The 57,671-nt window shown below is 38.2% G+C and carries 54 protein-coding genes and 1 other annotated feature (1 of these 55 only partly in view); of the genes, 14 read left to right on the top strand and 40 right to left on the bottom strand.

Annotation, left to right across the window (positions count from 1 at the left end):
• On the bottom strand, positions 1-259 hold the beginning of the coding sequence (locus tag KUV80_RS00865) for a DUF2953 domain-containing protein (RefSeq protein WP_222460807.1). The gene continues 413 nt to the left of window position 1, outside the view; only the first 259 of its 672 coding nucleotides appear in the window; the start codon lies at positions 257-259; its stop codon lies beyond the left edge, outside the window.
• A 131-nt stretch (positions 260-390) separates the two neighbouring features.
• On the opposite strand from KUV80_RS00865, the gene KUV80_RS00860 reads away from it, so the two are divergent.
• Positions 391-1,188 (top strand): NAD kinase, encoded by a 798-nt coding sequence (locus tag KUV80_RS00860; RefSeq protein ID WP_222460806.1) that lies wholly within the window; start codon positions 391-393, stop codon positions 1,186-1,188.
• A gap of 43 nt (positions 1,189-1,231) precedes the next feature.
• On the opposite strand, the gene KUV80_RS00855 is transcribed toward KUV80_RS00860, so the two are convergent.
• From KUV80_RS00855 to ezrA, 6 genes are all read right to left on the bottom strand, one after another.
• The gene (locus KUV80_RS00855) at positions 1,232-2,842 is read right to left on the bottom strand and encodes an amidohydrolase (protein ID WP_222460805.1); all 1,611 of its coding nucleotides are present in this window, start codon (positions 2,840-2,842) and stop codon (positions 1,232-1,234) included.
• Between the two features lie 91 nt (positions 2,843-2,933).
• Positions 2,934-4,520 (bottom strand): acyl-CoA synthetase MbcS, encoded by a 1,587-nt coding sequence (mbcS, locus tag KUV80_RS00850; RefSeq protein ID WP_222460804.1) that lies wholly within the window; start codon positions 4,518-4,520, stop codon positions 2,934-2,936.
• Between the two features lie 129 nt (positions 4,521-4,649).
• Entirely contained in the window at positions 4,650-4,835 is a 186-nt protein-coding gene (locus KUV80_RS00845) for an alpha/beta-type small acid-soluble spore protein (protein WP_222460803.1), read from the bottom strand.
• 189 nt (positions 4,836-5,024) lie between these two features.
• Entirely contained in the window at positions 5,025-6,236 is a 1,212-nt protein-coding gene (gene thiI, locus KUV80_RS00840; protein ID WP_222460802.1) for a tRNA uracil 4-sulfurtransferase ThiI, read from the bottom strand.
• A 6-nt stretch (positions 6,237-6,242) separates the two neighbouring features.
• The gene (locus KUV80_RS00835; RefSeq protein ID WP_222460801.1) at positions 6,243-7,385 is read right to left on the bottom strand and encodes a cysteine desulfurase family protein; all 1,143 of its coding nucleotides are present in this window, start codon (positions 7,383-7,385) and stop codon (positions 6,243-6,245) included.
• Positions 7,386-7,555: 170 nt separating this feature from the next.
• Positions 7,556-9,247, bottom strand: coding sequence for a septation ring formation regulator EzrA (gene ezrA / locus KUV80_RS00830; RefSeq protein WP_222460800.1), 1,692 nt, complete (start codon positions 9,245-9,247; stop codon positions 7,556-7,558).
• 235 nt (positions 9,248-9,482) lie between these two features.
• On the opposite strand from ezrA, the gene hisJ reads away from it, so the two are divergent.
• On the top strand, positions 9,483-10,316 hold the full coding sequence (gene hisJ, locus KUV80_RS00825; protein WP_222460799.1) for a histidinol-phosphatase HisJ: 834 nt from the start codon (positions 9,483-9,485) through the stop codon (positions 10,314-10,316).
• Here the strand turns inward: hisJ and refZ are convergent.
• Positions 10,281-10,967 (bottom strand): forespore capture DNA-binding protein RefZ, encoded by a 687-nt coding sequence (gene refZ, locus KUV80_RS00820; protein WP_222460798.1) that lies wholly within the window; start codon positions 10,965-10,967, stop codon positions 10,281-10,283. The genes hisJ and refZ overlap by 36 nt on opposite strands.
• 151 nt (positions 10,968-11,118) lie before the next feature.
• Here refZ and KUV80_RS00815 point away from each other — a divergent pair, with 151 nt between their 5' ends.
• Positions 11,119-11,604 carry a GAF domain-containing protein gene (locus tag KUV80_RS00815; protein ID WP_222460797.1) on the top strand — a complete coding sequence of 162 codons (486 nt, stop codon included), beginning with the start codon at positions 11,119-11,121 and terminating at the stop codon, positions 11,602-11,604.
• A gap of 74 nt (positions 11,605-11,678) precedes the next feature.
• Here the strand turns inward: KUV80_RS00815 and megL are convergent, their stop codons facing one another.
• Entirely contained in the window at positions 11,679-12,857 is a 1,179-nt protein-coding gene (gene megL, locus KUV80_RS00810; RefSeq protein ID WP_222460796.1) for a methionine gamma-lyase, read from the bottom strand.
• A 341-nt stretch (positions 12,858-13,198) separates the two neighbouring features.
• On the opposite strand from megL, the gene rpsD reads away from it, so the two are divergent.
• Positions 13,199-13,801 carry a 30S ribosomal protein S4 gene (rpsD, locus tag KUV80_RS00805; RefSeq protein WP_222460795.1) on the top strand — a complete coding sequence of 201 codons (603 nt, stop codon included), beginning with the start codon at positions 13,199-13,201 and terminating at the stop codon, positions 13,799-13,801.
• A 140-nt stretch (positions 13,802-13,941) separates the two neighbouring features.
• On the opposite strand, the gene KUV80_RS00800 is transcribed toward rpsD, so the two are convergent.
• Together KUV80_RS00800 and tyrS are read right to left on the bottom strand one after the other, a co-directional pair.
• Positions 13,942-14,844 carry an aldo/keto reductase gene (locus KUV80_RS00800; RefSeq protein ID WP_222460794.1) on the bottom strand — a complete coding sequence of 301 codons (903 nt, stop codon included), beginning with the start codon at positions 14,842-14,844 and terminating at the stop codon, positions 13,942-13,944.
• A gap of 60 nt (positions 14,845-14,904) precedes the next feature.
• On the bottom strand, positions 14,905-16,164 hold the full coding sequence (gene tyrS, locus KUV80_RS00795) for a tyrosine--tRNA ligase (RefSeq protein ID WP_222460793.1): 1,260 nt from the start codon (positions 16,162-16,164) through the stop codon (positions 14,905-14,907).
• Positions 16,165-16,218: 54 nt separating this feature from the next.
• Positions 16,219-16,443, bottom strand: a binding site (T-box leader).
• 123 nt (positions 16,444-16,566) lie between these two features.
• Here tyrS and KUV80_RS00790 point away from each other — a divergent pair.
• Positions 16,567-19,446 carry a transglycosylase domain-containing protein gene (locus tag KUV80_RS00790; protein WP_246624995.1) on the top strand — a complete coding sequence of 960 codons (2,880 nt, stop codon included), beginning with the start codon at positions 16,567-16,569 and terminating at the stop codon, positions 19,444-19,446.
• A gap of 25 nt (positions 19,447-19,471) precedes the next feature.
• On the opposite strand, the gene acsA is transcribed toward KUV80_RS00790, so the two are convergent.
• A complete protein-coding gene (gene acsA, locus KUV80_RS00785) occupies positions 19,472-21,187 on the bottom strand; it encodes an acetate--CoA ligase (protein WP_222460792.1) in 1,716 nt (571 codons plus the stop codon).
• Between the two features lie 160 nt (positions 21,188-21,347).
• Between acsA and KUV80_RS00780 the strand changes: the two genes are divergently transcribed.
• From KUV80_RS00780 to KUV80_RS00770, 3 genes are read left to right on the top strand one after another with little or no spacing between them, the layout of a single operon-like run.
• The gene (locus tag KUV80_RS00780; RefSeq protein WP_222460791.1) at positions 21,348-21,980 is read left to right on the top strand and encodes a GNAT family N-acetyltransferase; all 633 of its coding nucleotides are present in this window, start codon (positions 21,348-21,350) and stop codon (positions 21,978-21,980) included.
• 44 nt (positions 21,981-22,024) lie between these two features.
• Positions 22,025-22,675 (top strand): acetoin utilization AcuB family protein, encoded by a 651-nt coding sequence (locus KUV80_RS00775; RefSeq protein WP_222460790.1) that lies wholly within the window; start codon positions 22,025-22,027, stop codon positions 22,673-22,675.
• Positions 22,665-23,819: an acetoin utilization protein AcuC gene (locus KUV80_RS00770; RefSeq protein ID WP_222460789.1), complete on the top strand. Its 1,155-nt coding sequence runs from the start codon at positions 22,665-22,667 to the stop codon at positions 23,817-23,819. The genes KUV80_RS00775 and KUV80_RS00770 overlap by 11 nt, the downstream gene beginning before the upstream one ends.
• Positions 23,820-24,046: 227 nt before the next feature.
• On the opposite strand, the gene KUV80_RS00765 is transcribed toward KUV80_RS00770, so the two are convergent.
• From KUV80_RS00765 to KUV80_RS00755, 3 genes are all read right to left on the bottom strand, one after another.
• Entirely contained in the window at positions 24,047-24,748 is a 702-nt protein-coding gene (locus KUV80_RS00765) for a 5'-methylthioadenosine/adenosylhomocysteine nucleosidase (RefSeq protein ID WP_222460788.1), read from the bottom strand.
• A gap of 21 nt (positions 24,749-24,769) precedes the next feature.
• Positions 24,770-25,768 (bottom strand): catabolite control protein A, encoded by a 999-nt coding sequence (gene ccpA, locus KUV80_RS00760; protein ID WP_222460787.1) that lies wholly within the window; start codon positions 25,766-25,768, stop codon positions 24,770-24,772.
• A 253-nt stretch (positions 25,769-26,021) separates the two neighbouring features.
• Positions 26,022-27,110: a bifunctional 3-deoxy-7-phosphoheptulonate synthase/chorismate mutase gene (locus KUV80_RS00755; protein WP_222460786.1), complete on the bottom strand. Its 1,089-nt coding sequence runs from the start codon at positions 27,108-27,110 to the stop codon at positions 26,022-26,024.
• A gap of 124 nt (positions 27,111-27,234) precedes the next feature.
• Between KUV80_RS00755 and KUV80_RS00750 the strand changes: the two genes are divergently transcribed.
• A complete protein-coding gene (locus tag KUV80_RS00750) occupies positions 27,235-29,388 on the top strand; it encodes a cell division protein FtsA (protein WP_222460785.1) in 2,154 nt (717 codons plus the stop codon).
• A gap of 31 nt (positions 29,389-29,419) precedes the next feature.
• Here the strand turns inward: KUV80_RS00750 and ytxJ are convergent, their stop codons facing one another.
• The 3 genes from ytxJ to KUV80_RS00735 all read right to left on the bottom strand — a co-directional run bounded on the left by ytxJ (position 29,420) and on the right by KUV80_RS00735 (position 30,715).
• Entirely contained in the window at positions 29,420-29,758 is a 339-nt protein-coding gene (gene ytxJ, locus KUV80_RS00745; RefSeq protein WP_222460784.1) for a bacillithiol system redox-active protein YtxJ, read from the bottom strand.
• A gap of 78 nt (positions 29,759-29,836) precedes the next feature.
• Entirely contained in the window at positions 29,837-30,259 is a 423-nt protein-coding gene (locus tag KUV80_RS00740) for a YtxH domain-containing protein (RefSeq protein WP_222460783.1), read from the bottom strand.
• A complete protein-coding gene (locus KUV80_RS00735) occupies positions 30,260-30,715 on the bottom strand; it encodes a DUF948 domain-containing protein (RefSeq protein ID WP_222460782.1) in 456 nt (151 codons plus the stop codon). It lies immediately after the preceding gene.
• A 173-nt stretch (positions 30,716-30,888) separates the two neighbouring features.
• On the opposite strand from KUV80_RS00735, the gene KUV80_RS00730 reads away from it, so the two are divergent.
• Positions 30,889-32,001, top strand: coding sequence for an aminopeptidase (locus KUV80_RS00730; RefSeq protein ID WP_222460781.1), 1,113 nt, complete (start codon positions 30,889-30,891; stop codon positions 31,999-32,001).
• Between the two features lie 36 nt (positions 32,002-32,037).
• Here KUV80_RS00730 and murC read toward each other — a convergent pair whose 3' ends face one another.
• From murC to KUV80_RS00695, 7 genes are all read right to left on the bottom strand, one after another.
• Positions 32,038-33,345, bottom strand: a complete 1,308-nt coding sequence (gene murC, locus KUV80_RS00725) for a UDP-N-acetylmuramate--L-alanine ligase (RefSeq protein ID WP_222460780.1) — start codon at positions 33,343-33,345, stop codon at positions 32,038-32,040.
• Positions 33,346-33,590: 245 nt separating this feature from the next.
• Positions 33,591-34,688 (bottom strand): nicotinate phosphoribosyltransferase, encoded by a 1,098-nt coding sequence (locus tag KUV80_RS00720; protein ID WP_222460779.1) that lies wholly within the window; start codon positions 34,686-34,688, stop codon positions 33,591-33,593.
• Positions 34,689-34,812: 124 nt separating this feature from the next.
• Positions 34,813-37,488, bottom strand: a complete 2,676-nt coding sequence (locus KUV80_RS00715) for a DNA translocase FtsK (protein WP_222460778.1) — start codon at positions 37,486-37,488, stop codon at positions 34,813-34,815.
• A gap of 139 nt (positions 37,489-37,627) precedes the next feature.
• Positions 37,628-38,440, bottom strand: a complete 813-nt coding sequence (locus KUV80_RS00710) for a DUF1444 family protein (RefSeq protein ID WP_246624994.1) — start codon at positions 38,438-38,440, stop codon at positions 37,628-37,630.
• Positions 38,441-38,512: 72 nt separating this feature from the next.
• Positions 38,513-38,938, bottom strand: coding sequence for a preQ(1) synthase (queF, locus tag KUV80_RS00705; RefSeq protein ID WP_222460777.1), 426 nt, complete (start codon positions 38,936-38,938; stop codon positions 38,513-38,515).
• Positions 38,939-39,004: 66 nt separating this feature from the next.
• Positions 39,005-39,331 carry a thioredoxin family protein gene (locus tag KUV80_RS00700; RefSeq protein ID WP_222460776.1) on the bottom strand — a complete coding sequence of 109 codons (327 nt, stop codon included), beginning with the start codon at positions 39,329-39,331 and terminating at the stop codon, positions 39,005-39,007.
• Between the two features lie 12 nt (positions 39,332-39,343).
• The gene (locus KUV80_RS00695; RefSeq protein ID WP_222460775.1) at positions 39,344-40,351 is read right to left on the bottom strand and encodes a PTS transporter subunit IIC; all 1,008 of its coding nucleotides are present in this window, start codon (positions 40,349-40,351) and stop codon (positions 39,344-39,346) included.
• Positions 40,352-40,519: 168 nt separating this feature from the next.
• On the opposite strand from KUV80_RS00695, the gene KUV80_RS00690 reads away from it, so the two are divergent.
• Positions 40,520-42,676, top strand: coding sequence for a methyl-accepting chemotaxis protein (locus KUV80_RS00690; protein WP_222460774.1), 2,157 nt, complete (start codon positions 40,520-40,522; stop codon positions 42,674-42,676).
• Between the two features lie 33 nt (positions 42,677-42,709).
• On the opposite strand, the gene mltG is transcribed toward KUV80_RS00690, so the two are convergent.
• The 6 genes from mltG to queD all read right to left on the bottom strand — a co-directional run bounded on the left by mltG (position 42,710) and on the right by queD (position 47,403).
• Complete coding sequence (mltG, locus tag KUV80_RS00685) at positions 42,710-43,735, bottom strand: endolytic transglycosylase MltG (RefSeq protein ID WP_222460773.1); 1,026 nt, start codon at positions 43,733-43,735, stop codon at positions 42,710-42,712.
• A 109-nt stretch (positions 43,736-43,844) separates the two neighbouring features.
• A complete protein-coding gene (locus KUV80_RS00680; protein WP_222460772.1) occupies positions 43,845-44,360 on the bottom strand; it encodes a DUF84 family protein in 516 nt (171 codons plus the stop codon).
• A 10-nt stretch (positions 44,361-44,370) separates the two neighbouring features.
• On the bottom strand, positions 44,371-45,441 hold the full coding sequence (locus tag KUV80_RS00675) for a M42 family metallopeptidase (RefSeq protein ID WP_222460771.1): 1,071 nt from the start codon (positions 45,439-45,441) through the stop codon (positions 44,371-44,373).
• Positions 45,442-45,520: 79 nt separating this feature from the next.
• Entirely contained in the window at positions 45,521-46,204 is a 684-nt protein-coding gene (gene queC, locus KUV80_RS00670; RefSeq protein WP_222460770.1) for a 7-cyano-7-deazaguanine synthase QueC, read from the bottom strand.
• A gap of 1 nt (position 46,205) precedes the next feature.
• A complete protein-coding gene (locus KUV80_RS00665; RefSeq protein WP_222460769.1) occupies positions 46,206-46,934 on the bottom strand; it encodes a 7-carboxy-7-deazaguanine synthase QueE in 729 nt (242 codons plus the stop codon).
• Positions 46,921-47,403, bottom strand: coding sequence for a 6-carboxytetrahydropterin synthase QueD (gene queD, locus KUV80_RS00660; protein ID WP_222460768.1), 483 nt, complete (start codon positions 47,401-47,403; stop codon positions 46,921-46,923). The genes KUV80_RS00665 and queD overlap by 14 nt, the downstream gene beginning before the upstream one ends.
• Before the next feature lie 279 nt (positions 47,404-47,682).
• Here queD and KUV80_RS00655 point away from each other — a divergent pair, with 279 nt between their 5' ends.
• The gene (locus KUV80_RS00655) at positions 47,683-47,988 is read left to right on the top strand and encodes a PepSY domain-containing protein (RefSeq protein ID WP_222460767.1); all 306 of its coding nucleotides are present in this window, start codon (positions 47,683-47,685) and stop codon (positions 47,986-47,988) included.
• Between the two features lie 44 nt (positions 47,989-48,032).
• Here KUV80_RS00655 and KUV80_RS00650 read toward each other — a convergent pair whose 3' ends face one another.
• From KUV80_RS00650 to trmB, 3 genes are all read right to left on the bottom strand, one after another.
• Positions 48,033-48,569: a hypothetical protein gene (locus tag KUV80_RS00650; RefSeq protein WP_222460766.1), complete on the bottom strand. Its 537-nt coding sequence runs from the start codon at positions 48,567-48,569 to the stop codon at positions 48,033-48,035.
• A 123-nt stretch (positions 48,570-48,692) separates the two neighbouring features.
• A complete protein-coding gene (locus KUV80_RS00645) occupies positions 48,693-49,535 on the bottom strand; it encodes a YtnP family quorum-quenching lactonase (RefSeq protein WP_222460765.1) in 843 nt (280 codons plus the stop codon).
• Between the two features lie 103 nt (positions 49,536-49,638).
• Positions 49,639-50,280 (bottom strand): tRNA (guanosine(46)-N7)-methyltransferase TrmB, encoded by a 642-nt coding sequence (gene trmB, locus KUV80_RS00640; RefSeq protein ID WP_222460764.1) that lies wholly within the window; start codon positions 50,278-50,280, stop codon positions 49,639-49,641.
• 125 nt (positions 50,281-50,405) lie between these two features.
• On the opposite strand from trmB, the gene KUV80_RS00635 reads away from it, so the two are divergent.
• On the top strand, positions 50,406-50,690 hold the full coding sequence (locus KUV80_RS00635) for a YtzH-like family protein (RefSeq protein ID WP_222460763.1): 285 nt from the start codon (positions 50,406-50,408) through the stop codon (positions 50,688-50,690).
• A 44-nt stretch (positions 50,691-50,734) separates the two neighbouring features.
• Here KUV80_RS00635 and KUV80_RS00630 read toward each other — a convergent pair whose 3' ends face one another.
• From KUV80_RS00630 to thpR, 6 genes are all read right to left on the bottom strand, one after another.
• Positions 50,735-51,517, bottom strand: coding sequence for a phosphotransferase family protein (locus KUV80_RS00630; RefSeq protein WP_222460762.1), 783 nt, complete (start codon positions 51,515-51,517; stop codon positions 50,735-50,737).
• A gap of 158 nt (positions 51,518-51,675) precedes the next feature.
• Complete coding sequence (gene pulA / locus KUV80_RS00625) at positions 51,676-53,817, bottom strand: type I pullulanase (protein WP_222460761.1); 2,142 nt, start codon at positions 53,815-53,817, stop codon at positions 51,676-51,678.
• A 104-nt stretch (positions 53,818-53,921) separates the two neighbouring features.
• Positions 53,922-54,116, bottom strand: coding sequence for a hypothetical protein (locus tag KUV80_RS00620; RefSeq protein ID WP_222460760.1), 195 nt, complete (start codon positions 54,114-54,116; stop codon positions 53,922-53,924).
• A gap of 27 nt (positions 54,117-54,143) precedes the next feature.
• Positions 54,144-55,067: a diacylglycerol/lipid kinase family protein gene (locus tag KUV80_RS00615; protein WP_222460759.1), complete on the bottom strand. Its 924-nt coding sequence runs from the start codon at positions 55,065-55,067 to the stop codon at positions 54,144-54,146.
• A 48-nt stretch (positions 55,068-55,115) separates the two neighbouring features.
• Positions 55,116-55,898, bottom strand: a complete 783-nt coding sequence (locus tag KUV80_RS00610; protein ID WP_222460758.1) for a hypothetical protein — start codon at positions 55,896-55,898, stop codon at positions 55,116-55,118.
• 20 nt (positions 55,899-55,918) lie between these two features.
• Positions 55,919-56,482, bottom strand: a complete 564-nt coding sequence (gene thpR / locus KUV80_RS00605) for an RNA 2',3'-cyclic phosphodiesterase (RefSeq protein WP_222460757.1) — start codon at positions 56,480-56,482, stop codon at positions 55,919-55,921.
• Between the two features lie 117 nt (positions 56,483-56,599).
• Here thpR and cysK point away from each other — a divergent pair, with 117 nt between their 5' ends.
• Positions 56,600-57,535, top strand: a complete 936-nt coding sequence (gene cysK, locus KUV80_RS00600; RefSeq protein WP_222460756.1) for a cysteine synthase A — start codon at positions 56,600-56,602, stop codon at positions 57,533-57,535.
• The last annotated feature ends 136 nt before the right edge of the window (positions 57,536-57,671 follow it).

Genomic DNA, 57,671 nt, shown 5'->3' with positions numbered 1-57,671 from the left:
TGATTCTTTTCTTTTTATCTTTCTTCTGGCCTAGACTAGCCTTCTTTTCCTCTTTGATCTTTATAGCGTGATCTTCTGCATCAACCTGAACGAGTGGGATATGAAGGGTATACTTTACAAAACGATATATGCGCAATGTGATTCGAATATCACTGTTGTCATTGCGATGAAAAAGATGAAAATGAATATGTAACGTTGAAAACATCAATAGGATAAATGAAAGACAAAAAATAACGAAAACCAATATAATCCATTGCATCATGCTCTTCCTTTCTGTTCACAGTATAGGCAACACCCTTTTTTTATAAACGTGAAGAATCTCTGCTACAATGTACTTAGCAATTTCAATTCCAAAAAAATCGTTGAATGATTTCGAAGGAGGCGTGTTGGATGGCTGAACGAAATAAGATTTTCTTTTTTTACAAGAGAGAGGATACCATTCTTGAAAAAATAGAAGAACTTAAATTCCTTGCGAGTCAAGAAGGTTTTGAAGTAGTAGAGAATGAAAAAGAAGCGAATATCATCGCAAGTGTAGGTGGCGACGGTTCTTTCTTGCAGGCAGTAAGGAAAACTGGTTTTCGGGAAGATTGTCTTTATGTAGGAGTAAGCGTATTTGATCTGGGGTTTTATTGTGATTTTCATATTGATGATCGTGCAGGGATGATTGAGGCGATGAAAAATGAACAGATAGAAGTTAGGAAATACCCTGCTCTTTCCGTAACCATTGATGGACAAGGTTCTTTTTATTGTCTGAATGAATGTTCATTACGCTCTTCTATTATTAGAACACTTGAGATTGATGTTTTTATCGATGAGTTTTACTTTGAGACATTCCGCGGTGATGGGATGATCATATCTACACCAACTGGAAGTACCGCTTACAACAAATCCGTTAATGGTGCAGTTGTCGACCCGATGCTCGCATGCTATCAAATCAGCGAACTTGCATCACTCAACAACAATCAATATCGTACACTTGGTTCTTCTTTTATACTTAGCGACAAACGAAAAATGACACTTAAGATTAAACATGACAATAGCCATTATCCAATAATCGGTATGGATAATGAGGCGATGAGTATCAAGCATTGTGAAAAGTTAAGTTTTGAGCTTACAGAAAAGAGAATCAAAACGGTTAAGCTTAAAGATAATTCGTTCTGGCATAAAGTGAAAAGAAGTTTTCTATAAACAAGAAAACAGCCTGCAAATCGTGCAGGCTGTTTTTTGGTGATCAACAAGAATGGGTATTTTCTTTTGTAGAAGCTTGGTAGATAACCTCTCCATCAACGATCGTAAATTGAACATTGGCTTTAAGTATTTCGTCTACCGGTATGGTGAATAGATCTCGATCGTATACCGTAAAGTCAGCAGCATAGCCCTCTTTAATATATCCTCTGACATGCTCTTGCCCGATAGCAGCAGCACTGCCATATGTGTACAGACCCACTGCTTCATGTCTTGAAATCTTTTGTTCAGGAACATATCCATCATGTGTTTCACCAGGTTTTCTACGCGATACAGCCGCATAAATACCTAATAATGGGTCCACAGGTTCGATTGGTGCATCAGATCCTCCCGCACAAATCAACCCTTCATCCAGTAGTGTACGAAACGCAAACGCATAAGGAATTCGGTCAGTCCCTAACCGTTCAATCAGCCATGGGAAATCAGACGCCACAAATCCAGGCTGTATGTCTAATACGACCGAGAGCTGCTTCATCTCTTCTATAATGGAGTCAGACACTAAACCAGCATGAATCAGTCGATCTACGCCTCTTTTTGGCGGGCATTTTTTAATAGCTGAGATCGTCTTTTGGAGTGCCATATCACCAATCGTATGTACAGCAATATTCATTTCAGCTTGTCTTGCTTTCTCGAGGAGTGTTAGTAGTTCATCATCTTCATGAATATAAACACCTGACGTTTCAGGAGCATCATTATAAGGTTGTGAAAGCCATGCTGTACGGCCTCCAAAAGCTCCATCGGCGAAAATTTTCATGGCACCAAACTCAACAAATGGGTGCTGATAGTCGTTTTTTATCATCTTAAAATCATCCAACACTTCATGATGAACTAGCAGATGCGCTTTAAATTTCAAGTTTTCGTTTTTAAAAGCCGTTTGATACGCTTTAAGCGGACGTTCCACTCTTCCGTAATAGCTTAAATCTTCGGAATGACCTCCGGTTAGCCCTAGAGAAAGAAGATTTTCTATCGAGGTGCGTAATGCACGATTTAAATACTCTTGAGATTCTTCGGGTACTATTTTTTTTACAAGCTCTGCTGCACTATCATGCAAAAGCCCTGTTGGTTCACCATTCGCATCTTTTTTTATAATACCGCCGGCGGGATCTGGTGTTTCACTCGTAATTCCAGCCAACTCCAGTGCCTTTGAATTCACTAAAAAAGCATGTCTGCATACTCTTGATAATAGAACAGGGCGTCCTCCAGAGATGTCATCAAGTTCATGTTTATGAAAAATTTTACGATCGATAAAGTTGTTTTCGTTCCATCCTTCTCCAATAAGCCACTCGTCATCCTGTAAGTCTGCCGCTTTTTCTCTTAAAGCTTTTTCCATCTCTTCGGCAGAATCCATATTGGAAAGGTCTAATCTAATCAGTTTCTCACCATGACCGATCAGATGCAAGTGGCTGTCAACAAATCCGGGGAACATCACATTTTGTTCTAAATCCACCGTTTGAGTAATCGTTTCGCGAAAACTTTCCATCAGTTCCTTTTCAGTACCCGTTTTTATGATAGTTCCATTTTCTACATATACAGCTTCACAAAAGTCACCGTCACTCACCATCGTATATATCGTTCCATTATGAAATAAAATTCCCACTCTAAAACCCACCTTTTTGTTACTTTACGTTTTCTGTAGTATAGCAATTTTTCATCATAAAAAGCAGACCATAGCCTGCTTTTTATGATCTTTATCTTGTTTTCGATGCTTCCAATTGCCGAAGCTCGATGCGGCGAATCTTACCAGAAGTTGTTTTCGGAAGATCACTCACATATTCAATCAAACGAGGATATTTATAAGGAGCCGTTAATTGTTTCACATGATCCTGCAATTCTGTCGTCAAGTCAGCTTTATCAATTAAGGATTCTTCTCTCAAAACAACAAATGCTTTTACAATATGTCCTCTGATCTCGTCTGGACTAGCGACAACGGCACATTCTTTAACAGCGGGGTGTTTAACAAGAGCATCTTCTACTTCGAAAGGACCGATGGTATAACCCGAGCTGATGATAATATCATCCCCTCTGCCTTCAAACCATAAATACCCATCCTCATCCTTTTTTGCTTTATCACCCGTGATGTAATAATCACCTCTAAAAGCCATAAGTGTTCGATCTTGATCTTTGTAATATTCTTTAAAAAGGGCGGGGCAGTTTTTGTGTACAGCAATGTCTCCAACTTCCCCAACGTTTACAGGATGACCTTCTTCGTTTATTACTTCAACATCGTTTCCTGGTGTTGGTTTCCCCATGGAGCCAGGTCTGATCTCCATCCCTTCCATCGTTCCAACCAGCAAGGTATTCTCGGTTTGTCCATAACCATCCCTGACATTGATATGGAAGTATTTTTTAAATAAATCAATCACTTCTCTATTTAAAGGTTCTCCAGCTGAGACAGCACTCCTTAACTGTGGTAATCGGTATTGGTCCAAATTATCAACTTTAGCCATCAATCGGTACTCTGTTGGTGTACAGCATAATACTGAGATCTTTTGATCTTCAAGAAGAGACAAATATGTTTTAGGGTCAAATTTCCCTTGGTAAACAAAGCCTGTTGCACCAGTACCAAGCGTAGAAACAAAAGGACTCCATATCCACTTTTGCCATCCAGGACCTGCTGTCGCCCATACTTTGTCGTTTTCACATATATTCAACCAGCTCTTTGCGGCAGTACGAATATGTGCATATCCCCATCCATGGGTGTGTACGACACCTTTAGGCTGGCCGGTTGTTCCAGATGTATAAGAAAGAAACGCCATGTCATCTTTATGAGTTACAGGTGCTTTATAGGAAACGCTTACATTTTCTGTTATCGCTTTTAAGCTTAACCAGTTTTCTGTTTCACCGTTTGCACTGATCTTATATGTAAGTGTAGGCAAGTGATCTTTTATTTCATTTACTTGTGCTGTATATTGATAATCTGCAATAATAGCCTTTGCTTCACTATGCTGTACTCGGTAGCTCAAATCTTTTGCTCTTAGCATCTCTGAACATGGAATGACCGTAACTCCTGCTTTTAAACATGCAATGTATACAGCGTATGTTTCGATCAGGCGTGGCATTATAATTAAAATTCGATCTCCTTTTAGAATTCCTAGTTCTTCTAATGAATTTGCGATTTGATTTGCTCGTTCCATCAATCTTTTGTATGTAATGGTTTTTGTTTCTTTTTTTTCGTTCATCCAAATCAAAGCTTGTTTCTCCGGGTTTCTGGAGTACTGTTCCATTTCTTCTGTAAGGTTATACATGTCTGGAGCTGTTAAATTCATTTTCATCATCCACCCTTTCGTTTTTCATGTTGACTACATATTCCATTATAATATAGTTTAGAATATTTTTAAAATTTAGTCTTCATATGAACGACGAAAAAGGAGCGGGGACAACCCGCTCCGTTAGCCATTTAATATTTATTTTTTGTATCCACCTAGAGCTTGAGCTACTAGACGCTTAGTGATTTCTCCACCTACAGATCCGTTAGCACGAGAAGTTGAATCTGGTCCAAGGTTTACACCGAATTCAGAAGCGATTTCATACTTCATTTGGTCAACAGCTTGTTGAGCACCTGGTACTACTAATTGGTTTGTGTTTGCCATTTTGTTTCACCTCCTTTGTACTAATAATGTGCGACTAAAACGCCAATTCAATTCTTGGAAATTGTTGTGAGTGCTTCCATTTCAATAAATTATTTAGAAAAGCCATGTATTTTGAGCGTATTCCATTGATTTTAAATAAAAATAAGAAGAGTGAACTCAAAAGTAAATCATACTTTTGAGTCACTCTTCTTAAAATAAATCTTCAAACGTGTTTTCGGTTGATTTTCCTTCTTCAATGAAAATGCTTTCTACACTTTGAACTGCTTCTTCTATAAGCTCTGCTAAATTTTCAATTTTTTTCTCAAACCTAATTGCTTTTTCGCGTTTGGGCTTTGTTTTCGGAGCTGAAGGCAAGAAAATCGTACAGCAGTCTTCATATGGACGGATAGATATGTCATATGTTCCGATCCTTTGAGATATATCCATGATCTCTAATTTGTCCATCGTAATTACAGGGCGAAGGATCGGCAAGTTTGTTACTTCGTTAATGGCATACATACTATGCATCGTCTGACTTGCAACTTGCCCTAGATTTTCGCCATTGGCAATCGCCATCGCATTATTTTCTTCAGCTAACCTTTCCGTGATCTTCAACATGACACGTCTCATAATCGTCATGCTATAGCTGGCAGGGATCTTATCTTTTATCGCTTGTTGTATTTGTGTGAATGGAACAACATGCAGCTTGATCTTCCCTCCGCTATAACGAGTTAGCTCCTGTGTTAAGTCTACAACTTTCTGTTTCGCACGTTCACTTGTAAATGGCGGACTGTGAAAGTGAACACCTTCAATACGAACGCCGCGTTTCATTGTTAAATAACCAGCGACAGGACTATCGATCCCACCTGAAAGCATCAGCATCGCTTTACCGCCGACACCTATTGGCAACCCGCCTGCTCCTGCGAATGATTGGCAGCTAATATAGGTACCAGTATCCTTAACTTCAACTTTAACGTTTACATCTGGGTTATGAACATCAACTGTAATATCTTCCGTGTGTTGTAAAAGATAACCACCTATTTCATGGTTCAATTGCATGGAATTAACAGGAAAGGATTTTAATGAACGTTTTCCAGTTACTTTAAATGTACCTCTCTTTACCATAGCATCTTGTAAAGCAAGCAAAGCGGTCTTTTTTATTTCTTCAAGATTGTTTTCCGTTCGTAACGCTGGACTGATAGAATGTATTCCAAAAATATCCTGAAGCGATTTTATAACCGGCTCAAATGGTTGTCCATTTAATTCCACCACGATACGGTCAAACAATTTCGCCATTTTGAGGTTATCGTATGGACGCAGTTTTCGTTTAACCGTCTCAAATAATTGTGATTCAAAATGTCTTCTGTTTTTCCCTTTTAACGATAATTCACCATAACGAACGACTAAATGATCATAAAGCATTGTATATTACCTCATTATCCCTTTAAAATTTATAAGCTCTTCTTCTAATACTTTTAATGTTTTTTTTGCTTCTTCTTCTGAGTTTTGATATGACGTACTAATACGTATCGCTGTTGAAGCTCTTTTTTCACCTAGCCCCATTTCAAGCAGAATCCGGCTTGCTCCTCCTTGTTTTGAAGAACATGCTGACCTTGTTGAAACATATATACCTTGTTTATCAAGAGCGTGTATCAATACTTCCGGTTTCATTCCGTTAACCGAAAAATTTATGATATGAGGAGCTGAACAGTCCAAAGGAGTATTGATATCAATTCCTCCTATGTTATCTAGACCTTTCAGAAAAATCTCTTTTACTCGAAGCATTTTGTCTTTATTGATCGTACTCTGTTCCAGTGTTAAGCGCAGCGCTTTTGCCATGGAAGCAATTCCAGCTACATTTTCAGTTCCAGCTCTTTTACGATATTCTTGCTCTCCACCGGTAAACAAAGCGGAAAGGGATACACCACTCCTCACGTATAGTGCACCCGTTCCTTTTAAACCATGAATTTTATGTGCAGAGACTGTACATAGATCAATTCCAAAGTCCCTTAAGGATAGGGGGACCTTGCCAACTCCTTGTACATCATCTACGTGGAAAAAGATTTTGGGATGATGTTTTAATATTTCACCTATTCCTTTTATCGGTTGTACTGCACCGGTCTCATTATTAACATGAAGCATGGAGACAAGTATGGTATCAGGACGAATCGCTTTCTTTAATTCCTCTAACGAAACAATCCCTTTTTCATTTACCTTTAAGAAACTTATTTCGAATCCTTGACGCTCTAGAAATTGAAAGGATTCATACGATGAAGCATGTTCAACTGATGTTGTAATAAGATGTTTTCCTCGATTTTGGTGTTGAATGGCAATCCCTTTAATGGCTATATTGTTTCCTTCAGTGCCTCCTGAAGTAAAGACGATTTCTGTAGGAGCTACTTCCAATAATTGAGCGATTGATTTCCTTGCTTGAGTTAACAAATGCTCTGCTTCTCCACCTTTAGCATGAAGAGATGAAGGGTTAGCAAAGTATTTCTCAGAAACAGTAACAAATGTATCAAGCACTTCTTTATATGGTTTTGTTGTGGCACTATTGTCCAAGTAAATCATAAGTCCGAATCCTCCAATTACACAATCCGTTCAAAATACACATTTCATTATCATACCATAATATACAAACCGTGACATCTTATCTATTTTAATAAATAGTCTTTGCAACTGGATAAATTTCACTCCGTTTTAGGACAGCAAAAAAACTGCAGGAAAAATCCTGGCAGCTTTTATACGTGTAACTTCATATTAATTTCCATCTCTTTTAATATTCCAGGCTGTACGCTTTCAATGGCTGATGCTGCGATTTGAAGAGCATCCTCATATTGATAATTTCTAAAAGCGATCTCTGCTTCAATCAGTCGAATCGAAACTGATTGATACGAACTTCTGAATCTGTTTCCATACTGGATAAGCTTTTCAGCTAAAAACGCATTTTCGATCATTTGTGAAGTTTCTTCATAGCCTTCATTTACAGCACCATGTGCTTTATTAAGGACGTAAGATACATCAGACATTTCTAACGGCTTTTCATCAAGCTTTTTCGAAACTTCAATAATGTATTCTTCCGCTTTTCCAATTGTTATTAAATAATGCTCTGGAAGACCAGGAAGGTTACTTTTTTGAACCATACGCCTTGCTTCTAGAAGCTTTCTTCTTAATTCCTTTAAACTTTGTTTTGTATCAAGTTCATCTTTTCTTAAGTTATGAAGCATCTCTTCATATATTTTCTGAGAACGCTGCAGTTCTTCCATTTGCTTTTGCATCTCTTCCATCATTTCACGAATAACAGAAAAGGACTCTCTTTTTTCATCAATCGATTCTTCAATGATCATAAACCTGCTTTGAAGCTTGTGAAAAAGTTTTTCTATTTTCTTTTGCATTTCTGCTTCATTCTGTTCAATCAGATAAGTAGATGAGACCACTTCAGTCTCCATTTTTAGATTATCAATACGGTCTTTGAGATTTTGAATGTTAGAAGAGAATACTTCCCTCTCTTGAAGAACAAATTGTTTTGAATGCACTTCATTTTCAAGCATCTCATAGAGCTGATCCATCTTCTGTATGAGCTCGTCCATATCTTTTTGTGCAGTATCCAGTTCTAACTCGAAGACTTTATTTAATGCTTGTTCATTTAGTTCCTTTAAGGACGAAATCTCCTTCTCGATTCCAATATGATGAAGGACATATCCTTGTTGTTCCATTTCAGTGAAACCAGCACTTAATTCTTTTAAAGATCCAGACACATCTGACTGTAAGATAACAAGTAATTCAGGAACGCTTTGCATCTTCGTTTTACAAACAGATATACGGTTCAAACTTTCAACAAGCTTTTGTCTAGCTTCAAGGTGACTTCCTTGTACCGTGAGCGCTTCAAACGTTTCAAATAAGAATTTAATTTCATCCAATTCCTTATCAAAAAGTGGCGCTGTTTGTCCTAAAGCTCGTATATGTGTTAAATAATACTTTTTCGTTTCTTGTAATTTTTCTTTTGCTTCAACGATTTCTTCACGGTTAAGTTCTTCGCTTGTTACAAGTTCATTGATTTCAGAAGTTATCTCTTTCATACGAGTATCCATTCGTTCCAATGCTTTCATAACACCCGATAAAATAGTGCGTGCTTTTTTGAAGCGGTATTTATCTGTATACTCTTCTGCATCAAACAAATCTTCCTCTAAATTAGGAAGGTGGGTTGTAACCATTTCGTCCCACTCTTGACGCCACAATTCAAATTTTTCTTCCGTTTCACCAATCATGATCATGCCTTTAACTTTAGATATTTCTTCTGTTAATGGCCGGTTCATAATTTGCATTTTCCATGCTTCGAGTCGGTCAATTTCTTTATAAATTCTCCGGCGTGATATGGCGCCATATAGGATCAATGCTAGGAATGTAACAATGGCAATGACTATGTATATCATTGGAGGCACCCCTTCTACTTGTTCGATTTCTCTATATTCTTGTATTATGTAAATGAATGTGAATTAACCTATTTTTCATAAAGATCAAGTTAATCTACGTATAAAATTGCAGTTTAATGCTTTTATGATAACATGTAAACACACATTTGGCGCAAAAAAAATGCATAATCTGATAATTTTTTTCCAATTTAATGAAAATTAACAAGAAACTTGTCGAAAGTAGGAGGTAAAAAGGATGTATTATGATGGACATGTGCATACTCCATTTTGTCCGCATGGGACTTCTGACCCTTTTGAGATGTATATTGAAAAAGCCATTTCCCTAGGTATTAAAGGAATAACCTTTACTGAACATGCTCCATTGCCAAAAAACTTTCAGGATCCTGCTCCTACAAAAGACAGTGCAATGAAATATGAACACTTAAACAGCTACTTTCAAAAGTTGCAAGATATGAAAAAATCGTACAACAAATATATCAAAATTCAAACAGGACTAGAGATTGATTTTATTGAAGGTTTTGAAGAAGAGACAGGAAAATTGCTTAGAGAAGTTTGGCCAGAACTTGATGACGCTATCCTTTCTGTCCATTTTTTGCAGATTGAAAATCGATTTTATTGCATGGATTTTGACGAAAACGTATTTGAAGAGATGATCCAAAAGTCTGGAGGATTATTAGCTGTTTATCAAAACTATTTTAATGCAGTAAAAAAATCTGTTAACCATTCCTTTAAAAAGACGCAGCCGACTAGAATCGGACACATCACACTTGCAACAAAATTTCAGAAGCTTTTCCCAGCGAATTTTAGCTTTAAACAAGACATACTTGAACTACTGCAAGAGATTTCCATAAAGAAAATGTCTCTTGATTATAACGGGGCTGGAGCAGTGAAACCATTTTGTCAGGAACCCTACCCGTCAGGCTGGATCATAAAAGAAGCACAAAAAAGAAAAATCCCTCTCGTATACGGGTCTGATGCCCATAGCACTAAGGGACTTGGTCAAGGGTATGATCAGCTTGAACCCTCTGCAAGATTAACTTCCCCACTTCTCCTGAATAGCGCCAAATAAAGGCGTCTGTACAGCAGACAGGAGGGGATTTTTTCTTTCGTTTTGACACACGCATTTATCAAACCAATTAACCATCCACTTTTTATACGGTTTAATAAAGGTCTCGTTCTCGGTTGTTATTTGATAGACTTCCGATAAATACAATGGATGTAAAAATGGAAGCATCATCATATCTTTAAATTGGATGGTTAAAAAATCTACAGGCTGTTTTCTAAATTCCTTTTTCTTCATACCCTTTTCAAACATAGTTTGGAGAAAATATTTTTCTTTTGTAAGATACGTTGACATCAACTCACGGACAAGAGTAGAATCTAATGTCATTTCTCGATATACAAAACGGGCAAGCGGAAGGTTTTTTTGTTGATAGATCAGTAATTTTTCTACAACTTCAATAAAGCTTCCCTTTACCGTAGGAGAGCAGGACGTATGATAAATAACCTCGATTCTTCTAATATATCCTTCAAAAAATGAAGTGATCAGTTCTTCGAGAAGCCCTTTTTTTCCTCCAAAGTGATAGGAAATCAATGCAACATTTACACCTGCTTTCTTGGCAATCTGTCTAACGGTTGTCCCTTTATATCCTTGGCTAGTAAACAGAGAGATCGCTGCATCAGCAATTATAAGCTTTGTTTCAGCTTTATCTGCCTTCATTTTTTCCACCACCCTTCCTTCATCTATAAAATTCTTGGGCTAGAGACATAAACCTTTATGAATCGCTCGACAAATAAGGGCTTATCGGTGTATAGTTCAACATAATTTGATAGGATGGAATAAATAAATTATCAGGTTTGGAGGAATCATGATGTTTTCCGTACAACAGTATAGTGCAGATCGAAATAAAGCATACTCTCTTTTAAGCAAGCAGCTGGAGGCTTTGCTAGAAGGTGAAACAAATGAGACCGCTAATCTTGCCAACGCTTCAGCGTTATTGAATCAATTTTTGGATCGAGTAAATTGGGTTGGTTTTTATACATTAGAACAGGAATCCAATCAGCTTGTATTGGGTCCATTTCAAGGGCTTCCCGCTTGTGTTAGAATTCCTTTAGGCAAAGGGGTTTGTGGCACGTCTGCTCAAAATCAAGAAACACTTGTAGTCGAGGATGTCCACCAGTTCCCAGGACATATTGCATGTGATGCAGCCTCACAATCTGAAATTGTTATTCCCTTAGTGAAAAACGGAAAGCTTCTAGGTGTCCTTGATATTGATAGTCCTGAAAAAGGAAGATTTGATAATGTGGACCGAGAGAATTTAGAGAAATATTGTGAAGTATTGCTTCAATATATATAAAGAATAAAGGATTCTCTCTTCCGAATTAATTAAACTTAAAAAGACTGGCTCATTTTTATGAACCAGTCTTTTTTTTATATTCTACTCAAACCACGTTCGATGTCACTCCAAATATCTTCCCATGCTTCTAATCCTACGGATATACGCAGAAGCCGGTCGTTAATCCCCATCTGTTTACGTTTTTCTTCTGGAACGACAGCATGGGTCATCGTTGCAGGATGTTGGATGAGCGTTTCTGCATCCCCAAGACTAACTGCGATTTTGATTAGTTCAAGAGAATTCATAAACGCTTGAGCTTCTCCCTTACCTCCTTTAATCTCAAAACTTATAAGTCCGCCTGCATTTTTCATCTGTTTATTGGCAAGTTCGAATTGAGGAAAATCTGAGTCACCCGGAAATAAGACTTTTTCAACTGCAGGATGTTCTTTTAACAAACGTGCAATTTTTTTTGCATTTTCACAATGACGATCCATCCGAACAGGCAGTGTTTTTATGCCGCGCAATAATAACCACGCATCAAATGGGGACATGATGCCGCCAATATCTTTCTGAGTGGTCATTGCCAAGTGACTCATCAGATCTTTGCTTCCTACAGCAAGGCCCCCAACTACATCCCCATGACCGCATAAATATTTAGTTGCACTATGGATAACCACTTCGCATCCCAGTTCAAGGGGACGCTGCAAATACGGTGAAGAAAACGTGTTATCAACAACAACTGGGATTCCGTACTCTTTTGCAATGGAAGCGACCATTTCTAAATCAACAAGCTTCATCGTCGGGTTGATTGGTGACTCAATATAGATAACAGTCGTATGATCTGTAATAGCAGATCGAATAGATTCTTCATCATTCATAGAGTGAAAATCATGTGTGATATGATATTTTTCTTCCATTAGCTGCAACAGACCAAATGTACATCCATATACACCTTCAGAACATAAAACATGGTCTCCTGTTTTCGTTAATCCAAGCAAGATAGCAGATACAGCTGCCATCCCTGAACCGAAAGCAAGACCTTTTTCCCCATTTTCCATAATTGCAATTCTTTCTTCCAGCATTGCAACAGTTGGATTACTCAATCTTGAGTAAATATATCCATCTTCTTCACCTGCAAAACGATTAGCACCTGTTTCAGCTTTATCAAAAACAAACGTAGAAGTCTGAAAAATCGGCGGTGATAAGCTTCCGTGATGTTGAAGAGCATGATAGCCTCTGTGAATAACTTCTGTTTCAAAGCGTTTTGTGTCCATTTTTACTTCTCCTTTAGGGCGATTTAAAATGTAAGCGCTTTCTCAATACTATCATATATAATTTAGTTGAGTTTTACAATTTGTCCTATAAAAATGTTTTCATCCTTATGGGCTAGTTGACATGACGATAGAAAAAAGCTTATACTATTCTTTGTGTAAAATAAGTAGCACTATGCCCATCATGGGTCATTATTTTGTACCTGAATATTAGTATTCAGGAACATCTCGTAGCTTCATGGCTGCTGAAGTGAAGATGTTTTTCATACAAAATAAGCTGATGAAAAGGTCATGGTCACTGTATTGTTTTAACACAAAACAAACAAGTGAAGGAGGAGTCAATTATGGCTCGATATACAGGCTCAACATGGAAAGTTTCCCGTCGTCTTGGAATCTCTCTTAGCGGAACAGGAAAAGAACTTTCAAAGCGTCCATACGCACCAGGACAACACGGTCCTACTCAACGTAAAAAAATCTCAGAATACGGTTTGCAACTACAGGAGAAGCAAAAGCTTCGTTTCATGTATGGTGTAAACGAACGTCAATTCCGTCGTATTTTTAACGATGCTGGAAAAATGCCTGGTATCCACGGTGAAAACTTCATGGCACTTTTAGAAGCTCGTTTAGATAACGTAGTTTACCGTTTAGGACTTGCTCGTACTCGTCGTGCATCTCGTCAATTGGTAAACCACGGTCACATCACAGTAAACGGCAAGCGTGTTGATATCGCTTCTTACCGTTTATCTGCTGGAGATGTAGTCGGTGTTCGTGAAAAATCACGCAACTTGTCAGCTGTTAAAGAAGCGATCGAAGTAAACAACTTCGTACCAGATTTCTTGACTTTTGACGAAAACAAATTGGAAGGTACATTCACTCGTTTACCTGAGCGTTCTGAACTTCCAGCTGAGATCACTGAACAACTTATCGTTGAATACTACTCTCGTTAAGAGAACTCAAAAAACCCTAGTATGCCTTTTTCCAAAGGCTCTAGGGTTTTTTATTTTTATTTTTTTGCCTCAATGAGAGCATAACCTATAACGGGTGGCTTTTACACTTCCATAAGACTTGATCCATGCTTTTCAGAATATCAATCGACTTCTTTTCCCATGCTTTCTTGAAGGATATAAAACCATTGTTCACGGGATAGCTGAATTTTTGTGGCGTGTATCGCTGATTGTATACGATTCATCTGACCACTCCCTACGATTGGCATTATTCCAGCAGGATGAGCGAGCAGCCATGCATAGGCAACCTCGTCGATCGATGAGGCACCAACCTCTTTGGCAACTTCTTTAAGAGCCTTCTTCACCCTCAAACTTTTCTGATCTTCGCCTTTAAAAAGTTTTCCTCCTGCTAATGGTGACCATGCCATCGGGCAAACATTTTCTTTTTGCAAATAATTAACCGTTCCATCAAGAAAAGGCTGTTCATTCAATACAGACAATTCGATCTGATTTGTTACAAGTGGACCGTTGTATTCACGTTGCAGCATTTCCATCTGTGCAGGAGTAAAGTTTGAAACCCCAAAATGCCTAACTTTTCCTTGTTCTTTTAAAGTATGAAATGCTTCTGCAGTCTCGGCTGGATCCATGAACGGATCCGGTCGGTGAATTAATAGAACATCAATATAATCGGTGTTCATTTTTTGTAAGGAGTTTTCTGCCGACTTCATAATATGCTCTTTACTTGTGTCATATGATTTTAGTTTATGGTCAGGTCTGTTTTGTGATACAAGCTTAATGCCGCACTTCGTCACGATTTCGATATCTTTTCGCAAAGACGGTTTTAATGCCAGGGCCTGTCCAAATCTTTCTTCACACATATAATTTCCATAGATGTCTGCATGATCAAAGGTCGTTATTCCAGAATCTATGCATTGTTCCATAAAATAAAGCAATTCTTGTGAGGTTAAGTTCCACTCCGTTAAACGCCAGTGGCCATGAATGATTTGTGAGAAATGTAAATCTTTTGCAATCTGAATTCTTTTCATGTTGCACATCCTTTTTAAAATAGAGAAGAACCCTCCTGTCTTAAAGGGTTCTCTATATGATTAGTATCGAATTAATGTGTATTTCTTTTTCCCTCTTCTGAATATAACGAAACGATTTTCAATTCTGTCTTTTGCATCAATGGTATAGGCAAGATCTAAAACCTTTTCTCCATTTACAGAGACTGCTCCATTTGTTACATCTTCTCTTGCTTGACGTTTTGAAGGAGAGATGTTTGCTTCAACTAAAAGATCGACAATATTTATGTCTGCTCCGTTTTCTACAGAAAAAGATGGTACATCCTTAAATCCTTGTTCGATCTCGTCAGCAGTTAATTCTGTAAGGTTGCCACTGAATAATGCTTCTGTAATCTTAACGGCCTGCTTGTAAGCTTTTTCTCCGTGAACAAGAGTCGTTACTTCACGGCCTAACGCTTTTTGAGCCTCACGCTTCTCAGGTGATTCAGCCAGCGATTGTTCAAGGGACTGAATTTCTTCCTGTGATAAGAAGGTGAAGTACTTTAACCAGTTGATTACATCAGCATCTGCTGCGTTCACCCAAAATTGGTAAAACTCGTATGGTGTTGTTTTTTCTTCATCTAGCCAGATTGTGCCAGAGGCTGTTTTCCCAAATTTAGTACCATCGGCTTTCGTGATTAATGGAATGGTTAACCCATACGCTTTATCTTCTTCACCTGAACGTCGAATCAGTTCCATCCCTGCAGTAATATTACCCCATTGGTCACTTCCGCCTATCTGAAGTTTGCATCCCTCTTGTTTATAGAGATTTAAGAAATCGTAAGACTGAAGAATCATGTATGAGAATTCAGTAAATGAAATACCACCTTCTAAACGGGAATCAACGGAATCCTTTGCGAGCATGTAGTTGATTGAGAAGTTTTTACCAACATCTCTTAAGAATTCGATAACCGTAAGTTCACTTAGCCACTCGTAGTTATTCACTGTTTTAGCAGGATTTGTTTTAGATTCAAAATCCAATAGCTTGGATAGCTGATGTTTAATTTTTTCTGTCCATTGACCAACGATTTCAGCTTCATTCAATGTACGTTCTGATTGTCTCCCACTAGGGTCCCCGATCAAACCAGTACCTCCACCAACCAGAGCTAGAGGTTGATGGCCAGCTTCCTGGAATCTTTTTAACGTAATAATAACTAATAAGTTTCCGATGTGAAGACTATCTGCCGTCGGGTCAAAGCCACAGTATAACGTTACCTTTCCACTTTCAAGCTCTTTAGTGAGTCCTTCCTGGTCAGTAACTTGATGAAGCAGTCCTCTAAACTCTAAGTCCTGTAAAATGTTCATCTCTTTCTTTCCTTTCTCTCGTTTGATGGCAATAAAAAAAGTCCCTTTCAAATTGAAAGGGACGTGATCACAAATCTCGCGGTACCACCCTAATTAAAAGCTCAACATACAGCTTTCCACTTCATTTCGTAACGGTTTTATCCGTTCCTTGCTACTTATATGTTCACAAGGACAGCTCCTGGAGGTAATTCACAAAATGCCTTTGTACTGGTTTGCATCAACCACCAGCTTTCTGAATACAGGGAGACACCTGCTACTTATTCCTATCTTCGCTTTAGCACTATTTTATTCTCTTATTTTTACCACATGGACGAATTTCATGTCAATCATCATAATTAAAAAACTGCATATTTTCACAATTCGACCTTATGTTATACTTATACACGGGGGGGGGAGTACCAAATGATGTCTCATTTTGATGGACTTAAACAAAAATGGGAGAAATTTGTCCACTTTTTGAATGAAAAACGGATTATACGAACAGCAAGAATTACATATAACGTTACTTGGAATATGTTTTTGATTGTTTCAGTACTAATAGTTTTAGGCGGTGTTTTTGTTGCAGGCGTAGGAGCAGGGTTTTTTGCTTCACTTGTAAAAGATGAACCTGTACGAGCTTTTTCTTCTATGAGAGAAGACATTTATAATTATGAAGAAACGAGCACCGTCTATTTCGACAATAATCAATACATGGGTAAACTTCAATCGGATTTGGACAGACAAGAAGTGAAATTAAAAAATGTTTCTCCATACGTAATAAAGGCAGTAATCTCTACTGAAGATCAATACTTTTATGAACATGACGGTATCGTACCTAAAGCGATCATGCGCGCTATGTATGAGGAATTTTCAGGTGCTGCTATTGTAACAGGCGGCAGTACACTAACTCAACAGCTCATAAAAAATCAAATCCTAACGAACGAAGTTTCTTTCGATCGAAAAGCAAAAGAAATTCTTCTTGCAATGCGCCTTGAAAAGCATTTTAAAAAAGATGAGATTCTTGAAGCCTATTTGAATATCGTGCCTTTTGGCCGTAATTCATCAGGAAGAAATATTGCCGGCATCCAAGCAGCTTCAGAAGGAATATTCGGAGTTGATGCTTCTAAGCTTAACCTAGCTCAAGCTGCATATATCGCAGGTCTTCCAAAGAACCCGTTTGTTTATACACCATTTAATAATGGCGGTGAACCGAAAAAAGACCTGTCTGCTGGATTAAAGCGGATGCAGACCGTGCTTAGCCGGATGCTGTCTGCAGGATCGATCACACAAGCAGAATATGACGAAGCGATCAAATATGATATTCAGAAAAATTTAACGAAGAAAAAACAGTCCTCTTTTGAAAAATATCCATTTTTAACTGTTGAAGTTCAACGAAGAACAGTAGAGGTACTAACAAAGGTTCAGGCTGAAAAAGATGGAAAGAAATTAGGGGATCTTACACCAGAAGAGTTAAAAGAGTATCAGGATAATGCACGTACTCAAATCAGACAAAAAGGAATTAGAATTCACACGACAATTAATCAAAAAATTTATGATGAAATGCAGCTTGTCGTTAAAAATGGTGACTTATTTGGACCAGCAAATCAATCTATTAAAGGGAAAAAACTTGATAAGCCAGAACCCGAAGAAGTTGGTGCAACATTAATTGATAATAAAACTGGAAAGATTATCAGTTTTGTAGGGGGACGAGACTTTAACAGGGAACAGACGAACCATGCTACTTATATGACAAGACAAAACGGGTCAACGATGAAGCCGCTTCTCGCTTACTCTCTTGCCCTAGAAACGGGTAAAGTTCAGCCTGGTTCTATTGTTCCTGATACACCTTTTCAAGTGGGAAGCCATTCAGTTGGAAACTGGGACGGAAAATATGAAGGGCTTGTATCTGTAAGACATTCAATGAAAATGTCTAGGAACACACCTGCTATCAGAAGTTATATGCGTGTTAGCACAGATGAAGCTTTAGACAGACTAGCTAAAATGGGCTTTACTTCATTAAGCCCTAATGATAGAGGAGCTCCTACTCTCGCTATCGGTGGAATGACGAATGGTGTTACTGTCGAAGAAAATACAAATGCATTTGCAACTTTCGCAAATGGTGGTGAATTTGTAGATGCATATATGATAGAAAAAATCGAATCAAACGATGGTGAATTAATCTATCAGCATAAATCAGAATCTGTGCAAGTCTACTCACCGCAAACATCATACTTGTTAGTAGATATGATGCGTGATGTAATAAATGGCGGCACCGGAAGTTATGTAAACAGATATCTAACTTTTAATTCTGATTGGGCAGGAAAATCTGGTACAACTAACGATGATATCGATTCATGGTTTGTAGGTACAAATCCAAATGTATCATTAGGTGTATGGATTGGATATGACACTCCTGACTCTCTTGCAAGAGGAAATGGCGGAACAGGAAAGAGAAATCAGAGAATTTGGGCGCTCCTTGCTAATGCAGCCTATAAGCACGAACCACAGCTGATGGATCCTGAAAAAAGATTCGCAATGCCATCAGGAATTGTACGTCGTGAAATATGCGGAATTTCAGGCAAATTGCCTTCAGACCTTTGCCGAAGCGCTGGTCTTGTAACAACTGACTTGTTTAATGCTAAATTCTCTCCAAAAGAAGTAGATGACACGTTAACAAAAGGGCGTTATGTGCTTGTTGGAGACGCTAAGTATAAAGCATTGCCAAGCACACCGGATGAATTTACAAAAGAAGGTGTCCTTATTAAAGAAGAGTTTTTAAAAGAGCTCGGGTTAGAAACATTGAATAAACTCACACAGAAAAGTGATTTATTGAACAACATCGTGCCTGAAAAGGAACTAAAAGAAAATGGCAGAGCACCTTCGCCTGTTGCCGGAACCAAAATGTCCGATGGAATTTTGTCTTGGTCTACTCATGGTGAAAATGATGTAATCGGGTATCGAATTTATCACTCGGCAGATGGTAAATCGTTTAAAAAGATCGGATCAGTTACTGCTGATAAAACTTCTGCAAAAGTCCCGAACGGAGTAGTCTATGTAACTGCCGTTGATATTGCAGGAAAAGAATCCTCAGCTCAAACAAAGGTCCAGGTTGGAAAGAAGAAGCCGCCAGCTGAACCACCGACTCCCCCGCCACCTAATGATGGAGATGGAGAAAAACCGGATAAGCCAAAGGATCCGCCACCACCAGTTGAACCTCCGCCGCCAACAGATCCTGGCACTGGTGATCCACCACCAGCAACAACAGAAGAGAATAAAAAGAAAGACAAAAAACCCTCGAATTGATTCGAGGGTTTTTACCTTTTTGCTTCTAGTCTTCCATCGTGGAAAGATCTCCAGTAGGAAGATCAAGCTCCCACGCTTTAAGCACACGACGCATGATTTTACCGCTTCGTGTTTTTGGCAGCTTTTCACTAAATTCAATTTCGCGAGGTGCTGCATGTGCTGCAAGTCCTGATTTTACAAAACTGCGAATCTCTTCAATTAGTTCATCATTTGGCTCAAAGCCTGAACGTAATGCGATAAAAGCTTTAATAATTTCGCCGCGAACAGGATCTGGCTTACCGATAACACCAGCTTCTGCAACTGCAGGATGTTCAACGAGCTTACTCTCCACTTCAAATGGTCCAACACGTTCACCCGAAGTCATGATAACGTCATCAATTCTCCCTTGGAACCAGAAATACCCCTCTTCATCCATGTATGCGGAATCTCCAGATACATACCAACCTCCTGGAGTAAAATAAGAGTCATATTTTTCAGGATTGTTCCAAATGGAACGCATCATAGATGGCCAGCCCTTTTTAATCGCAAGGTTCCCCATACGATAAGGCGGCAAAATGTTATCTTGATCATCAATAATTGCTGCTTCAACACCCGGAAAAGGTTTCCCCATCGAACCTGGCTTAATTTCCATAGCCGGGTAATTGCTGATCAATTGACCGCCTGTTTCAGTCATCCACCAGTTGTCATGTATGCGAAGATTAAAGACCTTCATGCCCCATCGAACGACTTCAGGATTAAGAGGTTCACCCACACTTAAGATGTGACGAAGCGACGATAGATCAAAGTTTTTTACCACTTCATCTCCTGCTCCCATCAGCATACGAAAAGCTGTTGGAGCACTATACCAAACGGTCACTCCATACTTCGCAACCGTTCCATACCAATCTTCCGGTGAGAAACGTCCGCCCCGAACAACGCTTGAGGCACCGTTTAGCCAAGGACCAAAGATACCATAAGATGTACCCGTTACCCATCCAGGATCGGCGGTACACCAATAAACATCTTCTTCTTTAAGATCAAGAACCCATTTTGAGGTTTGGTAATGCTGAAGCATCGCATTATGGACATGCAGGACACCTTTTGGTTTCCCAGTTGAACCAGAGGTATAATGAAGAATCATTCCGTCTTCACGGTCAACCCACTCCATATCAAGATCTTTAGAAGCTTTACTCATTCGATCATAATAGTTCACAAAAGGTCCTTCTTCTTTCACGTTTTCTCCTACAAGAATGATCTTCTTTAAGTGAGACAACTCATCTACGGGAACACGTTCGAGGAGTGAAGGTGTCGTTACAAGCACTTTAGCTTCACTATCTTGGAGTCTGTCTTTAACAGCTCCTTCCATAAATGCTTCGAAAAGGGGTCCAACAATTGCACCCAGCTTTATCGCCCCAAGGAATGTGAAATATAACTCAGGTGAACGCGGCATGAATATAAAAACACGATCGCCTTTTTCTACGTCTAGCTGACGAAGCATGTTTCCTGCTTTATCTGACATTTCTTTCATTTCTTTAAACGTGTACTTTTCGTCTCTTTTTTGATCCGAAAAATAGAGAGCTACTTTATTCTTTCGATGGGATGCAGCATGACGGTCAATTGCTTCGTAAGCCATGTTCACTCGACCTGTCTTATGCCAGGAGAATTCTTTTTCAATGTCTTTCCAATCAAATGCTCCATATGCTGCCTCATAATCTTGTAAATTAAAATCACCTTTTATAATCGGAAGCGCTTCCAGTTTCATTGCTAAATCTCCTTTCCCAAATGAATATCTCTTAAAGTATAACATATTATCTAAATTTTTTAACTTATTAGAACTCTCTATAAAAACAGGTTTGAAAACCCTTACAAAATAGCGATATCATGTATAATAGTAGATGGAAACAAACCTAGGTGGTGTAAACATGAAACATTCAAAAACATATAACTGTATAGCTCTGAAAACATCTCATGGCACGTTAACCGTGGAAGGACCTGTGTCCGCTGAAACATTGGACAGCCTCCACTTTCATGAAGATCTTAAAGCATTCCGACCTGCGATGGAACAAAAAAAAGCTGTAACTGAAATTGCGAAACTAGACGAAGGCAGAATTATCATTGCACGAAGTAAAGATACCGTCGTGGGATATGTTACGTACGTATACCCAGATCCGCTCGAACGGTGGTCTGAAGGGAATATGGAAAATCTATTAGAGCTTGGTGCCATTGAAGTCATTCCTGAATATCGAAACTTTAAAGTTGGAAAAAACCTATTAAAAGTATCCATGATGGATGACAGTATGGAAGATTACATTATTATCACAACCGAATACTACTGGCATTGGGATCTAAAAGGTACAAAACTATCCGTTTGGGATTATAGAAAAGTTATGGAAAAAATGATGAATGCAGGTGATTTAGAATACATGGCTACCGACGATCCTGAGATCAGTTCGCATCCCGCAAATTGCTTAATGGTCCGGATCGGAAAGCGAATTGACCTTGACACCGTTCAACAGTTTGACCGACTTCGATTTAAGAACCGTTTTATGTACTAGATCTGTAAAATAAACAGAGAGAATATAAATGGGAGTGGTACGTTGTGATCGTTCAAAATATGATGCAAAAGAACGTTGTAACTATACATGCTAATGAAACAATCGGTGCAGCATTAAAGCTTATGCTTGAAAAAGATGTCCGAAACCTTCCAGTAACAGATGAAGCAGGCCACTTATTAGGACTCGTAACAGACCGAGAAGTAAAGGATGCAAGTCCATCAATTTTTCACCAAAATGAGCATGTCGAGGATTTTGAAAAACCGGTATCCACTATCATGAAAAGCGCTGTCTTTACAGCTCATCCTTTTGATATAGCAGAAGAGCTTTCTCAAATTTTTTATGAAGAAAACATTAGCTGTATTCCAGTCCTTGATGAAAATAGACTTGTAGGACTCGTAACTGAACGCGATATGCTACATGCCTTTATTCAGCTTACTGGTACTCATCAGCCAGGTTCGCACCTTGAAATCGCTGTGCCGAATCAAGCTGGCCAACTAGCAAAAGTGGCAAGTGTATTAAAAGATTTTCACTTGAATATTAGCTCAGTGCTTGTCTATCCTTCACTTAATGAAAATGAAAAAATAATTGTATTTCGGGTAGGTACGATGAATCCGCTGCCTGTTATCGAACACTTGATTGAATATGGATATGAAGTGAAATGGCCTCCCATTCCAGGTGAGAACCATGAAAAATGATGCCGTTTTCGTTTATTCACCAGACCTATTAAACTATAAGTTTAACGACAATCATCCCTTTAATCAGTTGAGAGTTCAACTTGCCTATGAGCTGTTAAAAGATTCCGGCTGTCTGCATGAAGATCAAATCGTTCTTCCTCGTAAGGCTACAGATGATGAAATCATGCTAATTCATGATAAAGGGTATGTAGATGCTGTTCAAAAAGCTGGAGACGGAAAGTTAAGCAAAGAAATCGCACTTAATTATGGACTCGGTACAGAAGACACCCCTATTTTTACTAACATGCATGAAGCCAGTAGCTGGGTTGTAGGAGCTACATTGACAGCTGTCGATTGGGTGATGGAAGGAAAAGCAAAACATGCCCTTAGTTTAAGCGGAGGTCTTCATCACGGTTTTAGAGGGAAAGCATCTGGTTTTTGTATTTATAATGATAGTTCGATCGCAATTGAATATATGAAGCAAAAATACAAGGCTCGCGTTTTGTATGTTGATACAGACGCCCACCACGGCGATGGTGTTCAATGGGCGTTCTATGACGATCCAGATGTTTGTACATTGTCTATCCATGAAACGGGCAGGTATTTGTTTCCTGGAACTGGATCCATACATGAAAAAGGAGCAGGAAAAGGATATGGTTATTCCTTTAATGTTCCTGTTGACGCTTTTACAGAAGATGAATCTTTTTTAGAATGCTATGAAAAGAGCTTGTGGGAAGTGGCAGACTTTTTTAAACCTGATGTCATCATCACTCAAAATGGTGTTGATGCCCATTATTATGATCCCTTAACTCATTTATCAGTCACGATGAAAACGTATACTGAAATTCCGAAAATAGCCAAAAAAGTCGCTGAAAAATATTGTGAAGGCCGCTGGATTGCTACGGGCGGCGGTGGATATGACATTTGGCGGGTCGTACCGAGAGCGTGGGCATATTTGTGGTGCGTTATGAATAATCATGTTCCTACAGGACAAATTGCTGAAAACTGGCTGTCTCGATGGGATCAAGAAGCTAAACATCCTCTGCCTCGTACGTGGGAAGACGAATCAGGCATCTATAAACCCATTCCCAGAAAAGAAGAGATCACATCAAAAAATCGAGCTACACTAGAAAAAAGCTTATTTTCTATTCGAAAAAGCTCGTAAAAGAAGGAGGACTCCATTCGAGTCCTCCTTTTCAAATGAATTAAGTTTGAATTTCATATGCAAGTCTACTTTATTTTTATATGGAATTCCACGTTATTTCATTTAATTCCACGTTATTTTCATTAATTCCACGTTAAATAAGATTTATCCATTTTTCGACATTTTTCGATAATGAATAACATAAAAAACTGGCTCAAAAAAGATTGAGCCAGTTCCTACTAGTCTTATTAAAGTGCTTCGATAATTGATTCCACCATGTCTGAGGATCGTTTTGCAGCGAGTGCTGTAAATTCCCCAAAGCTCGCAGGTGCTTCGCCGTTTGCTTTGTCCGATATCGAACGGATGATTACGAAAGGAACTTCGTTTAAAAAGGCAGCCTGTGCCACTGCTGATCCTTCCATTTCAATGCAAGTCCCGTTAAAAAGCTTACAATAATTTTCAACAAGCTCACGATCTGCAATGAATTGGTCACCGCTCAATACTTTCCCTACCATCACTTGAGGTCCAGAGAGGTTTTCTGCAGCCACTTCAGCCAGTTTTATTAATTTATCATCTGCTTTAAATTCAGAGTCAAAAGCAAACATGGGTATTGTTCCTTTTGGAAAATCAGGACTTAAAGCAGAAGCATCAATATCATGCTGCATGGCACTTGATGAGATAACGATGTCCCCTACTTCAAGTGATGAGTCAAGTGCACCTGCTACACCTGTAAAAAGAATGTGTGTAACTTGAAATCTGTCGATTAGAATCTGAGTTGTAATCGCTGCGTTTACTTTACCAACACCGGATTTACAAAGGACCACCTCTTTGTTATGGTGTGTGCCTTCAAAAAATTTGTTCTGTGCGTAGATACTCTCTCCGTAGATGTCCAATGAATCTTTCATATATACGATTTCTTCATCCATCGCACCGATAATACCAATTCTCACTTCTCCCACCCCATCATCGTGCTATTTTGTTGAATCTCTAAATTGTATACGATGAGGCAATACGACTGTATGTTCTTCCACCGTTTCTTTGTTCATTAGTTTCGTTAACAATCTCATGGCTACAGCACCGATATCATACATAGGTTGTACAACTGTCGAAAGGGTTGGACGAACCATTGTAGCAAGTCTTGTGTTATCAAATCCGATAACTTCAATATCTTCAGGAACCTTTAGTCCTCTGTCTTGTGCACCATGAATGACACCTAGCGCCATTTCATCCGTACCAACAAAAATAGCAGATGGTTTTTTATCGCTGTCAAGGAATGATTCAACAGCCTCGATACCAGAATCATACGTATATTCACCTACAAAAACTTGGCTCTCGTCTACCTTTTTTCCTTGTTCCTCAAGAGCTTTTCGATATCCGTTGAACTTATAATAACCGTTTATTGGATCCTCGAGTGGACCTGTAACCATTGCTACAGAAGAGTGTCCTTTTTCAAGCAGGTGAGTCACTGCTTCATAGACGGCATTTTCGTAATCAATGTTTACCGATGGAACTTCTTGGTTCATATCAACAGTTGCTGCCATAACAATCGGAACGGAAGCGCGCTTAAATTCTTCAACATGCTCTTCTGTTATTTTGCCGCCCATAAATACAATGCCATCTACTTGCTTGCTGAGCAGTGTATTCATTAAGTGAATTTCTTTTTCTTTATTCTGATCTGAGTTACATAAAATGATATTGTATTTGTACATCGTTGCTATATCTTCAATACCTCTTGCTAGTTCAGCAAAAAAGATACTTGATATATCAGGGATGATAACACCTACAGTCGTTGTTTTTTTGCTTGCTAATCCTCTTGCAACAGCGTTTGGACGATAACCTAATCTCTCAATCGCTTCTAAAACTTTTTTTCTGGTCGATGGCTTAACGTTTGGGTTTCCGTTAACAACGCGTGAAACCGTTGCCATAGAAACACCTGCCTCGCGAGCCACATCATAAATGGTTGTATTCAAACAAAGTCCTCCTTTTTACTGCATATCCGACAGCTATGTAATGCTATTATCATACGATAAAGTAGTAAAGTAGGCAACGAATAGAAGCATGTTTCACGATTTATTCATTTATTGAAATGATTATGAAAAAAAACGTACCTATTTTGCTTATTTTTAGCGAAATGAACGAATATCATACTCTCTATTAAGAACAGGAAACATAAAAAAAGCCAGCAGCATATTTAATGCTTACTGACTTTCGAAAAATAAGGTGCTAGACCATTTGATTCAGTTTCAAATAACCTGATACAACAAGCTCTTTTACAAAATGATTAAATTCACCAATGTCCATCTGTTGGGCAGCATCTGATAGAGCGACTGCAGGATCTGGATGCACCTCTGTCATTACTCCATCAGCTCCGATCGCAAAAGCTGCCTTTGCGGCTGGAAGAAGCAAGTCTTTTCTTCCCGTAGAGTGGGTCACATCCACAAATACCGGTAAGTGGGTTTCTTGTTTTAGAATAGGTACAGCAGTGATATCCAAGGTGTTTCTAGTAGCTCTCTCGTACGTTCTAATTCCTCTTTCACAAAGGATGATTTGCCCGTTGCCTTGAGACATGATGTATTCAGCTGAATGGATAAACTCTTCAATTGTAGCAGATAACCCTCTTTTTAAAAGGATCGGCTTATTTATTTTTCCTGCCGCTTTCAATAATTCATAGTTTTGCATATTTCGTGCCCCAATTTGAATGATATCCAAATATTCACTAGCCATCTGCAGGTCATCGGGATGAACGATCTCACTAATGACAGCACAGTTGAATTCATCTGCTACTCGTTTTAGAATCTTCAGACCTGCAACACCAAGCCCTTGAAAATCATACGGTGAAGTACGTGGTTTGAACGCACCTCCGCGCAATATTTTAAGTCCATTTGTTGTAACGGCATCCGCTACTTCTGCTGTTTGCTCGTAACTTTCAACAGCACAAGGACCGGCAATGAGAACGGGACTGCCGTTTCCAATATCAGTTCCTTTTACTGAAACAATCGTATCTTGTTCTCTTTGCTTCCTTGAAACAAGAAGTGCCTTTTTTTGATCCCCTTCTTGAAGTTTGAGCCCTGCCTTAAATATTTCTTTAAAAAGGTGCTGAAGCGTGCTTGTATCAAATGGTCCTTGATTTTCAGTCGCAATTAGGTTCAACATGTGTCTTTCTCTGACAGGGTCATATTTTTTCATCCCTTGTGAGGTCTTGATCTCCCCTATCTGCTGTACGAGCTCTCCTCGTTCGCTGATTAATTTAAGGAGCTGTCTATTTACGTCGTCGAGTTCATTTCGTAAAGTATCCAATTCTGTATGGTTCATCTATATACACCTCAGTATTTATAAGTTGGCAAAAATGTGATACATTTCTAATAATTAGGCTTTGTTTGTATAGCCGCATTTCTACTAATCCTTTACGTCTATCGTAACAAAAAGAGGTGCCCTCGTGGACAAAAATCTTTTATTTGCACTAGATATCGGCACTCGTTCCGTTGTCGGTATGATTTTAAAGCAACATCAAAATGGAAAATATGAAGTTTTGCATATGAAAGTAATGGAACACGAAGAACGTTCCATGCTAGATGGACAGATTCATCATATCCCAGCAGTTGCCAGAGTTATTAAAAATATAAAAGAGCAGCTCGAAATAGAAACAGGTCCTCTTCATAAAGTCTGTGTTGCTGCAGCTGGTCGTGCACTAAAAACCGTAAAGGGGCGAGCTGAAAAAGATATTTCAGGTACTCCGATTGCATCCAAAGAGGAAGTTTTACATATGGAATTAGCTGCTGTTCAGCAGGCTCAGTTTCAGCTTGCAAGTATGTTACATGATTCAACGAGTCAATTATACGATTGTGTAGGTTATTCTGTCCTTCATTATTACTTGGACAATCATGAAATCGGAAGCTTCATCGGTCAACAAGGGAACGTAGCGTCTACAGATGTAATTGCTACATTCTTGCCAAGAGTGGTCGTTGAATCATTAATTCGGGCATTGCGAGAGGCTGGTCTCGAGATGGAGGCGTTAACTTTAGAACCTATTGCAGCCATTAATGTGTTAATCCCTCCTTCTATGCGGAAATTAAATGTGGCACTTGTTGATATTGGTGCAGGGACTTCTGATATTGCATTAACGGCTGAAGGCACGGTTGTTGCATACGGAATGGTTCCCGTAGCAGGTGACGAGATAACCGAATCCATCAGTTCTGAATTTCTCCTAGATTTTCCTGTTGCTGAAGAAATGAAACGGTCTCTTTGGCAAAACGAAGTTGTAGAATTTACAGATATATTAGGATTTCCTGCAAAAAAAACAAAACAAGAGGTTGTATCCACCATAAATTCTGCAATTGAAAGCCTTGCAGATGGTATCTCCAGAGAAATTTTGCAGTTGAACGGCAAAGCTCCCCAAGCGGTTATGCTTGTAGGAGGCGGCAGCTTAACGCCTGGCCTTCGAGAGAAGATGGCAGAAAAATTATGTCTGCCCATTGAACGAATTGCTATTCGAGGAATAGATGCCATTTCGTCGCTCGTTCCTTCCCTTCAACAAAAGGGTCCTGAATTCGTAACGCCAGTGGGCATTGGAATAGCTGCAAGAGAAAACCCCGTTAAATATGTTACCGTTACTGTGAATCAGAAAACGCTTCGCTTGTTTGAAGTGAAAAAGCTTACGATTGGGGATGCACTCATTGCTGGAGGTGCTGATTTATCTAAACTTTACGGCAAGCCGGGTATGGGTTTAATGGTTCGTATTAATGGAGAAGTGAAAATGTTTAAAGGCGGACTTGGTTCACATCCAACAATCATAATGAACGATAAAGAATCGTCACTTTCACAAGAAATTCATGAGGGGGCAGTGATTCTTTATGAAGCAGGGAAAAATGGCGATTGTGCTTCTCTCACCGTAATGGAAGGCGTACGTAACCATGTTGTAAAAACGCTGAACATCAACGGTACTCCTATTGAAATACAAACACAATATGTAGTAAATCATGAACTTGTTTCCCTTGACACTGTTATAAAAGACAGAGATGAAGTAGTGTCATTTTTTCCATCTAAAATAAGTGAAGTGTTAGAGATGAAGGGTATTGAGATAAATCAAAAGGAATCTTCTATTTCTGTTTTAGTTGATGGCAAACCAATTACACTTTCACGAAGCAGCGACAACGGGTTGTATTTAAATGGAAACCTAATAAGTTCACAATTCCTATGGGACAATGAAGATCATTTCACGTTTGAGCATGAAAGTAATAAACCGATTACTTTAAAAGACTTACTGGTAAAGCTCCAGATAAACCTTCCTCAATCGTGTACGGTAACGTTTAACAACGAAGAAGTAACCCTTATGAAACCGCTATATACCTGTTACCGTAAAGGTCTTTCTCTTGAAGAGGATTCTGTTCTATATCCAAATGACGAACTTCACATGGAAAAAAGAAAACAACATCCGTTTATTCTTCAAGATATATTCACAAAAGTTGATCTTTCCATATATCCTCAATCCGGTGAGACACTTATCATCCTAAAGAATAATGAGAAGGCTGGGTTTCAAACAGAAATTGAATCGGGAGACCATTTAGAAGTGAAATTTGAAGTTCTAATTTGAGCGCATAAAGAAAAAGGGTAGCAGGAGCCTGCTACGCTTTTGTTTTTTCGTTTGCCTCGGTTAATTTTTTGTTAGTGATGTTCCAATGAGAATCGTGCCAAACTACAGTGTTTCCTTGAAAAATCAATACCTGGGGCGATTCATGCTTTACCCCACTTTCTTCAGCAATTAAATTGGACAACGGTCTAGAGTCTTGTACATTTAGGTAATAAAAAGTTTCCTTATCATTTTCTGAAGCAAATTTTTGATATTGTTTGAATGCCTCATGACTAACCGGACAGGTTGTGCTATTTTTCATTAGAACGATGTGTGTTTTTTGCTCTTTTACTAAATTCCAATCTTGCTCATTGTGCAATTGAATAAGTGACATATGTTCTACCTCCATAATAAAAAGACAAGAAAATGAAATCATTCTTTTTCTTATCTTTTCATATTTAATCCTTACTTATCAATATTTTTGCTCTGCAAGTTCTTGCTCTTTTACAGAATCATAATCTTCTTGCATTTCATCTTGAATATCTTCCGTAATTTCACCATAAAGTTCAGATGCATTTTCTTCTTCTTTTAAACGCCACTTATCGATATCTTTTCTCAAGTTCGAGGTTAAATCTTTTACTTTAGTAGCAACCTGGTTGGATTGCTCTGATACGGTACGCACAATATTTGAGGATTTTTCACGAGCCAAATGAGAGAACTCGTTACTCTTATCCTTTAAGATTACAGCCTGGTCATTTAAATCACTGCGTAACTCTTTGCCAGCTTTAGGTGCTAATAATAATGCAGCCGCAGCACCTAGCATACCTCCAACAAGTGCACCGATAATAAAATCTTTGCTGTCAATATTTTGGTTATTGTTATTGTTGTTGTTCATTTACACTCCTCCTCTTGAATATTGGTTTGTGGAAGTCTCAACATTGGATTTTTTGAGTTTCCATTTTTCCCATAGATTTAAAGCTGCATTTCCCCATTGTACCGCTTGCGATATTTGTTTAGACTGTCGCTCCGTTTCAACCGTAATTTGGTCTGTAACTTTGCGAACAGATTTGTTAACCTTTTGAACGGACTGGCCAAAGTCTTGGACAGCAGAGAATACATGGTTTAAAGAATCTGCTTTCTTCTGGACATCCTCGGCTAACTGGTTTGTTTTATGTAACAAATCGGTTGTCTCGCGTGTTACGCCATCTAGTTGTTTCTCCAGATTTTCGAGCGTTACCGCGACATGATCGAGGGTGATTTGCAAAGATTTTAGGGCTCTTGATAAAAAATAAACAAGGACAACAAATGCAACTGCAATTAGAGCTACACTGATAGAAATAATGATTTGCATGAACGAGACACCTCCTGAAAGTATATTATTGCTTTTTCCCGAGTTTTTATCAAAGAAAACGTGTTTTATTAACTATTCTTTGCGAATCCTTCAAAATCCTTTTATTGAACATTACAAATTGTTTAAATTAAGTTAAAATAAAGAAGATGTTAATATATTTAGGGGGCAGATACATGAGAGATCCAAGAATTCAGCAACTTGCAAAAAATCTGATTACATACTCAGTAAACCTACAAAAAGGCGAGAAAGTTCTTATCGAAAACTTCGGTTTGCAAAAAGAATTAGTGAATGCTCTTGTTCAGGAAGCTTATGCTGCTGGAGGATACCCTTTCGTATTACTTAAGGATCATGCCGTTATGCGTACACAGTATACTCAAGCTTCTGAAGAACAAATGGAATTGATTGCAAAGCATGAAGGAGATCTAATGAAAGAAATGGACGCATACATCGGGTTGCGTTCAGGTGACAACATCAACGAGATGTCTGATGTTCCTTCTGAAAAGATGGCACTCTATGAAAAAACCATCTTTGCTATGCATCGCAAAATTCGTATTAAGAAAACAAAATGGTGTGTACTTCGTTATCCAAATGCTTCCATGGCTCAATCTGCAAGTATGAGCACAGAAGCTTTCGAAGACTTTTATTTTGAAGTCTGCAACCTGGACTACGGTAAGATGGATGAAGCCATGACAGGATTAAAAGACTTGATGGATAAAACGGACAAAGTTCGTATTACAGGACCAGGAACAGACTTATCTTTTTCAATAAAAGACATTCCATCAATAAAGTGTTCAGGTCAGAACAACATACCAGATGGAGAAGTATTTACTGCTCCTGTTAAGGATTCAGTAAATGGTACGATCTCATATAATACGCCATCTCCATACAATGGTTTTACCTTTGAAAATGTTCAGTTAACGTTTGAGAACGGAAAAATTGTAAAAGCAACAGCAAATGATTCAGAGCGTATTAACAAAATCTTTGATACGGATGAAGGTTCTCGTTATGTTGGAGAATTTGCAATCGGTGTAAATCCTTTTATCAAGCATCCGATGAAAGACATTTTATTTGATGAAAAGATTGATGGCAGCTTCCACTTCACACCAGGTCAAGCGTATGAGGAAGCATACAACGGTAATGAGTCAAACATTCATTGGGATATGGTTATGATTCAACGTCCTGATTACGGCGGCGGGGAAATTTACTTTGATGATGTTTTGATCCGTAAAGATGGTGTATTCGTATTGCCTGAACTAAAGCAGTTGAATCCTGAAAACTTGAAGTAAACAAAAAAGACTTGCCTAAAACAGGCAAGTCTTTTCCTATGGTGTTGCTGTAAGTGTATCTTCGTAAGCTCTCTGAAACTTTTGGATATCTCCTGCTCCCATAAATAGAAGCACTCCGTTATCAAACTTCTTAAGAACGTTCATTTTATCTTCTGTAATCAATTGCGCATTTGGAATCTTTTCTCTTAGATTCTCTATTGATAGATTTCCTGCATTTTCTCTAGCCGAACCAAATATATCACACAAATACACATGATCGGCTTCACTTAAGCTTTCAGCAAATTCATCTAAGAAGGTTTTTGTCCGCGTAAAGGTATGAGGCTGAAAGATAGCGACTACTTCCCTGTTTTTGTATTTGTATTTGGTCGCTTCAATCGTTGCTTTGATTTCTGTCGGATGATGAGCATAGTCATCAATCAAAATTTGATCTCCAACTGGCTTTTCAGAAAAACGACGTTTAACGCCTGTAAAGTTTTTTAGTTGTTCTTTGATGATATCCATCGGTAACGTTTCATAATGACAGATCGCAATAACGGCAAGTGCGTTTAATACGTTATGCGTTCCGAAACCAGGAATTTGGAACGACCCATAAAAGGTGTTGCGGACAAACACATCAAACGTTGTTCCTTCATCACCACGTTTAATGTTTTTTGCCTGAAAGTCATTATGATCTCCAAGTCCATAGAATACCACTGGAACTTGTGCATGAATTTCTTGAAGATTCGCATCATCCCCACAAGCGATAATCGCTTTTTTCACTTGCATGGCCATTTGTTGAAAAGCACTGATAACATCCTTTAAATCAGAAAAATAGTCTGGATGATCAAAATCGATATTCGTGATGATCGCATAATCTGGTTCATACGACAGGAAATGCCTGCGATATTCACATGCTTCAAACACAAAGTACTCACTATCTTTGCTTCCTTTGCCCGTTCCATCCCCAATAAGGAATGATGTCGGCTTTGCTGCACCTACAACATGCGCAAGCAATCCAGTTGTTGAAGTTTTCCCATGTGATCCAGTAACAGCGATTGAAGTGAAATTCGAAAGGAATTCGCCTAAAAAATGATGATACCTGTGAATCGGTATCTTCTTTTCATTTGCTTCTTGAATCTCTTCATGATGTTCACCAAATGCATTACCAGCGATAATGGTTTGACCTTCTTGGATATTATTTTTGTCAAATGGAAAAACGGAAATGTTTTTCTCTTCTAATGCTGCCTGTGTAAAAATGTATTGAGAAATATCAGATCCTTGTACATCATGACCCATGTCATGAAGGATTTGTGCCAGCGGGCTCATCCCTGTCCCTTTAATTCCAATAAAATGGTATTGTGTCATGTAAAGCCCTCCACAAAAAGAACACCTTCTAAAAGGCCTATTTGTATTATTATATGCCTGATTACTTGAATGGTTATCTGTTACATAAGTACTCAAGACTTGATTTTAAATACTTGAACCATTATAGCAAATATCTAGTCTCATCACCATGATAGGAGAATGATAAAGTTCTATCATAATAAAATAGTGATCATCTTTCCTATTTTGTGCAACTTCTCGAAAAAAATGAATGTCTATTAATTTGGCTATTCTACAAGCTCAAGTCTTGGATTATGGCGATATATTCTTCCTGCCTTTGCTTGATGATTATCATGCATCAGTACATTATCACCTGTAAATCCGATGTTGATTTTTAATAAGTTGCTTCCTACACCATAAATATCTACCGGAACTTTTTGCTCCTCAAATTGTTCTATCCTTTCTTTTTTGAATCCTCCGCTTACTACAATTTTCACATGGTGAAACCCTTCAGCATCTAATGCCTGTCTAAGTGCAAAGATCAATTCTGGGTTAACACCTCTTGGATCAAACGAACCTAATACATCAGGATTTCTAAAGAAATATTGATCGACCATTGTTCGGGAAGTATCAACCCTTACCCCTTTTAGCGTCTCGCCAAACTCTCTTGCTACTTTAAGGGCATCTGTAATTACATCATTATTGTAATCTACAAGAGAGATAAGATCGTCATTAGGATACTTTGCATGATATGCTTTGGTCGCTTCTACAATGTCACCGTTAAATATTTGAATGAGAGCATGAGGCATTGTCCCCATTCCTTTTTTGCCCCACCATTCGTTCATGGCATGTGTCGCTTGAGCAGTGGAACCGCCGATGTATGACGCATACCCATCACCAGCCTGTTGCGCAAAATGGTCATCTCTATCACCCATAAATATAACAGGCTTTTGTATGCCAGATTTACTCGCAGCCTTAACGACATTATAGACGTTCGTAGCAACTGACGTTCTTCTGGCAAGGATTCCATCGATCATGCCTTCTAAAAAACCAAAGTTCTGATAAGGCCCTTTTATCGTAAGTACAGTTTCGAACGGCGAGATTTTATCTCCATCTTTTAACGAGTAGATCTCTAGTGTGTCTGGATCCTTAGCAAATGTTTTAATAAGGGCGATCGCTTCGTCTGTTCCGCACAATACTGCTTCACTTTTTTGAAAAAATTGCATCGTTATTAAATTATCCGGTTTAAATGATTCTACAATCTCACATGTTTTTAAAAAATATACAGCTGAGAACCATCCTTCACCGATTCTTTCATCAAATTTAAACGTTTTATTTGTAAGCCGCTTAATTTTTCCTTGCAGCTTCAATTCTATTTCTTTCATGTATTTACCCCTCATAGCTTTTTCATACATAAAAACTAGGGATCTATTCCCCACACTATAATAGCCGACAAGTCCTAATAACTCAAGAAAAAGCTGATGGATTGACCATCAGCTTAAACTTTTATTATTCTACTTGACTATATAATCGATTCTCTAATTCTTCTTGAGTAAGAAGCACATGTCTTGGCTTACTTCCCATCGCTTCAGACACTAATCCGAAGCCCTCCATCATATCGACAAGTCTTGCTGCCCGGTTGTATCCGATTCTGAATCGGCGCTGAAGACTAGATGAAGACGCCGCTCCTACTTCAATAACATAATAGCAAGCATCCTCAAAAAGTTCATCTTCCACTTCTGTATTTTGCTGATGTTGTATCAAGTCTTCACGGGAAAATAAGTAATCGGTCTTATATTCTTCTTTTACATATCGTGTAACTTCTTCTATTTCTTCATCAGAAACAAAAGTTCCTTGTATCCGTACGGCTTTATTAGAACCGTTCTCCATGAAGAGCATATCACCGCGTCCTAACAGTCTTTCAGCTCCACTCATATCTAAAATAGTACGAGAATCGATAGCCGATGAAACGGCAAACGCAGTTCGTGTAGGAACGTTCGCTTTTATTAATCCTGTAATCACGTCAACGGATGGACGCTGGGTAGCTAAAAGCAGATGGATGCCGCACGCCCTAGCCTTTTGAGCTATCCTGCAAATGGCTTCCTCCACTTCCTGAGGAGACACCATCATCAAATCAGCAAGCTCATCAATCACAACTACGATATATGGCATTTTATTTTGAAAATGTCTTTCTTCTTCCATCTTCTCGTTATATCGTTTGATCTCCCGGACACCTGTTTTAGCAAATTCTTCATATCGTCTTTCCATTTCTTCAACAGCCCATTTTAATGCTGCGGTAGCTTCCTTTGCATCTGTGATTACCGGGGTTACAAGATGCGGAATATGATTGTATGGAGCTAATTCAACCATTTTAGGATCTACTAAAAGCAATCGAACATCCTCAGGTTTCGCTTTATATAATAAGCTGATCAGAATGGAATTGATACACACACTCTTCCCTGACCCTGTTGCACCTGCAATTAATCCATGAGGCATTTTTTGCAGATCAGTCACAACAGGAGCTCCTGAAATATCTAACCCAAGCGCAACCGTTAAAGAAGACGCTGAATCCTTAAAGACGTTTTGTTCGATAATCTCTCGTAAAAAAACAGCCCGGCTATGCTGATTCGGCACTTCAATGCCTATCGCGTTCTTACCCGGAATTGGTGCTTCAATTCGAATATCTCTAGCTGCCAAACTCAGCTTAATATCATCGGTTAAATTCGTGATCTTATTTACTTTTACCCCTGGTGCAGGCTGTACTTCAAACCTTGTTACAGCAGGACCTTTTGTCATGTGTACCACTTTTGCATTCACATTGAAATTTTCGAGTGTCGACTGTAATGTCTCCTTTTGTTCGTTTAGCCAAATATCGTCATCTTCAAGTGATACCTTTGCTTTATTTAAAAAGGATAATGGTACACATAATGATTGTTCTTCATTTCCATTTTTATGCTGTTCTGTAACACCTGTTGGTGATGAAGGCCTCACAGACGGCTGTTCTGTTTTCGGTCGTGCCGATTGGTTCATATTTGTTTGTCTATCTTTCTTAAGCATAAGGACGTTAAACGGAACGTACTGACCGCCACTTTTCATCGGCTCGCGTTTAGTTTGAGGGATGACCTCCTGGATTTGTTGCTTATGTTGCTCTTGTTGATCTTGTTGCTTTTGTGGTTCCTGTGGTTCTCGTTCCTCCGCTACATTTTCATGATGTACGTCAGAGATAATAGGTGGATTATACTCTTCAAAAACGGTATTTTCATTTGATTCCGCTTCTTCTTCTTCTTCGGTGTAACTATCAACATTCTCATCACGTTCAAAAGATCGTTCTTGCTCTGGAATAAGATCAATATTACCTTGTGTTTGGATAGTAGTTGGTTTATCATCACGTACTTCTTGCTCGGTGAAAGCTTGTTCGCATATAGTTTCTTCATTAGTAATCAATGGTTCTTCATTTGTGAAAACACGATCATCTGGTGAAATCATAGCTTCTTGTTCTGGAACTGCAGGCAATGATTTCTCTACACTTTGTAACAGTTCTTCCGCTACGGAATTTGGAGGTGGAATATCTCTGCCGATGAATAAAATACCTTCAGGTTTACGTTTTCCAAAACCATAAACGGGAGATGGCACATCTGTTGGTGTAAACCTCGATTTAACTTCCGGAACTTGATTCTTTGTTTCGTCTGACCTATCTAACAAACTTTTATTTTTCTTCTCATAACCGTATACCGGTGATGGCACATGTGTTGGTTTAAAAGCAGGTCGTTTTGTTTGTTGAGGCTTGGTATCTGGCTTTGTGGTAGATCTTCTCGTTTCATTTTGGATGGGTCGTCTTTCTTCATTTCTTACTTGTACATTTTCATTGTTGCTGGTTCTTGGCTGATATGTATTTCGCTCTCCGGGCGGTTTAATCGTTTTTTGATCAGGTATGACAGGAAAGCGAAAAGGACCGTTCTCAGGGTACTTGTGAAGCATCTTTGCTGGATGCTGGTTATGATTTTGAGCAGGCTTTCTTCCTCCATTTTTTAATGTTGGAGTTCTGGTTGGCTTAGAATCCGTAACCTTCTTATTTTCCGGTGCACTTTGTTTTTTTAAAGGCTTATCGTCTTTTTGTTCGTAAAAGGAGTCATCTTCATTTTCATCATCAAAAAAGGTATTCATTAATTTTTTTATCCAACTCATTTTCTCACCTATTCCTGTTGGTTGTTTCTTTATTGTAGCGAAAATAGAAGAGAAACAATAGTCTAAATATTTCCGAAAAGCACATACAGACTAAGAAAAGAAGATTAAAGCCACTAGATGGTTTCTAGCGGCTCTGCAACTACTCTTTCGTTTCATCTTCTACTGGCTTGTTTTTAGCCAAAATAAACACTGGTTCGAGTTCTTTATTTTCATAGATAAAGGGTAATGCGGTAACGGGTACACGTCCATTCATGAAAAACTGCATCGCCATTTGGGCCAAAATGTCATAACCCTGTTTATTCTGAATGTCCGCAATAATCAACACATCTTGATGGGGAACGGCTACAGCCATTTCACCCGAGATCAGCTTTTTCATTTCTTCTAAGAAATTTGTGTTTAGAATCCTGCTCGCATCATATCCATCATTATGATTTAAAAAGAAAAAGGTATTCCCTGCGACCTTGTCCTGTTTATACGTGGTCAACAATCGCTTAACATTAAATTTAGCTGCATCAACAACCTGAGCCGGCTCAACCTTTAACTCCTTTATTTTAGGATTCGTCAAAAGTTTATACGTTTTGCCTAGGTCTAAAGCATAATATATTCTCGTTTCAGCTGTGTGCTCTTGATAAAAAAGCTTTTCACCCTCTGGCGTTTCAGCAGGAAAGGAAGCAGAGCGAATTACAGGAAAAATACGAGACAATGCATCTCCATCCGTTGTGTGACGAGCAGCTTTTAGTCCTTCTTCAACATAATAGACTAAGTTTCCTAAAAGCTCATCTTTTTCTTTTTCCCACTTAGCACTTAAACCGCCTAAAGAGAGAGAGACCCCTTTTCCAGTTTGTGTATCTGTTATTCTTAACGTTTCTTCTTCTCTTAAATATGTTATTTCACGATCATCATTTGAAAGTCTTCGTTCTAATTCGTTCTTTAGTTTCAATGTATTACTCAAAATGAAGATCCTCCTTTCGCTTGTTTTGAGTACCAATCAACGTGAAAAACCTCCATTTGGAGGTTTTTTCTTTTATTTGCTGCTATCTTCTTTATATTCAACAACTACTTCAGTTCCTAAACCGCCTCGAGCATTCCAGTTACCTGTAACTTTTAAATATTTAGGATTTAAGAGTTTTACCAAGTCTTCTTTAATACGATTGGTTGCATGCTCTTGGTATATTCCTACATTTCGATAAGATGTTAAATAATACTTTAAAGACTTCATTTCTACAAGATCTTTGTTCGGAATATAACTTATGATGATATCCGCAAAATCAGGCAGACCAGACCAAGGACAGACAGATGTAAATTCTGTAGTTGGTATCGTCACCATCGTCTCTTTACCTACATATTCAAAAGGAATCGTTTCTAATATATCGACCAAAATAACATTCTCATCTTGTATATCAAAACGAATTCCTTCGTATTTACTGTGATTTACTTCAACTTTTGCCATTCTCAAATACTTCCTTTCAACTATAAAATGTATCGTTATTTTAGTATTATAACATACACATTTGTCCTATTTTGCTTGAATGTTTAACTCTTCTAGAAAGGATACAATCTGGTCTTTTGTTTTTCTTTCTTTATTAACATAGCGTCCGATCTCACTGCCATCTTTAAAAACCACAAAACTCGGAATACCAAAAATATCAAGCTCCTGACAAAGCTCAATATGTGCATCCCTATCCACGTAAATAAAGTTTAATGAAGAGAATTCTTCTTCAATCTCAGGAAGAATGGGTTTGATGACTACACAATCCGGGCACCAGTCAGCTGAAAACACTGCAACATTGACTCCAGAAGATATCTTTGAATGAAATTGCTCTATTGATTGTATATGTTCCATATTGAGTACTCCTTATTGATTCAGCTTCATATCGCCGAATTTAATATGTCCTGATTTTCTTAGCCACTCAGATACGAGCAAACTAATAAGTATCGGACCAACAAAATGCAAAATAAATATAGCAAGAAATGTTTCAAAGGTAAAGCCCATCGTCCTGAGCGTCATAATCTGCCCAACTAGACCGCTTGTCCCCATCCCAGCACCTGCTGGTATATTTTCCATTTGAAAATACAAGGTTCCGATTGGAGCTAATAGAATTGCTGCAACAGTCGGAGGAATGATGATATAGGGATTTTTCACGACATTTGGAAACTGAAGTTTAGATGTTCCGATTCCTTGAGTTAACCAACCTCCAAACCCGTTTTCTCTAAAACTGCTTGTCGCAAAACCAACCATCTGTGCCGCACAACCTATAGTAGCTGCTCCAGCTGCTATTCCTTCAAGTCCCAGCATCATGGCAATAGCTGCTGATGAAATAGGCCCTGTAAGCGCAAAGCCTAGTAAGACCGCAACTAAAATCCCCATGATCAAGGGTCTTTGCTCTGTAGACCACATAACAAGCTGACCAAATGCTTTCATAAACTGATCAATTCCTGGTCCAATAAAACTTGCAACGGAAAATCCTATTAAGATCGTAACAGCAGGTGTAACTAAAATATCAAACTTTGTTTCACCAGAGACAAGCTTGCCCACTTCAACAGCAATAACAGCAGCAACATAACATCCTGCAACACTGCCAAGTTCAGCACCAGCAGCTCCAGCGATACCTGCTGAAAAAAGAACGAGTGGCGGAGCTTTTAATCCATAAGCGACAGCTGTACCAATAACTGGACCCATGAGTGTCATGGCTAATTGTCCCATCGTTACAAAAAAAGGAACAGAAAGCTGCTCCCCTATTGTTTTAAAAATAAGCCCTATAACAAGAGAAGCCATCAAACCTAAAGCGAAATATTGAAAGCCAGTAATCAGGTAAACCTTAGGCGAAAGACTTACTCCTTTTTTATGTAAAAATTCTCGCATTTTCTTTCTCCTTTTTTTCATGATGTATAACATGTCCCTAAAACATTATATCTTGTTTTTAAAAGGTGTAAAGACACATGTCAATATAAATAAATGATGCGTATTTTCTTTTGTTGCAAAACTATAAAAATTAAAAAAAATGCCGATAAAATAACGGGGGGAATGGAAATGAATATGACGATTCGAAAAAGAGTAAAATTGATGCTCCTTATCAGTTTAGCCGGAATGATCGTATTACTTGCATTTATCGGTTTATTTTTATGGCAGAACACACAGATGGAACAGGAAAAAGAAAGCGTACAGAAAGCGTTTCTATCAAGTAACAACGTTCGAAGTTCATTTAATGAAGTTAGAAAACTCGAACAGGAATATTTGCGAAATCCGAGCGCTGACTCCAAACAGAACGTTCTGACATACTTAAAATCATTGCAGAACGAGACAAGCAAACTAGCAAAAGAAACGGAAAAGCAATCATTTAAAGGGATTGAAAAGGATTTAACGTCGTATCAAACATCCTTTCAATCTGCAACTGCCTTGACTAGCCAGCTCAACTCGTTAAAGCAATTGATGGCAGACACTTCTAATACGTTTGCAGAAACCGTTAAAGCGATGAATGACCAACCTCTACTCATACAGTTGCTGCAAATGCAGACCTATGAAAAAGATATACATATTAAATATGAAAGCAGCACCGTTGTGAAGTTCAAAGAAAGTGCAGCAGCATTTGATAAGATGCTTGATGAGAAAAAATTGCCTCCTGAGCAGCTATCAGATTTTAAAGCAAACCTTTTAAAATATACAAATTCAGCAGATACCATCCAAAACATTACGAAAAGAATCGATGATGATATTAAGAATTTCGAAAAAATTGCAGGCGGTGTAGACAAATCAACCTTAAATGTTCAGAAATCGCTGCAAAAAGAGAGTATCGCACTTTCAGAAAAGCAAAGTTCCGTTAAATTATGGCTTACTCTATTTTTAATCGTTCTTAGTGTCATCATTTTAGTCATTTTGGGTGTGATAGGAGTCTGGTTGTTACGCTCCATTCAATCTTCTATTTCAGTACTAAAAGAAGGAGCTACCATCATTGGTGAAGGAGATCTTTCATACCGCGTACAAACCCAATCTAAAGATGAAATGGCAGAACTTGCACAAACCTTTAATGCAATGGCAGAAAAAATGCAAAAATCTATGAATGAAGTAAGGCAAGCAGCTGAGAAACTAACGGGTTCTTCTCAAAATCTTGCAGCTGTGTCAGAAGAGACAACAGCTCAAAGTGATGAAGTTACAGAAGCCATCACTCAAGTAGCATTAGGTGCACAAAGCCAGGCAAATCATCTCCATGAATGTACTGTGTTGTTGACTGGGGTTACAGAGTCTATCAAAGAAACGGCAAGTATTAGTGATGAAATTTCAGTTGATGCTCAAAAAGCAGAAAACGAAGGAAAAGCTGGATCAGATATCGTTCAGCAACTAAATACACATTCTGAGCAATTCTTACAATTAGCACAAAGTTTAATCTCAGAAATTCAGCATGCAAGTCAGCAATCGAAGCAAATTAACTCAATCGTTGAAACCATTCAAGAAATTGCCGGCAGCACAGATCTACTTGCGCTTAATGCTGCTATTGAATCGGCAAGAGCAGGTGAAGCAGGGAGAGGGTTCTCTGTTGTAGCAAGTGAAGTAAGAAAACTCGCAGAACGCTCAAAGAATGAAGCACTTAGAATTCAGCAGCTTGTAAAATCAATGACAAGCCAGATGGAACTTTTATCAAAAGAAACGGTTCGTTTCGAACAATACAGAAACGACCAACAAATCTCTGTACAGCAAACCGAACAAGCCTTTACAAGTATCATTCATAATGTATCCAAAATAAATGGCAGAATAACTCAAGTTAAAGGTGCTATTGCGAAAGTTGATTCTGCAAACGAGAACTTGACTGAAAAATTATTTGAAGTAAGTGCTATTTCTGAAGAGTCTGTTGCAACAAGCGAACAAGTCAGTGCTTCAAGCATTCATCAGAAAGAAGCTATTCATCAAGTAAATCTAGCAGCAACTGATTTGCAGGAGATTGCACTCATTCTTCAACAGGAAGTGGATCAATTCCATTTAGGTGAACTAGAAATTCCTAACGAAGAAGTCGAGGTATTAAATAATTTTCTGGAAGTGGCCGCCACACTTGATGAAAACGATAGCACAGAAGCCCCTTTCCTCGAAGAAGAAATTCAAGAGGGAACCGAAGAACAAAATGAGGATACAGTTGTACGTTATGACCTAGATGGTGATGATCATTATACGGAGAATGATGAGGATGAAAAAAAATAGGACAACTCTAAAACCCGGTGTTTATACCGGGTTTTAGTAATTCCCGCTTAATCTTGTATACTTTCTGTGTTCTTTATATGTTTTAGAAAAGTAATGACTCCACGTCCCATCCTGTTTGGCTACAAAATAATAATAATCGTGTTTTTCCGGATCTGCAGCCGCTTTTAATGAAACAAGACCGGGACTTGCTATAGGGCCAGGAGGCAATCCAGCATGCAAATATGTATTGTATGGACTCTTTATTTTTAAGTCTTTCCGCCGCAATGATGCTCTTGGTTTATCTAACAAGTATTGGACAGTTGAACATGACTGAAGCTTTTGTCCTTCTTGAATCCTGTTAAAAAAAACACCTGCAACCGTAGGCTTTTCATTATTCAAAAGTGCTTCTTTTTCAATGATTGAAGCAAGTGTGATCCATTCATATGGAGTTTGTCCTGTTTTAATTTTCACTTCATCTGTCTTTTCAATAAAACGATCTGTCATTTGCCGTATAACTTCTATTGCATCCATCTTTTTCTCAAAGTAATAGGTATCCGGAAACAACAAGCCTTCCACCTTAAACTTAATTTCCTTTGTTTGATTTTCATCAGGTATTTTTAATTCTTCTCGCTGATCTTTTGTTAAGTTCATCCAAGATTTGGATTTATCTATAAACACTTCTCTATTTACTATTCCTGCTTCGCTTAATCTGTTCGCAATATCAAGAATCGTGCTGCCCTCAGGAATAATCATTTCCACAGCTGTCGTTTCTTTTTCCAATGTTGAAAGATCTTGAAAAATTTCTTGATAATTTTCACCTTGTTTAATTGTGTGTTCTCCTGCAACGATCCTATCTTTCTTTCCACTAATCTTACCGTACATAAAAAATAGATAGGAGTTCTTTATGACTCCTTCTTTCTCTAGACTTTCAGATAACTTATAGAAATCAACCTTTTGTTTAATCAATATAGGCTTTTCTGCTTTACCTTTTACAGGACCTGTCTCAAACACGATCCAAGAAAGAATAGAAAAGAATAAAACTCCTGCAAGAATTAAAATAGACTTTATAGATAAGTTCACGAATATCCCTCTTACATTTTTGCTTTTAATCTTCCCTACAACTAAAAAATCATGCAAAAAAACATGTCTGACCCTATTGTTTGGTCAAACATGTTTTTTTAAAAGGGTATCACTTATTTCTGATCATATAAATATATTGACCTAAAAGTATAGCAGAGATCTGTGAAAACATTTCGCTTCTTGATAACAAACCGCATGTGAAGACACCTATCGCTCCATCTTTTTTTCTGATTTCTGGATCACTTGTCAACTCACCCATAAGTTTTCCAAGTACTTCACCCTTTTTTAACCCTTGCACGATGTGGTGAGGCAGTAAGATACGAGCTCCTGCCGCAGTAAGCAAAAGGCCGTTTTGGTCACAAACCGCTCCCCAGTTACACAAATAGATGCCATCTTCCATTTCCATCACGCCGCCTTCAAAGCCTAGACCGAGATCGGCACCTTGCCTAACACAATCATCAGCACGGTTTATTGCACCCCTTTTTGTTTCTTCATCCGAAAAAGGTTGTTCAGAAACAAGAGATTCAGCGTGATAACAACTAAGCTCTGAACCTTTAAAATAGTCTAGGAATGGACTAGCAGCTTTTATTTTTGCCGGATTAGCTGACCCGATACCTATTTTCATATGATCATCCTTAACTGTTTTCTAAAATGGTTCGAAGAGTCGATTCGTCAGCGGTTTTTACTAGTTTAATGATAAGTTCTTTTGCAGCTGCGTAATCATCGATATGAACGATTGAAGCATGTGTGTGAATATAGCGAGAGCATATGCCAACGACCGCTGACGGTACACCGTTTCCAGAAATATGAACGCTGCCTGCGTCAGTGCCACCCTGTGAAATGAAATATTGATAAGGAATGTTATGCGTTTCTGCAGTATCTAGAATGTATTCTCTCATTCCGCGGTGCGTAACCATAGTGCGGTCTAAAATTCGAAGTAAAGCTCCTTTTCCAAGCTGGCCAAATTCGCTTTTATCACCCATCATATCATTTGCAGGACTTGCATCGAGCGCAAAGAATAAGTCTGGCTGGATAAGGTTAGCTGCTGTCTTCGACCCTCTAAGACCTACCTCTTCCTGAACAGTAGCACCACTGTATAGTTCGTTTGGTAATGTTTCGTCTTTTAATTCTTTAAGCAACTCTATAGCAAGTCCAACACCATATCGGTTGTCCCAGGCTTTTGCCATGATTTTTTTCGGGTTAGCCATAGGTGTAAACGGACAAATTGGTACGATTTGCTGACCAGGTCTTACTCCCATCTCATGTACTTCTTTATCGTCATCTGCTCCAATATCAATATACATATTTTTTATTCCCATCGGCCTGTTACGCTGATCCTCTGAGAGTAAATGGGGAGGAGTAGAACCGATAATCCCAGTTATGACATCTCCACGATCTGTATATACATTCACCCTTTGTGCAAGCAGAACCTGACTCCACCAACCGCCAAGCTCCTGAAATTTAAGCATTCCGTTCTTCGTTATTTTCGTAACCATAAACCCGACTTCATCCATGTGTCCGGCAACCATAACCTTAGGACCGCTTCCCTTTTTTACGCCGAATATACCACCAAGCCCGTCCTGTATGATCTCATCTGATACCGGTTCAATTTCTTTTCTGACAAAATGACGAATGTCTCTCTCAAATCCAGGAGCACCTGGCAACTCTGTCAACGTCTTAAATAATGCGAGTGTTTCTTTGTTCATAATAAAAACAACCCCTTTAAAGAATCCTATGTACAGTACACTTACATTGTACACTTTATTCAAAGGGGTTTTCTACGTTTTATGAGTTTTCTGATACTTCATAGGGAATCGGATCTGTTGAACCAGCTTCTTTAAATCCTTTTAGCCGAAGCTGGCAGCTGTCACAATGCCCACAAGCTGCTTCTTTGCCATTGTAACATGAAGTTGTTAGCTCATATGGTACTTCTAGCGACAATCCTTTTTCGATGGTTTCCTTTTTAGAGAGGTTGATTAACGGAGTTTTTACATAAATATTCTTTCCCGTTACACCTGCTTTCGTAGCAAGGTTAATCGTTTCCTCCATACTCTTAATGAACTCAGGGCGACAATCAGGATAACCGCTAAAATCGACTGCGGATACACCCGTGAATACCGCTGTTGCTCCAATTACTTCTGCATAGGCACTAGATAAAGCGAGAAAAATCATGTTTCTCGCTGGAACATACGTTACTGGAATACCTTCATCTGCTTCAATTGGTACATCCACTTTCTCATCTGTTAGTGCACTTCCACCGATATCTTTTAAGAATGTCAGGTCTACGATTCGGTGGTCCGGCACATCATAATATTTTCCGACTTCAATCGCCTGTTCTACTTCTCGATTGTGGCGCTGTCCGTAATGAAACGTGATGGGATACAGTTCATAACCTTCTGCTTTTGCTATTCCCATACATGTTGTACTATCAAGGCCGCCGCTCAACACAATGACTGCTTTTTTATTCATGTTAAACACCTCGCTCATCTGGATGCCAGATTACTTTATGCAGTTGTAAACTTATCTTCCCGTTCGGAAGAGGATCTTTTAATAGTAATTCTACCAATCTTCTAGGCGGCATACTCTCCCAGACAGGACTTACGCTAATCTGTCCATTTCGGTAGTGTTCGTTTACTACTTGTTTTGTAATTTCAAAATCTTCTTCTGAACCTACAACAAATTTAATTTCATCCTGATTTTGGAGCTCTTTAAAATTGTCCATATTCATTTTGTCCATTTCACCCGATGCTGGAAGTTTATAGTCCATCACAAACCTCATTTTTCTTTGAAGTTCTGGGTGCGAATTACGAAGGTTCTCAAATGGCATTAAATCAATGGCTCCATTTGTCTCGATATGAATATCTACAATGTGGGATAAATCTGCCATCGCCAAAAGTAATGCCGCAGACTTTTCACGGTGGATGAGCGGCTCTCCGCCCGTAAAACAGATTCGAGTAGAACGAAACGTTTTAATTGTAGTAATAATTTCTTCGATTGTTGCTTCAAATTCAGGTTTAGCAGGAGCATAACTGTAGGTTGTATCACACCATGTACAACGCAAGTTACAATGGAATACCCTTACAAATACCGTAGGATAACCAGCTTGAAGTCCTTCACCTTCTACAGTTTCAAAGATTTCCACCATTGGAAGTTTCCACTTTTTCCAAACGTCTTTAGATGGCAGATTAAAGCTCTTCATTCTCTACCATCCATTCTCTCTTTATTACGGCAAAGCTAGTCGGAGTTTCAAACAGTTTCAACTCTTCAAGACGATGTCCCTGTGCTGATAACCCTCTCTCGTTAAGGTCGTTATCAATTTGTTCCCACATCCACACGATCATATTTTCTGCCGTTGTATTCATGGGTGGGAGAACTTCATTCAAGTATCTATGATCAAGCTTTTCATCAATTGCTTTTTTAAAGATTTCTTTAATCTCTCCAAAATCCACCGCAATACCGATTTCATTTACATATCCACTCATCGTTATCACAAGCTTATACGTGTGACCATGGAGATTTTTGCACTTTCCTTCATAACAGTGTAAATGATGAGCCGCATCAAATGTGAATTCTTTGCATACAGCAACACGTTTATTGTGATATTTTAACTGGTCACTCGTAATATCGCGGCCAAGTAACTGTACATCTTTTGGAATTTTATAGGTCATTCCAATTCATCCTTTCAATGAGGAGAGCACGAAATAAAGAAAACTGGCTGATGCCAGGCTCTTTCTAGCGTTAGTTGCACGATTATTCATGCAAAAAAATCTCTGCAGAAGCAGAGAGTGTAGATTTCACGCTCCCTAGTTTTGTTTTGAGAGGGGTGGGAATCTCGAACCCTCATCTGTATCATGAGTATCTTAACAAAAACAGACGAGAAAAAGAAGGCTTTTCTTTGTTATACTAAAAATTAGAAAAACGATATTATACATAAGGTGGGAATTTAGATGAAATGGAGAACGATACTTTTTGCCGGTCTTGCTGGTGCATTAGCGGGGTACACAGTTAGCAGAAAAAGAAATGAGTGGATATCACCTGAAAAAGCATTAAACCTTTTAAAAGAAAAAGCAAGTGAGCAATATACCATTACTGGTGCATGGATTTTAGTGAACCGTGAAGAAACACGTGTACATAATCTTCCTCATACTGTTTACAAAGGCGGATTCTCTCACTCAAAACAAGGAAGCGCTGTTCATTATGAATTTTTAGTTGATGCAAGTACCGGGACTCTCTTACAGCTAGAGGCAAAATAAAAAAGGCCCCTTATGGAGTCCGTCCATACAGGGGCTTTCAAACTTTAACGGTAAAGTTTCGTTTGATCGTAGAGATTGTTTTCGATTTTAAATTTCGATGTTAGATATTGGCGCTTTTCCCATACGGTTAAAATAAACATTGGCACGATAATCAACAAGAATAACAATGCCGTAATAACAATAAAGTCCATATGTGTTCCGATTTGAGATTCGTATGCTTTTTTATACTTTAAGATATCCGGATTTGCTTTTGCTACAGCGGCTTCTGCTAATACTTCGTTTTTATCAGGATTGAAAAAAACGAATTGAACGCGGTCAAAATAAAAAATATTGTCTCTAACCGTTTCATAGGATGCAATAGCTACGGTAACCTCAGACGCTTCTAACTCAGAATCTTGATTTGGAAATGATTGCACTTCCGATAATGTCAAAGAACCTTCATTATAATCTTTATGCTCTTTTTTCAAACTTTTTTCGACTGTTTTTTTCATTTCATCTGTAGCCTGATCAGCTAATACGAATGATCCCATGGATAAAAACAGTGCTAAAACGGTAAAAACGGCAATTAACTGTTTTTTCATTTTTTAATCCCCTTTCAATTACCTCTTGCTTGTACTTATCATATAATTTCAAACCTATCATATTTTAACATATTCTGTCGTTTTCGACATTCACTTGTACATGGAAAATTCATGACTTTTTATTCACATTTTAGGGGAACGAGCTATTCTTTCAACGATATGACCATCTTTGTCCCACTTAACAGCCCGGCATATACAGTCATGATAGAAGAAATACCATCTATCTGGTTTGATCCATTTTTGCTTTTCGAAGATCGATGTCATCGGATAATCATCATACGCCAATACCCATAATGGATTATGATGTGCATGTGTAGGCATGATATCACCAAGATGATATATTTTTTCTTCGTCATTTATCGAAATCTCCACAATGGAATGTCCATCGCTGTGACCACCAGTATGTATCATTTTTATTCCTTCTAAAGGTACAATTTCCTTTGTAAATGTTCTTACTTGATGCTCAATAGGGACCCAATTTTCTCGCCAATATGTATTTTGAGAGCGAATGTTTGGATTCTTCAACTCGGACCATTCTATTTCAGATGTGTAGATAACCGCATTCTCAAATACAGGAACTAATTGATTGTCTTTCCATTCTGATAATCCACAGGCATGGTCGAAATGCATATGTGTCATTAGAATAATATCAATATCACTTACAGTTAAGCCTTCTTTTTCAAGGCTCTTCACAATAGAAGACTCTTCTTTTACACCGTAATTTCTTTTTTGTTTATCTGTTAATTTCCCTGCCCCAATCCCGGACTCGATGAGAATATTTTTCCCGCCTATTCCTCGTATGAGTATTGGTTCAGTCCTTAATTCAATTTGATTCTTTTCATTCACTGGATACTTTTTTTCCCACAACGGCTTTGGAACAACACCAAACATTGCGCCCCCATCCATATGAGTAACTCCGCCGTCTAACCACGTTAAACTGACATTACCAACGTTCCACTGATCCATATACCTTTCTCCTTTCTCTTTCATTCTTATATAAGTGTATCATAAGAAACCTGTTACAGAATAAAAGAAAAAACTTGAGCAGATGCCCAAGTTTTGAATGTATTTAGGATCGGAATAGTGCTTCCATTCTATATATACGAAATCCTTTTTCAGAGAATTTTTCTTCATATTCAGTCATAACGTTATGACTTATATCGCTTTTATGAAGATCCAGACTGACATCTTGAAAAATCATGCCATATTTAGACATACTGTGAAGCGAATACTCAAATAAACCTTGATTATCTGTTTTAAAATGAATCTCACCTGGATTTTTTAAAATGGTCTCATATTTCTGAAGAAAGCTTTCATGAGTAAGTCTTCTCTTAGCATGTTTTAATTTTGGCCAAGGATCTGAGAAGTTCAAATATACCCGGTCTATTTCACCGTGATCAAAATAATCCAAAAGATGTGTAGCATCAGCACGGATCAACTTAACATTCGATAAACCATTTTCAAGGATCCGATCAAGAGCAGTTATGATGATGCTGTCATAAAGCTCCATCCCTAAGTAGTTTACGGATGGGTTTTGTTTACCCATACCGTTAATAAATTGCCCTTTTCCAGTACCTACTTCAATATGAATCGGATTATCATTCCCAAAAAAAGAATGCCATTTTCCTTTCAATGATTCAGGTTGTATCGATACAATTTCTGGGTTTTCCATTAATTTTTCTTTAGCCCAAGGCTTAAACCGTTGACGCATAACGTTTTTCTCCCCGCCTTACAATCTGTATTTATCCATGATGCGCGTTTCTGACATATCCCTTATATTATAAGGATATTTTTTTCTTAAATCCATAAGCTATGCAATGAAAGGATGTGTAGCATATGCCATTAAATCATAATGATCAATTGAATATCATACGTGACCTTCTTCAAGACCATTATACGGATTGTGCTGGTTCACCATCAGAATGTGCACAAATTGAACGACTTGCTGCACATTTGCTTGAGAATGGTGAAGTACATGAAGATGTAAGAAATATCTTATCCAATATTAATGAGTATAGTCATACAGGCTATTCTCATCAACATTTGGAAGAGCATATTACCAACCATCTTCCACATATTGAGTCTTGGATTAATACCATTCAGACACATCATCCATATTAAGACACTATTCCCTAGGAAATAGTGTCAAGTTTATAACTTATTTGTCAGATAGCACCTGCTAACTTTTTTATCGTTTCTGCAAACTGGGCAGTTTCTTTTAACTGTCCTTTTTCTTTATACCAGAAAAAAGAACTAATCGTTTGTGCTAGGACATACCAGTGCATTCTTCGCTCTAAGCTATCATCTAATGTCTCACCGTAAATTCTTAGCCAGTCCTCCCACTTTTCATAAGGAATATAGCTATATAACAACATTCCAAGATCCAGTGCAGGGTCTGCAATCATAGCTCCATCCCAGTCGATAAGAAATAATTCGTTGGAATCACTTAGCAACCAATTGTTATGGTTTACATCACAATGACACACTACCATCTCTTCTACTTGTATCTCAGAAGCTGTTTCCATTAAGTACGCAAAAGAGTCGTTAATTATTTCTAAATAATCTTTTTCTTTAGGTATTTGCTTTTGGATATCTTTTAACAGATCAATAGGTGTGAGCCGTTTCTTTTCAAGCCGCTTCATCATCCCGAGCAATTCTTGGGATTGATGAATTTTTGCTAATAACTGAGCTACATTTTCACTCATCATATCTGCAGCTTTTAATTCTCTGCCATTAAGCCATTGCTGAGCCGTAATGACATCTCCATTGCCAAGCCTCTTAGTCCATAGTAACTTTGGTACAATGCCTTCAGCTGAAAGGACCGCTAAAAACGGAGAGGAATTACGCTTCAAAAACAGTTTTTGGTTACCATATTCAGCTATATACGCTTCTCCTGTTGCTCCACCAGCAGGTGAAACCTGCCAATCTTCTCCCAAAATCTGTTCCAAATTGTTCACCTTCTTGTCATGTTAAAAAATCCGTTTTCCCATTCAATCATTCAGCTAAAAAATAAATTAAATATTCCGTTTCTAATAAAAATACTGCGAAGTCATTATTTTATCACAAAAAAACAATAAAAGCACTTGAATATTGAGACTCTAACATTCTATTCTTTGTATAACAACGAAAAAGACAAGGGGTTTAAGAAATAAGATTCCGAAGCTTTTTCATTTAGACAACGTTTTTCATCTTCTATTGCAATACTCCAAGTTTCCCCAATAAGCGGTATACGTACCACCTTTAAAGAATGATTAAAAAGCAGCAATACTTTATCCCAATAAGAATTCTTTTCTTTTTTATCGGTTAAAGAAAGTTGAATTTCAACTCCAAAAACTGAATTGGGAAGAGCTCTTTTTTGAAAAAGAGTACATTGAGCGTCTCGGAAAATAAGTTGTTCTCGACGAATTTTAAGGAGTTCCCGAAAATATTGTATTTCCTTCTGATTCTTGTCACACTCATTCCAATTCATCCTGTTAATTTCATCAGGCATATTATAGCTGTTTTCGATCCCTTTTTTCGTTCGAAAAAACTCTTGCCCGGCGTGTATAAATGGAACACCGTGGGAAAGCAGGGTAAATGCTAAAGCAAGCTGTTGCCTCTTTCTTCTAATTTTTTCTGTTTCGTGAGGGTGTCGAATCAATAACAAATCATGAAGCGTATGGTTGTCATGACATTCTGTAAAATTAATGCTTTGCTCGGGCTTTAGAAACGTATCATACTTTCCCGCGAATCCTTTTATGGCATGCATCATCTGATTCATTAGACCATGATCTTCGTTCCCATTAATAAACCCACTAGTACCATTAGGGAAAATACTGCCCTTTACGCAATCACGAAACGAGTCATTGAAAAAAGAATAATCCGGCAGTTTTTTAGCGGAATGTAATGCCGCTTTTTTTTCAGGAGCAAGATACGTGTTTAAATCCCAGCCTTCTCCAAGTAAAAACAATCCAGGATTTAAGGATTTTAGTCTTTTTGCAGCAATACTCATCGTCTCTACATCATGTATTCCCATAAGGTCAAAACGAAAACCGTCTATCTTGTATTCAATCATCCAGAATGTGAGAGCATCAATAATAAACTTTCTCATCATTTTTCTTTCTGATGCCGTATCGTTGCCCACTCCTGTTCCGTTAACGGGGTTGCCGCCTTCATCATAGCGAAAATAATATCCAGGAACCAATTTCTCAAAAGCTGATTCTTCACGTTTGTAGACATGGTTAAACACTACATCTAAAATGACAGAAAGACCGTTTCCTTGAAGACTTTGAATAAGACTTTTAAGCTCTTTAATTCTGCAGACGGGGTCATTTGGGTCAGTAGCATAAGAACCTTCTGGTGCAAAAAAATGAACCGGATCATATCCCCAGTTATACTGTTCATCAGATCTTGACTCATCTACACTTCCAAAATCAGCTACCGGCATTAGTTGCACATGGCTAACGCCTAAGCTTGTTAAATAATCTAATCCTGTAGAATTTCCGAGAGTCGTCTTCGTGTTTTTTTCAGTTAACCCTAAATATTTTCCTTTATGTTTTACGCCGCTATCTTCATGTATGGTAAAATCCCTTATATGAAGCTCATAAATAATGCTATCTGTTTTAGGACGCAGATTCATTTTCTTTTCTGATCGATTCCAAATTTCCGGATCTGTCTCTCTTAAATTAATAACGACTGATTTCTCTCCATTTATTGTTACAGAACGGGCATAAGGATCTGTAGTTTCAACCCATTCATGGTTCACTTTTGCCAGGTATCTATATTGTGTTAAATGATGATTACCCTCTAGAGTAATTCGCCATACTCCCTTTTCCGTTCTTTCCATAGAAGCTTGCATGAGTTCATTCGTATCTGATTTTTGGTATTGAATAAGCATTGCCACAGCTACAGGAGACCACACTTTAAAAGTAGTTGATTCTGGTGAATGGATAGCACCAAGTGAACCTTCCATAAAAAACATGGAATCAAACTGTTCAGTCCTCACAATACTTCCCATCTTTACAGGAATACGATGTCCGCTTGCTGAAACCCAATATTCTTTAGATAAATCAATGGTTACTGACGTATTGCACTTATATATATGTTGCTGATCAAACTCCTCTTGCTTTACGATGGTTAATGGGTACGTGAAACCATCCGCATCAAATAAAGTAAATGCAGGGCTGATGGATAATGATGTCCTAGCAACAATTGTAATCAATGAAAAATCATCTATATAAGCTTCTGCATCAAACTTGTTCAATCCCATCTTTCACACCCCTTATGTTAGCTATTACATCATATTGAACTTAATTTCAAAATGTTATTCGTTAATATGTAAAAAGTGAGAGGGATAACCCGCTCTCACTCATCTTATAAATATTTATTTTTTAAGATTCTTCCCGTAATCACCATAGCCGAATAGATGAGAATCGGTACAAAAATTCCCCACATTAGATGATTATTGGTTATGTCTAAAAGCCATTCCTTAACTCCAGGTTTTTTTTGAATTAACGCAAGCCAAAGCAAGCTAAAAAGAGTAATATTAAAAAAATCGGTCCATTTCATTTTATTCACCACTCAAATTTGTATATTTTACACTTTAATTGGTACTGCAAAAGCATCTACCTCAATGGATACAGGTGTTGTTCCTTTATATTCACCGTCAGCATGAATGGCAACAGGCCGATCTGTAGTAACGGTTATTCTCTTTCCAGTATATTGGGAAACTCCTTTTACCTTTACATGTCCTCCCCAAAAAACGGAAACAAAAAGGATGAGAAGTTTTACTAGTGAAATTTGATGGACTACGCAAATATCGAATTTTCCATCGTTGTGTTTCGCATCTGGACATATTTTCATGCCTCCACCGTAATAAGGCATGTTTCCGATCGCAACAAGCCAGACTGAGTGAAAATGATGGTGATGACCGTCAATTTCCATTTCAAGTGAAACCGGTTTATACGATTTAAGAACTTTAAAAAGCGCAAACACATATGCAAGAGTTCCTAATTTAAGCTTGTGAAGATATTTTTTATAAGGTGCTTCGTTTGTGTATTTTGCTACTTCTCCATCCAAACCAATGCCGACCGCGCTTAAGAATACTTGGCTTATCTTACTTCTTCCTAATAACCGCAAAACTCCAGCATCACTCTTTATCGTCCGGTTTCTCTTTAAGTAGGATATCTGGCTTTTTATATCCTTAACTTGATTCGTCATCACACGGACAATATCATTACCCGAGCCGCCTGAAATAAATCCTAGTTGAATATCTGATTGACCTTTTATCCCATTGAACACTTCATGAATCGTTCCATCGCCGCCAACAGCAATAATAGCTCGAATGGACTCTTTATTTATATATGTAATCTTTTTTGCGATTTCAACAGCATGACCGGCATGCTCCGTGTAAAAGGTCCGATAAGGAATACCTTCATTGTTTAATTCTTTTCCTAACCGTTTAAAGGTTTTTACTGCTTTCTCGTTATTTGCATTAATAATAAAAAAATATCTTTTCATAAGATGAGTCCTCGATTATCTGTTTTGTTACCAATTCGACAAATTCATTCAAATTCCTTCAAAGCTAACTTCAGACTCTTTAGTTAAAGGATCTTTGCGGTAAAGAGAATTCGTCAATCCGTTTTCCAAAATAGCAGACACACACTTAAGCTGTTGACTCTTTACAGGGGCTGGTTCGTGATTGACTTGCGTTTTCCAACCCTTGAATGTTCGTTTATCAATGCAAGTCAATTTTCTCCAATCATTAGGTAAATCTATAAATGCTTCTGGAGCTATTATCGCTTGTCTCAATGTCAGTTGCTGTTGAAAAGGTTGAACCCATTCGCCTATTATATGGCTCATCCTTTCAAGCCGTACGACAGGACTTAACTTTGTTTGAATATGTTCTGGATCAATATTTTTCCAAAAACGCTTATTCTCACATTCATTCCAGATTCCTTCCCCATCCATCCATACTATCAGCCATACACTCGCTGGTCCTACTAAAATAATATCCAATTCAATTGGTGCGCCTTTCACCAATAGTACGGGCTCATAAAATAAAAAATAGTTATCTGGGATCTCTTCCGTAAGAAAGTGCAGCGCTTTACTTTTCATATATTTTGGTTGAAAATTTGATATTTCCTTTACTGTGGATGATACCCATTTTACTTGATGATGAAAAAGTTGTTTTCGAAAATCTTTTTTTAGCGATTTATTCTTTTTTTCCTCGTTCACTTGTAAAAACTCTTTCCATCTATTTTCCTTTATTCGCATAAATAACGATTGATAATGGTAAAGGTTTTTTTCGTATCGTGATACATAATCTTGAATTTTAACTAGTTGAGCCATCCTTTTCTCCCTCCGCTCTGTTATCTATTTAATGAAAAGGATTGTACGGTTCGATACTTTGGGTGTTTCTCAAAATGCGTTTCATATAATATCAGATTTTTGGCCTCAAACTGCAGCTCCTTACCTTCTTTTTTCCACCATTGGTCTCCATCAACTACTTCTTGAGCAGATTCAGTGACAAGCTTTCTTGCTAGTGTAACATGAGGAGTATAAGGTCTTTTCTCTAATGTGAAGCCCGCTTCCTGGCAGGAATACGCAACTTGTTTTTGCAGATTATATAAACGAGGCTGATCCTTTAAACCAGCCCAAAAAATCCTTGGACGGTCGTGGTTGCCGAAAAAACCAAAATGATTAATGGCTAAGGAAAAAACATCATGGTTAGTGACAGTTTCCCTTACCGCTAGAGTTAAAGAATGCAATTGCTCATGAGACGCTTTACCTAAAAAAGCAAGCGTAACATGGTAATCTTCTTGATGCACCCACGTTTTAAAAGAATGACTTTTTTTAATACCCTTACACATTTCAGCTAGCTTTATTTTTACTTGGGCAGGAAGTTGTAAGGCAATAAATAAATGTCTTTCCATAACGTTCACCACTTTCCACTTTTTATTTTATCAGATTTTGAGATAACACCTATCTGCTTTTTTACCGAAACACTTATTTGTTATACTAGTAAAAGCAATTTAAAGGGAGTGCAAATCATGAGAGTCGTTTCAAATATCGCGGATTTGATCGGAGATACACCGATCGTTAAATTAAACCGACTTCCCCATCCTGATGGAGCAGATGTTTATGTGAAGCTTGAATATTACAATCCAAGTAGAAGCTTAAAAGATCGTGCAGCCTTTAATATGATTATTGAAGCTGAGAAAAAGGGTTTGTTAAAAGAGGGCTCAACTATAATTGAGCCCACATCGGGTAATACAGGTATAGGCTTAGCCATGAATGCAGCGGCTAGAGGATATAAATCCATTATTGTCATGCCTGATACGATGACGGAAGAACGAATCAATCTATTAAAAGCGTATGGTGCGAAGGTTGTGCTGACTCCTGGAGATGAAAAAATGCCAGGGGCTATCAAAAAAGCAAGAGAGTTAGTTGAAGAAATTCCAAACAGCTTTATGCCTATGCAATTTGAGAATCCTTCAAATCCAGACGCCCATCGTCACAGTACGGCAATTGAAATTAAAGAAGCGATAGAAGAAATCAACAAGCCATTCACTGCTTTCATTGCTCCCGCTGGAACAGGAGGAACGATAACAGGTACTGGCGAAACATTAAAATCATTCTTTCCAGATCTAACGGTTCATGTAGTTGAGCCTAAAGGATCTCCCGTGCTATCTGGAGGAAAGCCTGGAAAACACAAACTTGTCGGTACAAGCCCAGGATTTATCCCTTCAATATTAAATCAAAACATTTACGATGAGATCGTTCAAGTAAATGATGAGGATGCGTATACAATTACTAGACGCCTCGCTGCGGAAGAAGGAATACTTGTCGGTCCATCTTCAGGTGCAGCCGTTTATGCTGCTTTAACAATCGCAGAAAAACGCAAAAAAGGAGAAATCGTTATATGTATGACCTGTGATTCAGGAGAACGATATCTTTCAAGTGATCTGTTTCAATTTAATTCATAAAAAAACATCCCGGCCATAAATGACCGGGATGTTTTTTATGCCTGTTTTCGCAAACTTTGTTGTTTTTGGAAGGAGTTGTTTTCCGTTTTCCTTGGGCTTAGCACCATTAGGAGTCTCACCTGTCTAGCTTTAGCGG

Origin of the sequence: Fictibacillus nanhaiensis (assembly GCF_019801215.1) — a bacterium.
GTDB lineage: Bacteria > Bacillota > Bacilli > Bacillales > Fictibacillaceae > Fictibacillus > Fictibacillus nanhaiensis_C.
The sequence above is the reverse complement of the archived record's forward strand: the minus strand, read 5'-3'. Positions and strand labels throughout refer to the sequence as shown.

Coding starts and splice junctions, on each gene's coding strand:
- KUV80_RS00860 (WP_222460806.1), top strand. CDS start 391: ATGGCTGAACGAAATAAGATTTTCTTTTTTTACAAGAGAGAGGATACC.
- mbcS (WP_222460804.1), bottom strand. CDS start 4,520: ATGATGAAAATGAATTTAACAGCTCCAGACATGTATAACCTTACAGAA.
- KUV80_RS00845 (WP_222460803.1), bottom strand. CDS start 4,835: ATGGCAAACACAAACCAATTAGTAGTACCAGGTGCTCAACAAGCTGTT.
- thiI (WP_222460802.1), bottom strand. CDS start 6,236: ATGCTTTATGATCATTTAGTCGTTCGTTATGGTGAATTATCGTTAAAA.
- KUV80_RS00835 (WP_222460801.1), bottom strand. CDS start 7,385: ATGATTTACTTGGACAATAGTGCCACAACAAAACCATATAAAGAAGTG.
- ezrA (WP_222460800.1), bottom strand. CDS start 9,247: ATGATATACATAGTCATTGCCATTGTTACATTCCTAGCATTGATCCTA.
- hisJ (WP_222460799.1), top strand. CDS start 9,483: ATGTATTATGATGGACATGTGCATACTCCATTTTGTCCGCATGGGACT.
- refZ (WP_222460798.1), bottom strand. CDS start 10,967: ATGAAGGCAGATAAAGCTGAAACAAAGCTTATAATTGCTGATGCAGCG.
- KUV80_RS00815 (WP_222460797.1), top strand. CDS start 11,119: ATGTTTTCCGTACAACAGTATAGTGCAGATCGAAATAAAGCATACTCT.
- megL (WP_222460796.1), bottom strand. CDS start 12,857: ATGGACACAAAACGCTTTGAAACAGAAGTTATTCACAGAGGCTATCAT.
- rpsD (WP_222460795.1), top strand. CDS start 13,199: ATGGCTCGATATACAGGCTCAACATGGAAAGTTTCCCGTCGTCTTGGA.
- KUV80_RS00800 (WP_222460794.1), bottom strand. CDS start 14,844: ATGAAAAGAATTCAGATTGCAAAAGATTTACATTTCTCACAAATCATT.
- tyrS (WP_222460793.1), bottom strand. CDS start 16,164: ATGAACATTTTACAGGACTTAGAGTTTAGAGGACTGCTTCATCAAGTT.
- KUV80_RS00790 (WP_246624995.1), top strand. CDS start 16,567: ATGATGTCTCATTTTGATGGACTTAAACAAAAATGGGAGAAATTTGTC.
- acsA (WP_222460792.1), bottom strand. CDS start 21,187: ATGAAACTGGAAGCGCTTCCGATTATAAAAGGTGATTTTAATTTACAA.
- KUV80_RS00780 (WP_222460791.1), top strand. CDS start 21,348: ATGAAACATTCAAAAACATATAACTGTATAGCTCTGAAAACATCTCAT.
- KUV80_RS00770 (WP_222460789.1), top strand. CDS start 22,665: ATGAAAAATGATGCCGTTTTCGTTTATTCACCAGACCTATTAAACTAT.
- KUV80_RS00755 (WP_222460786.1), bottom strand. CDS start 27,110: ATGAACCATACAGAATTGGATACTTTACGAAATGAACTCGACGACGTA.
- ytxJ (WP_222460784.1), bottom strand. CDS start 29,758: ATGTCACTTATTCAATTGCACAATGAGCAAGATTGGAATTTAGTAAAA.
- KUV80_RS00740 (WP_222460783.1), bottom strand. CDS start 30,259: ATGAACAACAACAATAACAATAACCAAAATATTGACAGCAAAGATTTT.
- KUV80_RS00735 (WP_222460782.1), bottom strand. CDS start 30,715: ATGCAAATCATTATTTCTATCAGTGTAGCTCTAATTGCAGTTGCATTT.
- KUV80_RS00730 (WP_222460781.1), top strand. CDS start 30,889: ATGAGAGATCCAAGAATTCAGCAACTTGCAAAAAATCTGATTACATAC.
- murC (WP_222460780.1), bottom strand. CDS start 33,345: ATGACACAATACCATTTTATTGGAATTAAAGGGACAGGGATGAGCCCG.
- KUV80_RS00720 (WP_222460779.1), bottom strand. CDS start 34,688: ATGAAAGAAATAGAATTGAAGCTGCAAGGAAAAATTAAGCGGCTTACA.
- KUV80_RS00715 (WP_222460778.1), bottom strand. CDS start 37,488: ATGAGTTGGATAAAAAAATTAATGAATACCTTTTTTGATGATGAAAAT.
- queF (WP_222460777.1), bottom strand. CDS start 38,938: ATGGCAAAAGTTGAAGTAAATCACAGTAAATACGAAGGAATTCGTTTT.
- KUV80_RS00700 (WP_222460776.1), bottom strand. CDS start 39,331: ATGGAACATATACAATCAATAGAGCAATTTCATTCAAAGATATCTTCT.
- KUV80_RS00695 (WP_222460775.1), bottom strand. CDS start 40,351: ATGCGAGAATTTTTACATAAAAAAGGAGTAAGTCTTTCGCCTAAGGTT.
- KUV80_RS00690 (WP_222460774.1), top strand. CDS start 40,520: ATGAATATGACGATTCGAAAAAGAGTAAAATTGATGCTCCTTATCAGT.
- KUV80_RS00680 (WP_222460772.1), bottom strand. CDS start 44,360: ATGAAAATAGGTATCGGGTCAGCTAATCCGGCAAAAATAAAAGCTGCT.
- KUV80_RS00675 (WP_222460771.1), bottom strand. CDS start 45,441: ATGAACAAAGAAACACTCGCATTATTTAAGACGTTGACAGAGTTGCCA.
- queC (WP_222460770.1), bottom strand. CDS start 46,204: ATGAATAAAAAAGCAGTCATTGTGTTGAGCGGCGGCCTTGATAGTACA.
- KUV80_RS00665 (WP_222460769.1), bottom strand. CDS start 46,934: ATGAAGAGCTTTAATCTGCCATCTAAAGACGTTTGGAAAAAGTGGAAA.
- queD (WP_222460768.1), bottom strand. CDS start 47,403: ATGACCTATAAAATTCCAAAAGATGTACAGTTACTTGGCCGCGATATT.
- KUV80_RS00655 (WP_222460767.1), top strand. CDS start 47,683: ATGAAATGGAGAACGATACTTTTTGCCGGTCTTGCTGGTGCATTAGCG.
- KUV80_RS00650 (WP_222460766.1), bottom strand. CDS start 48,569: ATGAAAAAACAGTTAATTGCCGTTTTTACCGTTTTAGCACTGTTTTTA.
- KUV80_RS00645 (WP_222460765.1), bottom strand. CDS start 49,535: ATGGATCAGTGGAACGTTGGTAATGTCAGTTTAACGTGGTTAGACGGC.
- trmB (WP_222460764.1), bottom strand. CDS start 50,280: ATGCGTCAACGGTTTAAGCCTTGGGCTAAAGAAAAATTAATGGAAAAC.
- KUV80_RS00635 (WP_222460763.1), top strand. CDS start 50,406: ATGCCATTAAATCATAATGATCAATTGAATATCATACGTGACCTTCTT.
- pulA (WP_222460761.1), bottom strand. CDS start 53,817: ATGGGATTGAACAAGTTTGATGCAGAAGCTTATATAGATGATTTTTCA.
- KUV80_RS00620 (WP_222460760.1), bottom strand. CDS start 54,116: ATGAAATGGACCGATTTTTTTAATATTACTCTTTTTAGCTTGCTTTGG.
- KUV80_RS00615 (WP_222460759.1), bottom strand. CDS start 55,067: ATGAAAAGATATTTTTTTATTATTAATGCAAATAACGAGAAAGCAGTA.
- KUV80_RS00610 (WP_222460758.1), bottom strand. CDS start 55,898: ATGGCTCAACTAGTTAAAATTCAAGATTATGTATCACGATACGAAAAA.
- thpR (WP_222460757.1), bottom strand. CDS start 56,482: ATGGAAAGACATTTATTTATTGCCTTACAACTTCCTGCCCAAGTAAAA.
- cysK (WP_222460756.1), top strand. CDS start 56,600: ATGAGAGTCGTTTCAAATATCGCGGATTTGATCGGAGATACACCGATC.